Raw genomic sequence first — 57,671 nt, forward strand, 5'->3', positions numbered from 1 at the left:
TGTACTGGCCGTCGGCGCTGGCGTACAGCACGCGGCTGCCCTTGAGCTTGACTTCATACATGCCCGGCAACGGGCTGGCGCTGATGCTTTCTACCGGAACCTCGAGTTCGAGTTTTTCCAGGCTTTGACGAATGGCTTTGTCGGCCGCGTCATCGGCGACGGCAAAGGTGCTGACCAACGCAATAGCGGCGGCGGCGAAAATCTGGGTCAGACGCATGAGAACTCCTGAAGGCGGACAAATGAAACGGTCAGAACGCCCGAGCCGGAACACCGGGTCATAACCGTCCATCGTGCAAACCGGCAAAGCCTACCACATAAGGCTCGCATGGCCGAATGCGCCTGTCGCCAGAGATTGTGGGCGACGCAAACCCTGTGGGAGCGGGCTTGCTCGCGAAGGCGTCTTGGCAGGCGACAAATATCTCTTCTGTGACGGCCTCTTCGCGAGCAAGCCCGCTCCCACAGGTTTTTCATTAGCCTCTAGGGTGATGTTTGGCGTGCAGGTCCTGCAAGCGCGCACGCGCCACATGGGTGTAGATCTGCGTGGTCGACAAATCACTGTGCCCCAGCAGCATCTGCACCACCCGCAGATCGGCGCCGTGGTTGAGCAGGTGCGTGGCGAATGCATGACGCAAGGTGTGCGGCGACAGCGATTTGCCGATCCCGGCGACCTTGGCCCAATGCTTGATGCGGTGCCAGAAGGTCTGGCGGGTCATCTGCTCGCCGCGCTGACTGGGGAACAGCACATCGCTGGGGCGCCCGCCGAGCAGCTCGCTGCGGCCATCGCGCATATAGCGCTCGATCCAGACAATCGCCTCTTCGCCCATCGGCACCAGCCGCTCCTTGCTGCCCTTGCCCATCACCCGCAACACGCCCTGACGCAGATTGACTTGCTCCAGCGTCAGGCTCACCAGTTCGGTCACGCGCAGCCCGCAGGCGTACAACACTTCAAGCATGGCGCGGTCACGCTGGCCGATGGCTTCGCTCAGATCAGGCGCTTTGAGCAACGCTTCGACGTCAGCTTCCGACAACGATTTGGGCAGCGGCCTGCCCAGTTGCGGCATGTCGACGCGCAAGGTCGGATCGACCGTAATCAGTTTTTCCCGCAGCAGATAGCGATAAAAGCCACGCACACCGGAAAGAAATCTGGCGGTGGAACGGGGTTTGTAACTCTGCTCCAGGCGCCAGGACAGGTGATCGAGGATCAACTCGCGACCGGCATTGATCAGCTCGAGGTTTTTCTCCTGCAGCCAGCCGTTGAACAGCGCCAGATCGCTGCGGTAGGCGCCGCGGGTGTTGTCGGACAGACCTTTTTCCAGCCACAGGGCGTCGAGGAATTGGTCAATCAGTGGATGGTCGATGGCAGGCATGGGCGCTCAAGACACGCAACCTCCAGGGCTGCGCGCAAATGTAGAGTGAACTGTAGGAATGGCCGCTAGTCTTTCATAGCCCGCAATTTCAAGGAACAGGGAGCTTCAATGAACGAGCAGCAAATTCTCTTGGCATTTGGCGGGATCGGCGCCGCTGCGCTGGGTTGCCAGTGGCTGGCGTGGCGCCTGAAGCTGCCGGCGATTCTGTTTCTGTTGCTGACCGGGATTCTGGCTGGCCCGGTACTGGGCTGGCTCGATCCGCAGGAAATGTTCGGCCCGCTGCTGATGCCGCTGGTGTCGCTGGCGGTGGCGTTGATCCTGTTTGAGGGCAGCCTGACCCTGCATCTGTCGGAATGGCGCGAAATCGGCAGCGTCGTGCATCGACTGGTGACCCTCGGCGCACTCACGACCTGGGTGGTGATTGCCGTCGCGACCCATTTCCTGCTCGGCTTCGACTGGTTGCTGGCGATTCTGTTCGGCAGCCTGACGCTGGTGACCGGGCCGACGGTGATCGTGCCGATGCTGCGCGTGGTGCGGCCGAAAGCCTCGATCGCCAACATCCTGCGCTGGGAAGGCATCGTCATCGACCCGATCGGTGCCCTGCTCGCGGTGGTGGTCTACAGCTTCATCATCGCCCGGTCCGAGGGCAACGGCCTCGAACAGAGCCTGCTGACTTTCGGCGGCGTGATTGTCTGCGGCAGCGTATTCGGGGTGGTCGGCGGCTGGGTGCTGGGCACCATCATCCGGCGCCAGTGGTTGCCCGAGTACCTGCATAACCTCGCCTCGCTGGCGGCGGTGTTGGGGATCTTCATTGCATCCAATCAGGTGATGCACGAGTCCGGCCTGCTGGCGGTGACGCTGATGGGCATGTGGCTGGCGAACATGAAGGGTGTGGATGTGCGGCACATCCTGCACTTCAAGGAAAACCTCAGCGTACTGCTGATTTCCGGGTTGTTCATTCTGCTGGCGGCGCGGCTGGATCTGCATGCCCTGATCGGCCTCGGGCCGTTGGTGCTGATTCTGCTGCTGGTGATTCAGTTGATCGCGCGCCCGTTGAACGTGCTGCTGAGCACTGCCGGCTCCAGCCTGAGCTGGCGTGAACGCGCCCTGCTGTGCTGGATCGCCCCGCGCGGGATCGTGGCGGCGGCGGTCTCGGCGATTTTCGCGATTCGTCTGGATCAAGCCGGGCACGAAGGTGCGCTGCTACTGGTGCCGCTGACTTTCGCGGTGATCATCGGCACCGTGGTGCTGCAAAGCGCAACAGCACGCCCCTTGGCGCGCTTGCTGAACGTGGCGGAACCCGCGCCGAGCGGCTTCCTGATCGTTGGAGCAAACGGCCCGGCGCGTCTGTTGGGCAAGTCGTTGCAGCAATTGGGCAGCCGGGTGCTGTTGACCGATTCGAGCTGGGAGAACATTCGTGCGGCGCGCATGGAGGGGTTGCCGACCTATTTTGGTAACCCGGCTTCGCAGCATGCCGATGCGCATCTGGATCTGGTGGGGTTGGGGCACTTGTTGGCGCTGTCGCCTTCAGGCGAGCTGAATACCTTGGCGGCGATGCGCTTTCGCCATGACTTCGGTCATCAACGGCTGTTTGGCCTGGCCAGCGGTCAGGAAAGTCGTCACAGTGACAAGCACCGGGCGAGTCTCGAGCATCGCGGCAATCAGCTGGGGAGCGAGGCGCTGACCTATGCCAAGCTGGCCAGCCTGATCAGCAATGGCGCCGAGTTGTACAGCACAACGCTGACGGACGGTTTTGGCTGGGAGGACTACCAGGCATTGCATGGCAGTCGGGCGACCCTGCTGTTCATGCGCGATGACAGCGGCTGGGTGCATGTGGTGACGCCGGAGACTGCTTTGAAACCGGGATCAGGGTGGACGTTGCTGGCGTTGATTCAGCCGGAGGCCAGCGGCGCCTGATAAATCGAATCGCGAGCAGGCTCACTCCTACAGTGTCCGCGTCGTACATAAAGGTGCGAACGACACAGACACTGTAGGAGTGAGCCTGCTCGCGATAGCCGCAACTCGGTTTCAGATCAGGCAGGAAATCCGGGCAGCACCGGCACCGGCCGCTTGTCATCGTCGATGGCCACAAAGCTGAATTGCCCATGGATCGCCTTCTCGCGCCCGTCACAGCTCATGCTCTCGACGAACACTTCCACCTCGACCTTGAGGCTGGTGTTACCGACCTTGATCACCCGCCCGACCAGTTCGACGATGGAGCCGGCCGGTATCGCGTGATTGAAGTCGATACGGTCGGTGGACACGGTCACCAGCGGCAAACGACAGAAGCGCGTGGCGGTGATGAACGACACTTCGTCCATCCACGCGAGCGCGGTGCCGCCGAAGAGGGTGTTGTGGTGGTTGGTGGTCGGCGGGAAGACGGCTTTGGTCACGCGGGTCACCGAGAGTTCGGTGCGGCGTTCGATTTCCTGGTCACGGGTAGTCATGGTTCTGGCCTGAAACAAAAATGCTGTGGATAAATTGCAGGCAACAAAAAAGCAGCCCGTAGGCTGCTTTTTTCTGCATCGGAAGCTGGACTTAAGCCAGTTTTTCCTTGATGCGAGCTGCTTTACCCGACAGGTCGCGCAGGTAGTACAGCTTGGCTTTACGTACGTCACCGCGACGTTTAACAGCCATGCTGTCGATCTGCGGGGAGTAGGTCTGGAAAGTACGTTCTACGCCAACACCGTTGGAGATTTTACGAACGGTGAACGCACTGTTCACGCCGCGGTTACGCTTGGCGATTACAACGCCTTCGAACGCTTGCAGACGGGAACGATCGCCTTCCTTCACTTTCACCTGAACGACAATAGTGTCGCCTGGGGCAAAGGTAGGGATTTCTTTGGTCATCTGCTCTGCTTCGAGTGCAAGGATGATTTTGTTGGTCATGCTGTGCTCCTAAGGTAAATCAACTGATCTACCATCGATACGTTGTTAACTATCGTCCCGCTCGCGGATGTATTCCTCGAGCAGCTTCTTCTCTTCTCCAGAAAGCGAGCGGCTTTCCAGAAGATCGGCGCGTCGTTCATAGGTCCTACCAAGGGACTGCTGTAAACGCCAACGCCGGATATGCGCGTGATTGCCACTTAGCAACACGTCGGGAACACGCTGATCCGCATACACCTCAGGTCGGGTGTAGTGCGGGCAATCCAGCAGACCATCCGTAAAGGAATCTTCCTCAGCGGAATCCGCATGCCCTAAAGCTCCGGGCAGCAGTCGTGTAACCGCATCGATCATGACCATGGCCGGCAGCTCGCCGCCAGACAGTACATAGTCACCAATCGACCACTCTTCATCGACATGAGCCTCAATAAAGCGCTCGTCAATGCCTTCATAGCGGCCGGCAATCAGGATCAATGCATCCGATTTTGCCAACTCGCGTACCGCCGACTGAGTCAGTTGACGGCCTTGGGGGGACAGGTAAATCACCTTCGCCGCCTCCCCGGCTGCTGCCTTGGCCTGAACCAGAGCATCTTCCAGGGGCTTGATCTTCATCACCATGCCCGGACCACCGCCAAACGGGCGATCGTCCACAGTGTGATGCCGATCCGTCGTGTAATCCCGCGGATTCCAACAGGTCAGCTGCAACAGCCCCTGTTTGACCGCACGACTGGTAATGCCGTACTCACTGATGGCCGAGAACATCTCGGGGAACAGCGTAATGACGTCTACGCGCAGGCTGGCCATTGCTTAGAAGTCCGCGTCCCATTCCACCCGCATCACGCCTGCATCCAGGTCGATGGCCAGCACGCATTGCTCTGTATAGGGCAACAACCGCTCGCGATCATCCAGGCTGCCCGCGCAGGGCTTGACCACCAATACATCGTTCGCGCCGGTCTCCAACAGGTGATCAACCTTGCCGAACAATTGCTCGTCCTGGTTGATGACACTCAGACCCTGCAACTGGTACCAGTAGTACTCGTCGCCTGTCAGGTTGGGCAAAAGGCTTCGCGAGATGCAGATCTCATAACCGCTCAGAAGACGGGCTTCATCGCGATCGTCGAGGCCTTTGAGCTTGGCAACCAGATCCTTTTGAGTGGATCGGCCGCTGACCAGCTCGACCTGTTTCACCACGCCTTCGCGCCGAAGCGTCCAGTTGCGGTAGTCCAACAGGTTTTCAATCGGATCGGTAAAGGAAAAGACCTTCACCTCGCCGCGAACGCCGTGAACCGAAAAAATCTTGCCGACAACGATCAGGTCATCAGCTTTTTCTGGCGTCGCGCTCATACTGCTCAGGCTGCAGCCTTGGCAGATTCCTTCAGCAACTGAGCAACACGCTCAGAAGGCTGTGCACCAACGCTCAGCCAGTAGGCTACGCGCTCTTGGTTCACGGACAGACGGATTTCCTGACCACGGGCAACAGGGTTGAAGAAGCCAACCTGTTCTTTGTGGGAGCCGTCACGCGGGTTACGCGAGTCGGTTACGGTCAGGTGGTAAAACGGGCGCTTTTTGGAGCCGCCAAGGGCAAGACGGATTGTTAGCATGTGAACATCGTTCCTGTAGTCGGTGCTGCAAATCTAAATGCACAGCGGGCATGGGTGCCCGAAAGGCCGCATATTCTAAGGAATATCCGGACTTTTGCAAATGACTTTTTCCGGCGCCTATGGCATGCCGTGCGGATTTGCATATAGAGCCGTCGATGAAAACGGCCAGTCAGCTCCCGCCGAGTGCGGGTTTGCTGTTGATCCTGCGTCCTTGCAGGGTCTGCGCCGGTGCGACGACCGGCGAAGTCTTAGTGTCCTGAATCACATTTTCGGCATGCCGCCGCCGGGCAACATACCGCCCATGCCGCGCATCATTTTCGCCATTCCGCCTTTGGCGGTGAATTTCTTCATCATCTTCTGCATCTGCTTGTGCTGCTTGATCAAGCGGCCGATGTCCTGCACCTGAGTGCCGGAACCCATGGCGATCCGGCGCTTGCGCGAACCGCTGATCAGCTCAGGGTCGCGGCGCTCGGCCGGGGTCATGGAGTTGATGATGGCTTCCATCTGCTTGAACTGCTTCTCTGCCGCGTTCTGGGCATTGCCCATCTGCGACAGGTTGACGCCGCCGATGCTCGGCAGTTTGTCCATGAGCCCGCCGAGGCCGCCCATGTTCTTCATCTGTTGCAGCTGATCGCGGAAGTCTTCGAGGTCGAAGCCCTTGCCCTTCTTCAGCTTCTTGGCCAGTTTGTCAGCCTTGTCCTTGTCGAGGGTCGCTTCAGCCTGTTCGATCAGGCTGAGCACGTCGCCCATGCCGAGGATCCGCGAAGCGATACGCTCAGGGTGGAACGGATCGAGCGCTTCGCTCTTCTCGCCCATACCGATGAACTTGATCGGCTTGCCGGTGATCGCGCGTACCGACAGTGCGGCACCGCCACGGGCATCGCCGTCGACCTTGGTCAGGATCACGCCGGTCAGCGGCAGCGCATCACCGAAGGCCTTGGCCGTGTTGGCCGCGTCCTGACCGGTCATGGCGTCGACCACGAACAGGGTTTCAACCGGGTTGATCGCGGCGTGCAGCGCCTTGATCTCGCCCATCATCTCTTCGTCGATGTGCAGACGACCGGCGGTATCGACGATGACCACGTCGATGAATTTCAGTTTTGCTTCTTTAATAGCAGCGGTCGCGATGTCGACCGGCTTCTGGCTCAGGTCGGACGGGAAGAACGTCACGCCGATGTCGTTGGCCAGGGTTTCCAGCTGTTTGATAGCCGCAGGACGGTAGATGTCCGCCGACACGACCATCACCGACTTCTTCTTGCGCTCCTTGAGGAAGCGCGCGAGTTTGCCGGCGGTGGTGGTTTTACCGGCACCCTGCAGACCGGCCATCAGAATGACGGCGGGCGGCACGGCGCTCAGGTTCAAATCTTCGTTGGCCGCGCCCATCAGGCTTTCGAGTTCGGCCTGGACGATCTTCACGAACGCCTGGCCCGGCGTCAGGCTGCGCGACACCTCGGTGCCGACAGCGCGCTCCTTGACCGAATTGACGAAGTCCTTGACCACCGGCAGGGCGACGTCGGCTTCGAGCAACGCCATGCGCACTTCGCGCAGGGTGTCTTTGATATTGTCTTCAGTCAGCTTCGCCTTGCCGGTGACATGGCGCAGCGTCTGCGAGAGACGGTCGGTTAAGTTTTCAAACATTGCGCGATCCTTTCAGGCCCTGTGTAGACCGGGATAATGGCGGCCCAGACCGGATTCAACATGTGCTCGGCGAGCCTGCGGCGTGGGCAGGTCGCGGATTATAGCGAAGACTGCGTCGGGCGGACACCTCGCACTTTCGTGGTGTGGCGGTTCTATGCCAAACTCAGCGCCTTTCGGGCCTGCCTAACAGGATTTATGCTCCCCTTGTCACCCAGTTTGCTGACCACGCTCGCCGCCGCTCTCCTTTATGCCGCTGCGACCCTTTATCAAGGCACCCGCCTGGCCTCCGGCGCCAAGGCGAACAAGCGCCTGCTGGTTACGCTCGGCATCTTCGCCGTGCTCGCCCACAGCGCCAGCCTGCTCACTCACCTGCTGACGCCGATCGGCCTGGGCCTGGACTTCTTCAGCGCCGCCAGCCTGATTGCCGCGGCCGTCATCGCTCTGACGCTGCTGGCCTGCTCGCGGATCCCGGTGGAAAACCTTTTGGTGCTGCTGTTTCCGCTCGGCGCGGCCACGGTGCTGCTGGCCCAGTTCGCGCCGGCCGGCACGGTGCAGATCATCGACGAAGAACCCGGCATCCTCGCCCACATCCTGCTGTCGATCCTCGCCTACGGCATGTTCACCATCGCGGTGTTCCAGGCCTTGTTGCTGCTGGTGCAGGATCACCAGCTCAAGCACAAGCACCCGTCGGGCCTGATCAAGAACTTCCCGCCCCTGCAAACCATGGAAAGCCTGTTGTTCGGCTTCCTCTGGGCTGGCTGGACGCTGCTGTCGCTGTCGCTGATCTCCGGCTGGCTGTTCGTCGAGAACCTGTTCGCCCAGCATCTGGTGCACAAGACCTTGCTGGCGTGCCTGGCCTGGATCGTGTTCAGCGTGCTGCTGTGGGGCCGCAATCGCCTCGGCTGGCGTGGCCACAAGGCGATTCGCTGGACTCTCGCCGGTTTCTGCCTGCTGATGTTGGCGTATTTCGGCAGCAAACTGGTTCGTGAATACATCCTGCACATCTGACGGGCGGCATAAATGGACGGTTTGCCCATAGGGCCGATGCTCGCGGTATTTGTCCTGCTGATTTTATGGTCGGGGCTGTTTACTGCCGTCGAAGTCGCTCAGCAGCACCTGCTGGCGCAACGCACGGCCTCGCGTGCCAGCGACAAGCCGCTGGCGAAGCTGAGCTTTCCGCTCGACAGCCTGATCCTGTGCAACACCCTTTGCCGAGCGCTCGCGGTGATCATCGCCACACTGTTGGCGATCTTTCTTTGCGAAGAGAACGGCCCTTGGGCTGCCTGCCTGGGCGCCGGCGCCGTGTTGCTGGTGTTTGCCGATTACTTTCCGCGCAGCGTAGCCCAGCGTTATCCCGATGCGGTGCTGTCGTTCGGCAATACCCTGCTGACCGTTCCACTGAAAATCCTTTACCCGCTGGCCTGGCTGCTGAGCAGCCTCAGCGGTTGGCTGCTGCGCCCCTTCGCGCGCAAGCCCCAAGTGGTCCAGCAGAGCGAAGACGAAGATCCCGCTGAGCACAACGACGACCCGGAACACCCGTCTCGCACACACCCGGTTTCGGGAATCCACGCGCTGGACAACATCACAGTCAACGACATTCTGGTGCCGCGCAGCGATGTCGACGGTATCAACCTTGACGACTCGATCGAAGAGATCATCGAACTACTGCGCCAGAACAAGCGCACACGCCTGCCGGTGTTCCACAGCGACATCAACCAGGTCGAAGCGGTGCTCAACACCCGGCAGATCCGCCATCTGCTCAACGATGGCAACCTGACCCGCGAAGCGCTGCTGGCCGCCAGCTACGAACCGTATTTCGTCCCGGAAAGCACCCCGCTGCAACTGCAACTGCTGAACTTCCACAAGCAGCAGCGCCGGCTGGGCATGGTGGTGGACGAGTACGGCGAAGTGCTGGGCATCGTGACTCTGGAAGACATTCTCGAAGAGATCGTCGGCGAATTCGAAAGCGAGCACAGCCTCGACAACCCGCACATCCATCCGCAGCCCGACGGGCGCATGGTGATCGACGGCACCGCGTCGATCCGCGAGTTGAACAAATGCCTGGGCTGGCATTTGCCGAGCGACGGGCCGAAGACCCTTAACGGCCTGGTGACCGAAGCACTGGAGACCATTCCCGACAGCGCGGTGTGCCTCAAGATCGGCCGCTATCGGCTGGAAATTCTCGAGACCGAAGACAACCGGGTGAGCAAGGTGTTGATCTGGCATACGACCTCGGTGCCCGCCAAGATCTGAGCGCTGTTGTGGCGAGGGAGCTTGCTCCCGCTGGGTTGCGTAGCGCCCCACCCTCTTGGCGGCCGCTGCGCGCCCGAGCGGGAGCAAGCTCCCTCGCCACAGAAAGCCCACCGGCTGCGACCCTTTGCTCTTGTTTGATTGTTAGCCCCCTTCCTATAATCGAGCCGCTTACCCAAGCGCCGCCGAGCCCTGTGCTTACCCCGCACGCCAACGGTTACGGTAATTTTCCGCACCACCCCGACGACTGTTCCTACTCGAAACAGCGCTCGCGCCTGATCCCACATCCCTGGGTGTTCGACCATAATAATTCGCTCCAACGGAGCTCATGACTGTCAGGGATCACCGCATGACGACCAGTACCGCTTACCGCGACACCGCGCCTGCCCAACCGACCAACTCCGCCACCCGCGTGGCGACGGCGAGCTTCATCGGCACCGCCATCGAGTTCTACGACTTCTACGTCTACGCCACTGCCGCCGCACTGGTGATCGGGCCGGTGTTCTTTCCGCAGACGTCCGGCACCGCGCAGATGCTTTCGGCGTTTCTCACCTTCGGCATCGCCTTCCTCGCCCGCCCGCTGGGTTCGGCGCTGTTCGGCCATTTCGGTGACCGCATCGGGCGCAAATCGACACTGGTCGCCTCGCTACTTCTGATGGGCGTGTGCACCACGCTGATCGGCGTGCTGCCGGGTTACGACAGCATTGGCGCCTGGGCACCGATTCTGCTGTGCGTGCTGCGTTTCGGTCAGGGGCTGGGATTGGGTGGTGAATGGGGTGGCGCGGCGTTGCTGGCCACGGAGAATGCGCCCAAGGGCAAACGGGCGTGGTTCGGCATGTTTCCGCAGCTTGGCCCGTCGATCGGTTTTCTCGCGGCGAACGGGCTGTTCCTGACCCTGGCCATGACCCTCAACGACGAGCAGTTCCGCAGCTGGGGCTGGCGGATTCCGTTTCTGCTCAGTGCGGTACTGGTGATGGTCGGCCTGTACGTGCGCCTGAAACTCCACGAAACCCCGGTATTCGCCAACGCCATTGCCCGTCAGGAACGAGTGAAAGTGCCGCTGGTCGAGCTGTTCAGCCAGTACTGGGCGCCAACCCTGCTCGGCGCGGCGGCGATGGTGGTGTGTTATGCGCTGTTTTACATCTCGACGGTATTTTCCCTGAGCTACGGCGTATCCACACTGGGATACAGCCGGGAGACGTTCCTTGGACTGCTGTGTTTTGCCGTGCTGTTCATGGCCGCGGCAACGCCATTGTCCGCCTGGGCCAGCGACCGTTACGGGCGCAAACCGGTGCTGATCGTCGGTGGTGTGCTGGCGATCCTGTCCGGATTCCTGATGGAGCCGCTACTGACGCAAGGTTCGACCTGGGGCGTGGCGCTGTTCCTGTGCATCGAGCTGTTCTTGATGGGAGTGACGTTTGCCCCGATGGGCGCGCTGCTGCCGGAACTGTTTCCGACGCACGTGCGCTATACCGGCGCATCGGCGGCCTACAACCTGGGCGGCATCGTCGGCGCCTCGGCCGCCCCGTTCTTCGCGCAGAAACTGGTGGCGATGGGGGGTTTGAATTATGTCGGCGGGTATGTGTCGGCGGCAGCGGTGCTCAGCCTGATTGCTGTGCTGTGCCTGAAGGAAACACGCAATAACGATCTGAATCAGGTTGCCTGACGGAAGATCAAAAGCTTCGCGAGCAAGCTCGCTCCCACAATTGGTTTTGTGTACGCCACAGATCCAATGTGGGAGCGGGCTTGCTCGCGAATGCCGCGCCTCGGTTTACAGCTCTACAACAACAGCCTGAGCAGCACGGGTCGCCTTGGCACGCGCAGCTTCGATCGACTCATCCCGCGCCAACGCCACGCCCATCCGGCGCTGACCATTGACTTCAGGCTTGCCGAACAGACGCAATGCCGTATCCGGCTCGCTCAACGCAGCGCCCAGGTTGGCGAACGCGGTCTGGGTCGACTGACCTTCCACCAGAATCACTGCCGAAGCCGAAGGGCCGAACTGACGGATCAGTGGCACCGGCAGACCGAGAATGGCGCGCGCGTGCAGGGCGAACTGCGACAGATCCTGAGAAATCAGGGTCACCAGACCGGTGTCATGCGGACGCGGCGAGACTTCGCTGAACCACACCTGATCGCCCTTGATGAACAGTTCGACGCCGAACAGACCGCGACCGCCCAAAGCCTCGGTCACAGCTTTGGCCACGCGCTCGGACTCAGCCAGGGCAATCGGGCTCATGGCCTGCGGCTGCCAGGACTCCTGATAGTCGCCCTTCTCCTGACGGTGACCGACTGGTGCGCAGAACGTAGTGCCGCCGATGTGGCGCACGGTCAGCAGAGTGATTTCGTAGTCGAAATCGATGAAGCCTTCGATGATCACCCGACCTTTGCCGGCGCGACCGCCCTCCTGCGCGTAATCCCAGGCTTTCTGCACGTCATCAGCGCTGCGCAGCAGGCTCTGACCTTTGCCCGACGAGCTCATGACCGGTTTCACCACGCACGGGAAACCCAGGTCCTGAACGGCTTTGCTGTAGTCCTCGAAGGTATCGGCAAAGTGGTACGGCGAGGTCGGCAGGTCCAGCTCTTCAGCGGCCAGACGACGGATGCCTTCGCGGTTCATGGTCAGTTGCGCGGCGCGCGCGGTAGGAATCACGGTGAAACCTTCGGCTTCCAGTTCGACCAGCGTGGCGGTGGCGATGGCTTCGATTTCCGGCACGATGAAGTGCGGCTTCTCGGCTTCGATGACGGCACGCAAGGCCGCGCCGTCGAGCATGTTGATCACGTGGCTGCGGTGCGCAACCTGCATCGCCGGCGCGTTGGCGTAACGGTCGACGGCAATCACTTCAACGCCCAGGCGTTGCAGCTCGATCACCACTTCCTTGCCCAACTCACCACAGCCACACAGCAATACGCGGGTCGCGGTTGGCGACAATGGAGTTCCGATACGGGTCATCTCAGGTCCTCAAAGAAGCGGATCATCGAGGAAAGCAACGCCAGACGCGCTTTCCATGGGGAGAAAGCGCGGCATTTTACATGAACCGGAGGGTTTGGCTTAGCTGGCGACAGCCTGTTTGCGCTCGCGCCAGGCCATGATCAGCCAAACGGCAGTGACGCCAGCGAACTTCGAGACCAATGCGGTGATGATCACCGGTGGCGTCATCAGGTCGATCATGCCGAAAAAGATGAAGGTATCGAGGGGAATGCTCAGTGCCGAACTGATCCACAAGCGGTCACGCAACGGGCGTTTGGTGACGCTGAACACCAGCCAGTCGATGCACTCGGAGATCGCGAACGCGGTGGCGCTGGCCAGGGCGATCGACGGATCAGAGGTGACGTAGGACAGCACCAGCGCCGCCAGCATCGCCACGATGGCGCCGTGGCCGAAACGGGTTTGCACCATGTCGCGCAACACGAACACCAACCCGCCCCAGGCCGACCAGATGATGTCCAGGTGCGGCGCGGTGGAGAAAGCGAAGTTGATCAGCACGACGCTGCTGATGTAGGCGATGAGGAAAATCATGGGGGCGACCTGTCAAATTGGCGCACAGGTTACTTGAGGCAGAGAGTTCGGCCAAGTCGATCGAAAATTGTATACACCCGTAATGGCAAGCGGCTTACCTGTGGCGAGGGAGCTTGCTCCCGCTGGGCTGCGCAGCAGTCCCTGCTTTCAAGAGCAAAAGAAGGGCCGCTTCGCGACCCAGCGGGAGCAAGCTCCCTCGCCACAAAAGCACTTCAACCAATATCTCAGCGCTTGGCCGGGATCATCCACACCAACCCGCTCGCCTTCGCCCGCTCATGGCACAACCCGAGCACCGTCCGCCGCTCATCGTTGGTCATCCGCCCCCAGCGTGTGATCTCCGCGACCGTACGCTGGCAGCCGGTGCAAATATCGTCCTCATCCAGTGCGCAGATATTCACGCACGGCGAGGCAACGGGTCTTTCAGGCGTGTTCATTCTTCCTGCTCTACCAGGTCACGCGCATAGCGCTGCGAGTTGTGCACATAGTGCGCGGCGCTGGCTTCGAGCATTTTCTTCTGCGGCTCGGTGAGTTCACGCACGACCTTGCCCGGCGAGCCCATCACCAGCGAGCCATCGGGAATTTCCTTGCCTTCGCCGATCAGCGAATTGGCGCCGATGATGCAGTTCTTGCCGATTTTCGCGCCGTTGAGGATCACCGCGTTGATGCCGATCAGGCTGTAGTCGCCGACGGTGCAGCCATGCAGCATGGCGTTATGACCGATGGTCACGCCGGTGCCGATGGTCAGCGGATAGCCCATATCGGTGTGCATCACGGTGCCATCCTGAACGTTGCTGTTCTTGCCGATCAGGATCAGTTCGTTGTCACCGCGCAGTACGGCGTTGAACCAGACGTTGGCGCCCTCTTCAAGTTTGACCTTGCCCACCAGCACGGCATTGGGCGCTACCCAGCTCTGTGGATGGGTGTCGACGCGGGCGTCGCCCAGGCGGTATTTCATCTTGTTTTCCTCAGGGCTCACGAACGGGCCATTCGAGCGATGGCTTCAGGTATTGATAAAACTTTTGGGCGGGTGATGCAGGCTGATCTGTTCGTCATAGAGCAGATTGATCAGCTCGACGATCATGATAGCCGTCAACCCCCAGATCTTGAACTCGCCGTACCGATAACTCGGCACGTACCAGCTGCGACCCTGGTAATCGATACGATGCGTGTGTTCGCGCGGGTCTTTGCGGAAGAACTCCAGCGGCACGTTGAATACTGCGGCAATCTCGGCATCGTTGGCCTGGTATTCGACAAAGTCCGGGATCACCCCGACATACGGCGTGACCTTGATGCCATGCAGGGAGATCAGCGGGCTGAGCGGGCCGATGACCTCGACCAGCCCCGGTGGCAGGCCGATTTCTTCCTCGGCTTCGCGCAGGGCGGTAAAAATCAGGTCAGGGTCTTCCGGGTCACGGCGCCCGCCGGGGAAGGCGACTTCGCCGCCATGGGTCGAAAGGCCGCTGGCGCGCAGGGTCAGTACCAGCTCGGGCTCGTCACTGCGGGTGATCGGCACCAGAACAGCGGCCTCGGGGAAACGTTTATCGGTCTCCAGCGTGCGCGGTGTGTGGTTGCTTACCCTATGCAGTAGCTCGTCCAGCATGAGTGTTCTCGATCTGTGCCTTACCCTGCATCATGCACCAATCATGGCAGCCGCCCAAGCCCCTCGCCGGGCCATGTCGCGAAACGACAACTTGCCGACCGGCACCGCTGCACGCCAAGATAGGCGCAGCATTCAGGAACCCCAGCATGAAATTTTGCAGCCAGTGCGGCAACCCGGTGACCCAGCGCATTCCCGAAGGCGATTCGCGGCTGCGATTTGTCTGTGACAGTTGTCAGACCATTCACTATCAAAACCCCAATATCGTCGCCGGTTGCGTTGCGACCTGGGGCCGCCAAGTGTTGCTCTGCCGCCGCGCCATCGAGCCCCGTCTCGGCTACTGGACGCTACCCGCCGGTTTCATGGAAAACGGCGAGACCATCGAGCAGGCCGCGATCCGCGAAACCGCCGAGGAAGCCTGCGCCCGGGTGCGCAACCTGAGCATCTATACGCTGATCGATGTGCCACACATCAGCCAGGTGCACGTGTTCTTCCGTGCCGAACTGGCCGATCTGGACTTTGCCGCCGGCCCCGAGAGCCTCGAAGTGCAACTATTCGACGAAGCCGACATCCCGTGGGACGAGCTGGCTTTTCGCACGGTGGGGCGTACCTTAGAATGCTTCTTCGCTGATCGCCGCCGCGAGACCTATCCGGTTCGCTCCGAATCGATTCCGCCGCTGGCCCAGCCCGCCATCACCTGAAAACATCTACAAATAAAATATCTGCATCACTCCTGGGGAATCGTTTCAATGCGCTGGTTGCTTGCCCTGCTCTGCCTGTCGTTCGTCACCGTGTCCCAAGCGTCATTCGTGACCACCGTGACGCCATCGAATAGCCCCCGGATCGACAAAATACTGGTGTTCAAATCGGCGCATCAACTGCAATTGATCTCCGACGGCAAGCCACTCAAGACCTATCGCATCTCCCTGGGCAAGGGCGCGAAGAAAGGTCCGAAACTGATTGAGGGCGACAAACGCACCCCGGAAGGTCTGTACTGGATCGACTGGCGCAAGGTCAGCGAAAAATTCAACCTGGCGATGCACATTTCCTACCCGAACATCAGCGATTCGGCCCGCGCCCGCCGCGAAGGCGTCGAGCCTGGCGGGATGATCATGATCCACGGCACGCCCGACACCGAGGACACGCCCGAAGACCTGTTCCACACCCTGGACTGGACCGACGGTTGCATCGCCATGCGCAACATGGACATGCGTGAAGTCTGGGGCCTGGTGCCGGACGGCACGATGATCGAAATCCGCCCTTAGGCTGACCGAAAACCTGTGATGAGGGAGCTTGCTCCCTCGCCACAAAGTGCTGATCCAGCCGTTACCGTCGGTCGGCGTTAAAAAATAAATCAAAAGATCGCAGCCTGCGGCAGCGCCTACAGGGTTGATACCACTTCCCACTGTAGGAGCTGCCGCAGGCTGCGATCTTTTGCTTTCTGCATTCCACCTCTAATACCACTTCAATACATCACACCCGAAACCCGCCATTTCATTGGCCTACAGGCCAATTCCCTGCGTTGACATGGTATTCAAGTGGTATTAATTTCCGCCCCACAAGCGAGCAACAACAATCCTACACTCGCGTCGGAAATGACCTACATGAACGACCTCCAGGCCCTACGCCCAGATGACTCCCAGCCGACACCGCTGTACCTGCAGCTGGCGCGTAATCTGGAATCGGCGATCCATTCCGGGCAGTGGAAGGCCGAGCAGGCGATGCCGTCCGAGCGCAACCTCAGCGAGCAACTGGGTATCTCCCGGGTCACCGCCCGCAAGGCGCTGGAAGTGCTGCTTGATCAAGGTCTGATCCGCCGCCTGCAAGGTTCCGGCACCTTCATCACGCCCCGTCTGGAACAACCACTGTCGCGCCTCTCGGGCTTCAGCGAAATGCTCCGCCTCAAGGGTTTCGTGCCCAGCTCGCAGTGGCTGGAGCGCGAAATCACCCTGCCGACTCACGAAGAACTGATCCGCCTGAGCCTGTCGCCGAACGACAAGGTGGCGCGCATGAAACGCCTGCGCAAGGCCGACGACACCGTAATGGCCATCGAGATGAGCACCCTGCCCGCCTCGATCATGCCCAAACCGCAATTGGTCGGCGATTCGCTCTACGAATACCTCGACGGCATCGGCAAACCGATCGTCCGCGCCCTGCAGCACATCCAGGCGATCAACGCCTCGGACGAGTTCGCCGCGCTGGTCGGCATCGCCCCCGGTACCGCCATGCTGCTGATGACCCGGGTCGGCTATCTGGAAGACAACACGCCGATCGAAGTCACCGACACCTATTGCCGCAACGACTACTACGACTTTGTTGCAGAGCTGCGCCGCTAACCGGGCGAAGCCGTCAAACAGCGAGAACCGAAATGTCCGAAGACAACATCCTCACCGCTCACGGCTGGGTTCGCGGCCGGCTGATCCACGAACACGGCAAAGTCGTGTCGATCGAAGGCGTGCCCTGCGATCCGGCCGACAATGACCTGCCGTATCTGCTGCCGGGTTTCATCGACCTGCACGTCCACGGCGGTGGCGGCAAAGACATCATGGAAGGCGCCAGTGCCTTTGAGACCATCACCAAAACCCACGTGCGCTTCGGCACCACTTCGCTGCTGGCCACCACCATGACCGCGCCGAGCGCCGAGATCTCCAGCGTGCTGAAAGAGGTCGGCGAGTTCTGCGAACAGCGTCCGCAAGGCGCCGCCCGGGTACTCGGTGTGCATCTCGAAGGCCCGTACATCAACCCCGGCAAACTCGGCGCGCAACCGAACTTCGCCCACACCGCGTTGATGGCCGAAGTCGAGGAATACCTGGCGCTGGCGCCGATCCGGGTGATCACCATCGCCCCGGAAATCGCCGGCCACGACGGGTTGATCCGCGAACTCAGCAACCGCGGCATTCGCATGCAGATCGGCCACACCCTCGGCAGTTACGAGGAAGGCGTCGCCGCTCTGGAGGCTGGCGCGACCAGTTTCACTCACTTGTACAACGCCATGAGCCCGCTGCATCACCGCGAGCCGGGCATCGTCGGCGCCGCGTTGGCTCACGCCAAATTCGCCGAGCTGATCCCGGATCTGCTGCACGTGCACCCCGGCGCGATCCGCGTGGCCCTGCGATCGATCCCATGCCTGTATTGCGTCACCGATTCGACCGCGGCCGCCGGCATGCCCGACGGTGAATACAAGCTCGGCAGCCACACCGTGACCAAATGCCTGGGCGGCGTGCGCCTGCCAGATGGCACGTTGGCCGGCAGCACCCTGACCATGGATCAGGCCCTGCGCAACCTGGTGAAGATCGGTTTGCCGATCAGCGAGGCCTCGCAGCGTCTGTCGCAATTTCCCGCCGACTACCTCGGCATCACTGAACGCGGGCGCCTGCAACCGGGTGCCTGGGCCGACTGCGTGCGGCTGGATCGCTCACTCACACTGACCGCCGTCATGGTCGAAGGAGAAGACATTGACTTCAAAAATGCTTGAAGAGGCGCTGTCCTCGTTCGAGGCCGTGCAAGCCCAACTGCAACAGCTCGACCCGCAAATGATCGAGATCGCCGGGCGCCTGCGCCGTCAGCCGCCACAAGTGGCGATGACCGTCGCGCGCGGCAGCTCCGACCACGCGGCGAGCTACTTCGCTTACCTGACCATGCAGCAACTGGGTGTGCCGGTGGCGTCGTTGCCGATGTCGGTGGTGACCATGCAGCAGGCGCCGCTGAAGGTCAGCGGTCAGGTGGCGTTCGCGTTCTCGCAATCGGGGCAGAGCCCGGACCTGGTTAACAGCCTGCGTCTGTTGCGCAAGCGTGGCGCCCTTAGTGTGTCGATGGTCAACGCTGCCGATTCGCCGTTGGAAGCCGCATGTGAATTTAGCCTGCCGCTGCTCGCCGGCACCGAAAGCAGCGTCGCCGCAACCAAGAGTTTTATCGCCACCCTGAGCGCCAGCGCCCGCCTGATCGCGCACTGGAAAGAAGACAGCGAACTGCTGGAAGCGCACAACGCCCTGCCCGAAGGCCTGCGCGAAGCGACGCAGCAGGACTGGAGCGTAGCCATCGACGCGCTGCGCGATTGTGAGCGCCTGATGGTCATCGGCCGTGGTGCCGGTTTTGCCATCGCCCAAGAGGCCGCGCTGAAGTTCAAGGAAACCTCGGCGATCCAGGCTGAAGCCTTCAGCAGCGCCGAAGTCCGTCACGGCCCGATGGCACTGATCGACGAGCATTACCCGCTGCTGGTGTTCGCCCCGCGCGGTGCCGAACAGGCCGGTCTGATCAGCCTTGCGGCAGAGATGCGTCAACGCGGCGCCCGTGTGCTGCTGGCGGCGCCGGACGACATCCTCGAACGCGACCTGACCCTGAGCCGCGCCGAACACCCGGCCCTTGATCCGATTCTGGCGATCCAGAGCTTCTACGTGATGGCCGCCAACCTGGCCGTGGCCCGAGGCATGGACCCGGATCAGCCGCGCCACCTGAGCAAAGTGACGCGTACGCACTAAGTCCGAATGACTGCACACCTGATGAGACCGAGCCATGCACAACAACAATAAAGAGCTGACCCTCAGCGCCCCGCTCAGCGGCCCGGTGCTCACGCTCGCCAAAGTCCCGGACGCGGTGTTCGCCAGCGGCGCGATGGGCGACGGCATCGCCATCGATCCGCTGAACGACACCCTGTACTCGCCCTGCGCCGGGGTGATCATCCACGTCGCCCGCACCGGCCACGCACTGACCGTGCGTGCCGACAACGGCGCGGAAATCCTCCTGCACCTGGGCCTCGACACCGTTGAACTGAACGGCGAAGGCTTCTCGATGCTGGTCAAGGAAGGTACGCGGGTCAGCAAGGGCCAACCATTGTTGCGCTACGACCTGGACAAGGTCGGCCAGCAGTGCAAAAGCCTGGTCAGCCTGTTGATCCTGACCAACAGCCAGGACTTCCAGGTGCGCCCGATCACGCTCAAACCGGTAAAGGTCGGCGATCCGTTGCTGCACATCGTTGCGCGCAACAGTTCGGTGGCAAATGCTGAAACGCTGGACGGACCCGAGGTTCACGGTCATGTGCTGGTGGCGCATCGCGGCGGCCTGCATGCACGCCCGGCCGCACTGATTCGGCAGACCGCACAAGGCTTCAAGAGCCAGTCGCAGCTGCACTTCGCTGGTAAGTCGGCGCCGTGCAACAGCCTGATCGGGCTGATGGGACTGGCGGTTGGCGAGCAGGATGAAGTGCAAGTCAGCTGTCAGGGGCCGGACTCCGAAGCCGCGCTGCAAGCCTTGCTCAGCGCATTGGCGACTGCCCTGCCCGAAGACCACCACGCCGCAGCACCGGTCAGCGCCGCACCGCGCAAACGTCCGGCCGAAGCCGGTGTGCTGCACGCTGTGTGCGCGGCGCCGGGACTGGTCGGCGGGCCGCTGTTTCGCCTGAACGCGATCAGCCTGCCGGCAGATGCGGGCAATCATGCTCCGCTTGAGCAACTGCAGAAACTTGAAGCCGCGCTGAATCAGGTTCGCGGCGAAATCAACGCTACCCTCGCCCAAGCGAAAAAGCACAAGAGCACCGACGAAGAAGCGATCTTCGCCGCGCACCTGGCACTGCTCGAAGACCCGGCCCTGCTCGACGCTGCGCTGCATGCTATCGACCAAGGCACGGCGGCGACTCACGCGTGGAGCCAGTCGATCGACGTGCAGTGCGAAGTCCTGCAACACACCGGCAGCGCGCTGCTGGCCGAACGCGCCAACGACCTGCGCGACCTCAAGCAACGCGTCCTGCGCGCCCTGCTCGGTGAAGCCTGGCATTACGACGTGCCGACCGGCGCCATCGTCGCTGCGCATGAACTGACGCCGTCGGATCTGTTGCAACTCAGCGCGCAGGGTGTCGCCGGGTTGTGCATGGCCGAGGGTGGCGCGACGTCGCATGTCGCGATTCTGGCGCGCGGCAAAGGCCTGCCATGCCTGGTGGCGTTGGGCTCGGCTTTGCTCGATCAGCCGCAAGGGCAGTCAGTGGTGCTGGATGCCGATGGCGGCCGCCTCGAACTGACGCCGAACGCCGAACGCCTGACCGAAGTTCAGCAAGCGCAAATCGAGCGCCAGCAACGCCGCGATGCGCAACAAGCCAAAGCCCATCTGCCCGCCGAAACCCGCAATGGCGTGGCGATCGAAGTGGTCGCCAACGTTGCCTCCAGCCATGAAGCGGCGGACGCCTTTGCCAACGGCGCCGATGGCGTCGGCCTGCTGCGCACCGAGTTTCTGTTCGTCGACCGGCAGACCGCGCCGGACATCGAAGAGCAGCGCGCCGCCTATCAAGCTGTGCTTGATGCCATGGGTGAGCACTCGGTGATCATCCGTACCATCGACGTCGGCGGCGACAAGCAACTCGACTACCTGCCGCTGCCCGCCGAAGCCAACCCGGTGCTCGGCTTGCGCGGCATTCGTCTGGCCCAGGCCCGCCCGGAAATCCTCGATCAGCAACTGCGCGCACTGCTACAAGTCAGCCCGCTGCGCCGTTGCCGGATCCTGTTGCCGATGGTCACCGAAGTCGACGAACTGCTGCACATCCGCCAGCGGGTCGATGCGCTGTGCCTGGAACTGGGTATCAGCCAGCGCCCGGAAATCGGCGTGATGATCGAAGTCCCGGCCGCCGCGTTGCAAGCCGAACAACTGGCCGAGCACGCCGACTTCCTGTCGATCGGCACCAACGATCTGTCGCAATACACCCTGGCGATGGACCGCGACCACGCAGGTTTGGCCGCTCGGGTCGATGCCCTGCACCCGGCGCTGCTGCGACTGATCGCCATGACCTGTGCAGGTGCGGCAGTGCACAAGCGCTGGGTCGGCGTCTGCGGTGCCCTCGCCTCCGACCCACTGGCGACGCCGGTGTTGATCGGCCTCGGCGTGACCGAGTTGTCGGTGAGCCCGGTGCAGATCGGTGAAATCAAGGATCGCGTGCGCCAGTTGCACGAGGCCGAATGCCAACGCCTCAGCCTCGACCTGTTGAAACTGAACAGCGCTGCTGCGGTTCGTCACGCCTGCCACCAGCATTGGCCTCTGCACTAACAACAAGCTCTCTATAAAGAGCAGGGAGAACCACCATGTACCAACTCTTCATCGAAGGCCTGCAACGCCTCGGCCGCGCGCTGATGCTGCCGATCGCGATCCTGCCGATTGCCGGCCTGCTGCTGCGTCTGGGTGACACCGACCTGCTGAACATCGCGATCATTCACGATGCCGGGCAAGTGATCTTCGCCAACCTGGCAATGATCTTCGCCATCGGCATCGCGGTCGGGTTCGCCAAGGACAACAACGGCACCGCCGGCCTCGCCGGGGTGATCGGTTACCTGGTGATGATCTCCACCCTCAAAGTGCTCGACCCGAGCATCAACATGGGCATGCTCGCCGGGATCGTCAGCGGCCTGATGGCCGGCGCGCTGTACAACCGATTCAAAGACATCAAGCTGCCGGAGTACCTGGCGTTCTTCGGTGGCCGACGCTTCGTGCCGATCGTCACCGGTTTCGCCGCCGTCGCGCTGGGCGTGGTGTTCGGCTACATCTGGCCGCCGATCCAGCACGGCATCAACAGCTTCGGCACCTTGATGATGGAAAGCGGCAGCTTCGGCGCCTTCGTCTTCGGCGTGTTCAACCGCCTGCTGATCGTCACCGGCCTGCACCACATCCTCAACAACATGGCGTGGTTCGTGTTCGGCAACTTCACCGACCCGACTACCGGCGCACTGGTCACCGGCGACCTGTCACGCTACTTCGCGGGCGATCCAAAGGGCGGCCAGTTCATGACCGGCATGTTCCCGATGATGATCTTCGGCCTGCCCGCCGCGTGCCTGGCGATGTACCGCAATGCGCTGCCGGAGCGGCGCAAGGTGATGGGCGGGATTTTCCTGTCGATGGCCCTGACCTCGTTTTTGACCGGCGTGACCGAGCCAATCGAATTCGCCTTCATGTTTTTGGCACCGCTGCTGTATCTGCTGCATGCGCTGCTGACCGGGTTGTCGATGGCGATCACCAATGCGCTGAACATCCACCTCGGCTTCACCTTCTCCGGCGGCTTCATCGACATGGTGCTCGGTTGGGGGCGCTCGACCAATGGCTGGCTGGTGATTCCGGTCGGGCTGGCGTATGCAGTGGTGTATTACGCGGTGTTTGATTTCTGTATCCGCCGCTTCAATTTGAAGACGCCGGGGCGTGAGGATGTTGCGGCGGCTGACAAGGCTGTTCTCACCGAGAACGAGCGCGCGGCGGCTTACATCAAGGCACTCGGTGGTGCGGAGAATCTGGTGACTGTCGGTGCCTGCACTACCCGGTTGCGTCTGGAAATGGTTGATCGCAACAAGGCTTCCGACGCTGATTTGAAGGCACTGGGTGCGATGGCCGTGGTACGCCCGGGCAAGGGCGGCAGCTTGCAGGTGGTGGTTGGGCCATTGGCCGACAGCATCGCCGACGAAATCCGCCTCGCCATGCCGACGCTGGGGCGTGCGTTGGTGGCTGCGCCTGCGGTGGTGGTCGAGGAATCGAAAGCCGTATTGGTCACGGCACCGGAAGCCCAACAATGGCTGACTGCCTTGGGCGGTAGCGAGAATGTGCTGCAACTGGACTGCATCGCCCTGACCCGCATTCGCCTGCAACTGGCCGATGGTAAAGCGTTGTCCGAGGCGCAGTTGAAAGAGTTGGGTTGCCAGGGTGTCAGCCCGTTGGAAGGTGGAGTCTGGCATTTGTTGATTGGCGAGAAAGCGGCGAGTTTGAGTGGGGCGATTGAGGCGTTGGTTAATCGGAGTGAGGTCAGCGCCAAGGTTTAATCAACACAAAAAAACCGGCTCAGGCCGGTTTTTTTTATCGCTGACACGTTCAGCTCAGGGTAAATGCTGTTCTGCCTGGTAATGGCGAGTCTGGAATGGCATCAGCGTTTGAACCTTCAATCCAAGGCTTTCTGCTAACCCCCAAGAGACGGCTAATTGATCCTTGCGATTGCGTAACGAAACCATCTTTGGAGGTGCAACATCCTGCTTCGGCGTCGAGTGCGCGAAAAGCTGCAACGCATGCAGCGTTTCCAGCACGCGACTATCAGACACACAAGAGAAGCGCGTAAACCGCTCCAACAGGTAAGCCGCGCGACGGCGTTCTATATCGTCACTGTGATTTTTCAGAAACGCCTTAACCTCGCTTTCAACACTGGAATTCGAGTACCACACTTCTTTCGCAGCGTTCACCAGCGCGACGTCATCGGCCTGATTGAGAGGGCTCCTGACGAGAGTATCCAACGCGGATGAGAGGACGTGCGCGTCATTCACCTTCGTCATCTCCCTTCTCCAGATAGTCTTGCCAGTTAATTAGAAGAGCTTCGCGAGCAGGCTCGCTCCCACAGGTTGAGCAGTGTTCTCAAAATCCTGCACGACGTTGTGGGAGCCCGACTGCTGGCGATCAACGATGTCGCGTTATCAGGTTTGTGGATCGACCCGATCCAGCGCGCGGTTTACCGCGAGTTCGGCGAGCATGATGATTTGCTGGATCGCCAGAGCGGTGCTGCGTTGCAGGCCACTGAGTTCGTTGGCGAAGTTGCTGGCCATGGCACTGGCGGAGGCCAACGATTCGTAGGCGTGGGCTAGCAGGGTTTCGGTGTCGATGCTTGGGTTGACCAGGAACATTGTGCTGGACTGATGCGCCTGAGCGGGCTGCGGGGTGAAGTAGAAATCGACAGCGCGCTTGATGGCTTCACGGTCTTTCGTCAGGTCTTCAACCCGGATGGCGTCGACGGGTGGTGCTGTGGTTTCGTGGGGTGGATCGGGTATTAGCTTATCCATGTCTCAATTTCCTCTAATAAGTGCGAGAGCCACTTATTCCCGATCTCACTCGAAGAAAAGGTGGCAGCCATGTACGGGGTGAGATCACCGGTATGGATAAACCCGGCAGGACATTCGTCCACCCGCACACAGCCGCCATAGAGAATCGCGTCAGTTTAAGCTGGCAGCGATTATGGAGGGACATGCACAAGTATCCAAATGAATAGCCGGGGATCTCACACCCGGTCGCTGAATTGGCAGCGACAAGCAAAGCCTAGAGACCGGGCGTCCGAGGGACAACCTGAAAACCTTGTGGGAAGGTTCTGGTAATTCCACACACTCTTAAACACAAAACATCCCGTGTAGGAGCTGCGGAAGGCTCGGGCCGCGTTCGGACGATCTTTTGATCTGCCCTTTGACTGTAAAAAACCAAAGTCAAAAGATCGCAGCCTTCGGCAGCTCCTACAGGTGAGTACTGCACCAGATAGAAATTGGTCGGCTGTCAGGCCGCCATCGCTGGCAAGCCAGGCTCACACAGGGGTTGAGTACATCTGCGATGGATCCGTCAGCTGGCAGGACGCCTTCGCGAGCAAGCCCGCTCCCACAGTTTGAACCCGGTGTATTCAGGTAGAGATTGGTCGGCTGTCAGGCCACCATCGCCAGCAGGCTGGCTCCTACAATTTAGCAAGCGCACACCCCATGCGGCGAAGCCGCCCCACTCCAGGATGAGCGCAAGCTCGGCTGCAGCTCTTGATCTTGATCCACGGGCGACGTCGGAAGGCTGAGTGGAGGGATTGATCCGGGGGTGGGAGCGCAGCGACCGTTTGGCGCAGCCAAACACAGCGAGAGGAGGTGCAGCGAAGCAAACCGGAGGCGCTGCCCCCGGATCGATCCCGGAGCGAAGGGACCCCGAGCCCCAGCGAGCGGGCCGAACGTAGGAGCAAGACTTTTTGGTTACTTTTGAGGCGTTTGTCAAAAGTGACTCGCTGTAAGAGCGAAACCGCCAGCCGCCGCCCCCGAAGAAACGGATATTCACACAGTCAGCCAGAACATGGTCGCCTGTCAGGGCGCCATCGCGAGCAGGCTCACTCCTACAGAAAAGCAAATCGCAGCCAACAAAAAACCCGCAGACAATCACTCATCTGCGGGTTTCCCGTTCCAGCGGAAGGAAGATCAGAAATCCTCCAACCGCCACACCTCATAAGCCGGCGTCTCGTAAGGGTGACTCAACTTCAAAGCCGCCACCACATCACGAATCAACGCGTCACAAACGACAAGCTCAACCTTCCACTCCTCAACCCGCTCAACCTGCCCCGCCTCACCAATAAACGGCTGACTGCCGTCCAAAGGTCGAAACTGACCCAAGCCAAGCACCTGCCAAGCACAGTGGTCATAGTCCCCGATCCGCCCACCACCGGCAGCGAATACGGCGTCCTTGACCACCTCGACATGACTGTCAGGAACAAAAAACGCGAGCTTGTACACAGGCCTCAGTTCACCCAGACGCGAGCATTACGGAACATGCGCATCCAAGGAGCATCCTCGGTCCAGTCTTCCGAACGCCACGAGTTCTGCACCGCGCGGAACACACGCTCCGGGTGCGGCATCATGATCGTCACACGACCGTCGCGGCTGGTGAGACCGGTGATCCCGCGCGGCGAACCGTTCGGGTTGGCCGGGTAGGCTTCGGTGACCTTGCCGTGGTTGTCGACGAAACGCATCGCCACGCAACCGGACAGATCGGCCTCCAGCAACGCCTCTTCGCTTTCGAATTCGGCATGGCCTTCACCGTGAGCGATGGCAATCGGCATGCGCGAACCGGCCATGCCCTGCAGGAAGATCGAGTTCGACTCCTGGATCTGCACCATCGCCACACGCGCTTCGAACTGCTCGGAGCGGTTGCGCACGAAGTGCGGCCAGAACTCGCTGCCCGGGATCAACTCGTGCAGGTTGGACATCATCTGGCAACCGTTGCACACGCCAAGAGTGAAGCTGTCGTTACGCTCGAAGAACCCCTGGAACGCATCGCGGGCACGGCTGTTGAACAGGGCCGACTTGGCCCAGCCTTCACCGGCGCCGAGGACGTCGCCGTAGGAGAAACCACCGCAGGCCACCAGACCTTTGAACTCGTTCAGGTCGACACGGCCAGCGAGAATGTCGCTCATGTGCACGTCGATCGCGTTGAAACCGGCGCGGTCGAACGCTGCCGCCATTTCCACCTGACCGTTGACGCCCTGCTCACGCAGTACGGCAACCTGTGGGCGGATGCCTTTCTTGATGTAAGGCGCGGCGATGTCCTGGTTGACGTCGTAGCTCAGCTTGACGCTCAGGCCCGGGTTGTCTTCTTCCAGCAGCGCGTCGAACTCTTGCTCGGCGCAGTCGGCGTTGTCGCGCAGACGCTGGATCTGGTAGCTGGTCTCGGCCCACTGACGTTGCAGCAGACGACGCTGGCCTTCGAACACGGTGTCACCGTTGAAGGTGATGTTGATCTGGCCATTGTTCATCGGCTGACCGATCACCGACACGCAGTCACCCAGACCGGCCGCGCTGAACTGCGCGAGGATGTCCGGGGTGGCGTCCTGACGAACCTGGATCACTGCACCCAGTTCTTCGTTGAACAGGATCGCAGCGATTTCGGCCGAGTTTTCGGCAACGCTGTCCAGGTTCAGGCTCAGACCGCAGTGGCCGGCGAACGCCATTTCCACCACGGAGGTCAGCAGACCACCGTCGGAACGGTCGTGGTAAGCCAGCAGGTGACCGTCGGCGTTGAGGCCCTGGATCACCGCGAAGAAGGCTTTCAGGTCTTCGGCGTCATCGACGTCCGGAGCCTGCTTGCCGAGCTTGCCGTGAACCTGAGCAAGGATCGAAGCCCCCATACGGTTCTGACCACGACCGAGGTCGATCAGGATCAGGTCGGTGGTGCCCTTGTCCATGCGCAGTTCCGGGGTCAGGGTCTGACGGATGTCAGCCACTGGGGCGAAACCGGTCACGATCAGCGACATCGGCGAGGTCACGGTTTTTTCTTCACCGTTGTCATTCCAGCGGGTGGCCATGGACATCGAGTCCTTGCCGACCGGAATGGTGATGCCCAGCTCAGGGCACAGTTCCATGCCGACCGCTTTCACGGTGTCGTACAGACGCGCGTCTTCGCCTGGGTGGCCGGCGGCGGACATCCAGTTCGCCGACAGTTTGATGTCGGAGATCTTGTTGATGCGCGAGGCGGCAATGTTGGTCAGGGTTTCGCCGATGGCCATGCGGCCCGACGCCGGAGCGTCCAGCAACGCCAGCGGAGTCCGCTCGCCCATCGCCATCGCTTCACCGGTGTAGACGTCGAAACTGGTGGCGGTAACTGCGACATCGGCCACCGGAACCTGCCATGGGCCAACCATCTGGTCACGGGCCACGAGGCCGGTGATGGTGCGGTCGCCGATGGTGATCAGGAAGCTTTTGCTCGCCACGGCCGGGTGATGCAGGACGCGCTCGATGGACTCGCTGATGTCGAGGTTCGACGGATCGAAATCATCGCCCAGCTCGGCTTCGCGAACCACCGAACGGTGCATGCGCGGGGCCTTGCCCAGCAACACTTCCAGTGGCATGTCCACCGGGTTGTTGCCGAAGTGGCTGTCGGTCACGGTCAGTTGTGGCTCGGCAGTGGCTTCGCCGACCACGGCGAACGGGCAACGCTCGCGTTCGCAGATCGCCTTGAAGCGCTCGAAATCGGCCGGACCGACCGCCAGAACGTAACGTTCCTGCGATTCGTTGGACCAGATTTCGTGCGGGGCCATGCCCGGCTCGTCGTTGGGAATGTTGCGCAGTTCGAAACGGCCACCGCGGTCGCCGTCGTTGACCAGTTCCGGGAAGGCGTTGGACAGACCGCCCGCGCCCACGTCGTGGATGAAGCTGATCGGGTTCTTGTCGCCCAGTTGCCAGCAACGGTCGATGACTTCCTGGCAGCGACGCTCCATCTCAGGGTTTTCACGCTGTACGGAAGCGAAGTCGAGATCCGCCGAGCTGGTGCCGGTGGCCATCGAGGAAGCGGCACCGCCGCCCAGACCTATGAGCATGGCCGGGCCGCCAAGCACGATCAGCTTGGAGCCGACCAGAATCTCGCCTTTCTTGACGTGTTCTTCGCGGATGTTGCCCATGCCGCCGGCGAGCATGATCGGCTTGTGGTAGCCACGAACTTCGTCACCGTGCGGGGTGCTGATCGACTGTTCGAAGGTACGGAAGTAGCCAGTCAGGGCCGGACGCCCGAATTCGTTGTTGAACGCGGCGCCGCCCAGCGGGCCTTCGATCATGATGTCCAGCGCGGTAACGATGCGCTCAGGCTTGCCATACGGCACTTCCCACGGCTGTTCGAAGCCCGGGATCTGCAGGTTGGATACGGTGAAACCGGTCAGACCGGCCTTTGGCTTGGCGCCACGGCCGGTTGCACCTTCGTCGCGGATCTCGCCACCGGAACCAGTGGACGCGCCCGGGAACGGGGCGATCGCGGTCGGGTGGTTGTGGGTTTCGACCTTCATCAGAATGTGCACCGGCTCCTGCACCGCGCCGTACTGGCGGGTTTCCGGATCCGGGAAGAAGCGGCCGGCGACGTTGCCGACGATCACCGAAGCGTTGTCCTTATAAGCGGACAGCACGCCTTCGCTGTGCATCTGATAGGTGTTCTTGATCATGCCGAACAGGCTTTTTTCCTGGCTCTCGCCGTCAATATCCCAACTGGCGTTGAAGATCTTGTGGCGGCAGTGCTCGGAGTTGGCCTGGGCGAACATCATCAGTTCGATGTCGTGCGGGTTGCGCTTGAGACCGTTGAAGGCGTTGACCAGGTAATCGATCTCGTCTTCGGCCAAGGCCAGACCGAGTTCGGTGTTGGCTTTTTCCAGCGCGGCGCGACCGCCGCCGAGGATGTCGATCGCGGTCAGCGGCTTCGGCTCGGCGTGGCTGAACAGACCGGCGGCCTGTTCCAGATTGTTCAGAACGATCTGGGTCATGCGGTCATGCAGCACGTCGGCGATTTGCTGGGCTTCGGTGTCGCTGAACTGGCCGGCCACGTAGAACGCGATGCCGCGCTCCAGGCGCTGGATCTTGCTCAGGCCGCAGTTGCGGGCGATGTCGCTGGCCTTGCTCGACCATGGCGAGATGGTGCCGAAACGCGGCAACACCAGAAACAGACGACCGGTCGGCTCTTGTACCGGAACGCTTGGGCCGTACTTCAGAAGGCGCGCAAGCACCTGCTGTTCGTCGCCGGTCAGGACGCCGGTGACTTCGGCGAAGTGAGCGAATTCAGCATACAGGCCACTGACAGCTGGAACCTTCTGGCTCAGTTGCTCAAGGAGTTTGCTGTGGCGAAAGGCAGAAAGGGCAGGAGCGCCGCGCAGGATCAACATCTTCGGGACAGCCTCGGGAAGGGGTGTGCTTTGAGGCCGTGCATTCTAGCCTAAACCGCCCTCAACATCACCCGAAACGCTACGCACGGTTGCACTCGGATATCAATCTGTGTTTCTGCCTTTGAAGTCAAATTTCGAGGGTGTGCGGGCAGCGCTTATTTTTTCTGTCACAAAATGCCGTTCAGCCCCATTCCTGCGGGGTTTCGTGCGGTTTTGTGATCTCTAGCAGACAAGCCCTTCACTGTCGAGATATGGCGCCCGCAGCCGTTTGCGTATACTGCGCAGATGTTTTTCCCAACGGCTTTGCGTCCGCGGTACGCCAAATGGCTGATCGCAACCGGACTCTTCCTGATGCTCGGTGGTTGTGTTGATAAACCCAACACACTCGAGCGCGTAAAGGAGGATGGTGTGCTGCGGGTGATTACCCGTAACAGCCCCGCCACCTACTTCCAGGATCGCAGCGGTGAAACCGGCTTCGAATACGAGCTGGTGAAGCGCTTCGCCGACGATTTGGGGGTCGAGCTGAAGATCGAGACCGCCGACAACCTCGATGACCTGTTCAACCAGATCGGCAAGCCGAACGGCCCGGTGCTGGCCGCGGCCGGCCTGGTCAGCAGCGAGGAGCGCAAGAAACAGGTGCGCTTCTCCCACTCCTACCTCGAAGTGACCCCGCAGATCATCTATCGCAACGGCCAGTCGCGACCGACCGACCCGGCTGATCTGGTCGGCAAGAAGATCATGGTGCTCAAGGGCAGCACCCACGCCGAACAGCTGGCCGAGTTGAAAAAGAAATTTCCCGGCATCGAATACGAAGAGTCCGACGCCGTTGAAGTGGTCGACCTGTTGCGCATGGTCGATGAAGGCCAGATCGACCTGACGCTGGTCGACTCCAACGAAGTGGCGATGAACCAGGTGTACTTCACCAACATCCGCGTGGCCTTCGACCTCGGCGATGCCCGCAGCCAGAGCTGGGCGGTGGCCGCCGGCGAAGACAACAGCCTGCTCAACGAGATCAACGCCTACCTCGACAAGGTGCAGAAGAACGGCACCCTGCAGCGCCTGAAAGACCGCTATTACGGCCACGTCGATGTCCTCGGCTACATGGGCGCCACTACCTTCGCCCAGCACTTGCAGCAGCGCCTGCCCAAATACGAACAGCACTTCAAGACCTACGCCAAGAAAGAGAAAGTCGACTGGCGCCTGCTGGCGGCCATCGGTTATCAGGAATCGCTGTGGCAACCGGCGGTCACGTCGAAAACCGGTGTGCGCGGCCTGATGATGCTGACCCAGAACACCGCTCAGGCCATGGGCGTGTCGAACCGCCTCGATCCCAAGCAGAGCATCATGGGCGGCGCCAAGTACCTGGCCTACATGAAGGATCAGCTCGACGAGTCGATTCAGGAGCCGGACCGCACCTGGTTCGCGCTGGCGGCGTACAACGTCGGCAGCGGTCACCTCGATGACGCACGCAAACTGGCGTCCCGCGAGGGCTTGAACCCGGACAAGTGGCTGGACGTGAAGAAGATGCTGCCGCGCCTGTCGCAGAAGCAGTGGTACAGCAAGACCCGCTACGGCTACGCCCGGGGCGGCGAACCGGTGCATTTCGTGGCGAACATTCGTCGCTACTACGACATCCTGACCTGGGTGACCCAGCCGCAGCTTGAAGGCGATCAGGTGGCCGAGGGCAATCTGCATGTGCCCGGCATCGACAAGACCAAGCCGGCGCAAGAGCCTGCGCCGCTTTAATCAGCCCCCTGAATCCCCTGTGGGAGCGGGCTTGCTCGCGAATGCGGTGTATCAGTCAAAGAATATGTCGACTGACACACCGCATTCGCGAGCAAGCCCGCTCCCACATTGGGTTCTGGGTTGTTGATTAGTGCTTGGCGGCAGCCAGGATCAGCGCCTTCATCTCGGACACTGCGGACTTGAACCCGACGAACAACGCATGCGCCACCAGCGCATGGCCGATGTTCAGTTCGTTGATGCCCTTGATCGCCGCCACGGCTTCGACGTTGTGGTAATGCAGGCCATGCCCGGCATTGACGATCAGGCCTTGCGCCAGACCAAACGCCACGCCGTCCGCCACGCGTTTCAACTCTTCAGCCACTTCGGTCGGGGTTTCGGCGTCGGCGTAGCGCCCGGTGTGCAGCTCGATGGCCGGCGCACCGATGCGCTTCGACGCAGCGATCTGGCGTTCGTCGGCATCGATGAACAGCGACACTTCGCTGCCGATCTTCGACAGGCGCTCGACCGCTGCCCTGATGCGTTCCTCCTGCCCCGCTACGTCCAGGCCGCCTTCAGTGGTCAGCTCCTGACGGGTTTCCGGCACCAGGCAGATGTGCGCCGGACGGATGTGCTCGGCGAACGCCATCATTTCTTCGGTGACGCCCATTTCAAAGTTCATGCGAGTCTGCAGCACATCCTTGAGCAGCAACACGTCGCGCTCCTGAATGTGCCGGCGGTCTTCGCGCAGGTGCACGGTGATGCCGTCGGCGCCCGCCTCTTCCGCGTCCAGCGCAGCCTTGACCGGATCCGGGTAGCGCGTGCCACGGGCCTGACGCAGGGTGGCGACGTGGTCGATGTTCACGCCAAGAAGAATGCGATTGCTGGTGGTCACGGATGCGCTCCTGAAGGGAAAGATTCGGCGCACAGCATATCAGGGCTTGCGAAAGAGCTCGCGGCTGACGAGGGGGCGACCGCCCAGATGAACGGCCAATGCCTGACGCATCAGACGCTTGGCCGCCGACAGTGCGCCGGGGGCGGACCAATCGGCTTCAGCCATGGCCAGTAATTCAACGCCGTTGAACAAGCCCGGTTGCAGCAGGTAGACACGCTCAAGCCCGGCATCCACTTGCAGGCGATAGAGACCGTCCGGCGCGACGGGTTCGCTGTGGATATCGGTGTTCAGGGAAAAGCCGTAACCGAGATCGTCCAGCAGGCGCCATTCAAAGGAGCGCAACAACGGCTCCAGCGGGCGACCTTCGGCCAGCGCCAACAGCGTGGCAGCATAGTGATCGAACACCGCCGGGTGCGGGTCTTCGGCGGGCAGCAGGCGGATCAGCAGTTCATTGAGATAGAGGCCGCTGAACAGCGCCTCGCCGACCATCCAGGTCGCATTACCGGCACTTTCCATGCGCCCGACATTCTTCAGCTCACCCTTGCCACGAAACTCGACTTCCAGCGGCACGAACGGTCGCGCCAGTGTCCCGGCCTTGCCCCGCGCACTGCGCAGCACCGCCCGCAGCCGACCTTGCGGCGTGAGGAAGTCGACCAGCGCGCTGGTTTCGCGGTAGGCGCGCGAATGCAGGACGTAGGCGAGTTGGGCGGGAGGCGGGGTTTGCGACATGAAGTTCTCGATGAAGAAACGCGGTTTTGCACACAACCCAAAACTACTGTGGGAGCGGGCTTGCTCGCGAATGCGGTGAATCAGTCAAAGTATCTGTCGACTGACACTGCGCATTCGCGAGCAAGCCCGCTCCCACAGGGGGTTCTCTGATGGATCAGAAAACCGCTATTACAGGTCGCCGTAACCCAGCGAACGCAGTGCACGCTCGTCGTCGGACCAGCCGCCCTTCACCTTGACCCACAGGTTGAGCATGATCTTGGAGTCGAACAGCAGCTCCATGTCCTTGCGCGCTTCGGTGCCGATGCGTTTGATGCGCTCGCCCTTGTCGCCAATGATGATCTTCTTCTGGCCGTCACGTTCGACGAGGATCAGCGCATGGATGTGCAGGGTCTTGCCCTGCTGCTTGAACTCTTCGATCTCGACGGTGATCTGGTACGGCAGCTCGGCACCCATCTGGCGCATGATTTTCTCGCGCACCAGTTCGGCGGCGAGGAAACGGCTGCTGCGGTCGGTGATCTGGTCTTCCGGGAAGAAGTGATCGTTCTCCGGCAGATGATCGGCGATGACCTTTTCCAACGCGTCGAGGTTGTGCCCGTGCTGCGCGGAAATCGGGATGATCTGCGCGTTCGGCAGCTGTTCCTGCAACCACGACAGGTGCGGCATCAGCTCGGCCTTGTCTTCGATGCGGTCGGTCTTGTTCAGCGCGACGATCAGCGGGCCGGTCACGTACTGCACGCGCTCCAGCACCATCTGGTCTTCTTCGGTCCACTTGGTGCGGTCGACCACGAAGATCACCACGTCGACGTCTTTCAACGCCGCCGAAGCGGTCTTGTTCATGTAGCGGTTCAGGGCCTTTTCGCCACCCTTGTGCATGCCGGGGGTGTCGACGTAGATCGCCTGCACGTCACCCTCGGTCTTGATCCCGAGCATGTTGTGGCGGGTGGTCTGCGGCTTGCGCGAGGTGATCGCGAGCTTCTGGCCGAGGATGTGGTTCAGCAGCGTCGACTTACCGACGTTGGGACGGCCGACGATGGCAACGTAGCCACAGCGAGTTGCGTTTGTATCAGTCATTGCCATTCTCCACGCCCAGGGCAATCAGTGCTGCGGCGGCCGCTACCTGTTCGGCAATACGACGGCTCACACCCTGACCCCGGCTTTTTTCATTCAATAAGACAACTTCGCACTCGACGAAGAAGGTACGGCAGTGCGGCTCACCCTGGATGTCCACCACTTCGTAGCGTGGCAGTTCGCACCCGCGCGATTGCAGGTGTTCCTGCAGACGGGTCTTGGGATCCTTGTTGGTGTCGACCAGCGTCAGGCCTTCGAACTCGCCGGCCAGCCAGGCCAGTACCCGCTCGCGGGCGACATCCATGCCGGCATCGAGGTAGATCGCACCGATCAGCGCTTCGAGGGCATCGGCCAGAATCGATTCGCGACGGAAGCCACCGCTTTTCAGTTCGCCCGAACCCAGACGCAGGTAATCGCCCAGGTCGAAACCACGGGCCAGCACGGCCAGTGTCTCACCCTTCACCAGGCGTGCGCGCAAACGCGACAACTGGCCTTCGCGGGCCAGCGGGAAGCGATCGAACAGCGCTTCGCCGGCGACGAAATTGAGGATGGCATCGCCGAGGAATTCCAGGCGTTCGTTGTTACGCCCGGCAAAGCTGCGGTGCGTGAGGGCCAGCAGCATCAGCTCCTGATCCTTGAAGGTGTAACCGAGCTGGCGCTCGAGACGGCTTAGAGAAACGCTCACGGTTTACCCACGCTGAGTTCGTGGCTGGATTCCACCGCCATCGCCGGGGTACGGCGCAGGCCTGGGACAATTAACGCTGTGTTCAAAAATTACATCCTGAATATCGTGGCTTCATGCCCCGGAGCCGATTTGTGTCGACTCCAGAAATGCATTCGGCGCTGTGGTCAACAGCGCCGTGTTTGATTACTTGATCAGGCCAACCCGCGAGAAATTCGGCAGGTGGCTGAGTTTCGGTTCCGGCCAGCTCATCCAGACAGCGAAGGCTTTGCCGACGATATTCTGGTCGGGAACCATGCCCAGCAGATCCTTGGGAATGTTCGGGTCATCCCAGTAGCGACTGTCGTTGGAGTTGTCGCGGTTGTCGCCCATCATGAAGTAGTGCCCGGCCGGCACGGTCCAGGTATGGTCCGGCGTAGCGCGGTAGCGGCTCATTTCCTTGCGGATCAGGTGCTCGGCGGCGCCGAGTTTTTCCTTGTAGAGTTCCGCGCTGCCCAGCGTGCCCGGCTCGGAGCCGACCAGTTGCTCGGCAATCGACTCGCCATTGACGAACAGACGCTTGTCGGCGGTGTACCGCACCGTGTCGCCCGGCAGGCCGACTACACGCTTGATGTAGTTGACGTTCGGGTCGCTCGGGTAGCGGAACACCATCACATCGCCACGCTGTGGATCACCGACTTCGATGACTTTCTTGTCGATCACCGGCAGGCGGATCCCGTAAGAAAACTTGTTCACCAGAATGAAGTCGCCGACGTCCAGGGTCGGTTTCATCGAGCCGGACGGGATCTGGAACGGTTCCACCAGGAACGAACGCAGCACCAGCACGATGAACAGCACCGGAAAGAACGACTTGCCGTATTCAACCAGCAACGGCTCTTTGTTCAGTTTCTCGACCACCACGGGCTCGGGCTGGCTGACACTGCCTTGATAAGAGGCAATGGCAGCACGCCGACGCGGCGCCAGGAACAGCAGATCGAGCAACGCCAACAGGCCGCAGACGAACACGGCGATGACCAGCAACAGCGGGAAATTTAGTGACATAGGACCTGACTATTCCAACCTGAGCACGGCAAGGAAGGCTTCTTGTGGAATTTCCACGTTGCCGACCTGCTTCATGCGTTTCTTACCGGCCTTTTGCTTTTCAAGCAGCTTTTTCTTACGGCTTACGTCACCGCCGTAGCATTTGGCCAATACGTTCTTTCTGAGTGCCTTGACGGTGGTCCGGGCGACGATCTGACCGCCAATGGCAGCCTGGATGGCCACGTCGAACATCTGACGAGGAATCAGTTCTTTCATCTTCTCGGTCAACTGGCGACCTTTGAAGTGCGAATTGTCACGGTGCACGATCAACGCCAGGGCGTCGACCTTGTCACCGTTGATCAGCACGTCCAGTTTCACCAGATTAGCCGATTGGTAACGATCGAAATGGTAATCCAGCGAAGCATAGCCGCGACTGGTGGATTTGAGGCGGTCGAAGAAGTCCAGGACCACTTCGTTCATCGGCAAGTCATAAGTGACCTGCACCTGATTGCCGAGGAACAGCATGTCGACCTGTACGCCGCGTTTCTCGATGCACAGGGTGATGACGTTACCCAGGTGCTCCTGCGGAACCAGGATGTTGGCCCGCACGATTGGCTCGCGCATGTCTTCGATCGCCGACACATCCGGAAGCTTGGATGGGTTGTCGACGTAAATCGTTTCACCGGTTTTCAGCACCAGTTCGAAAATTACCGTTGGCGCGGTGGTGATCAGGTCCAGGTCGTATTCGCGCTCCAGGCGCTCCTGGATGATCTCCATGTGCAGCATGCCGAGGAAGCCGCAACGGAAGCCGAAGCCCAGTGCATCGGAACTTTCCGGGGTGTACTGCAGCGACGAGTCGTTCAGGGTCAGTTTCTGCAGCGCTTCGCGGAAGTCCTCGAAGTCGTCGGAGCTGACCGGGAACAGACCGGCGTAAACCTGTGGCTGAATGCGTTTGAAGCCGGGCAGCACCGGGACATCCGGAGTCGAGCTCAGGGTCAGGGTGTCACCGACCGGCGCACCGTGAATGTCCTTGATGCTGGCAATGATGAAGCCCACTTCACCGGCCTTGAGGTCAGCGGTGGCGGTGTGTTTCGGGTTGAACACACCGACGCTGTCGACCAGGTGGATCTTGCCGGTGGATTTCACCAGAATCTTGTCGCCCTTCTTCACGCGGCCATGACGCACGCGCACCAAGGAGACAACGCCCAGGTAGTTGTCGAACCAGGAGTCGATGATCAACGCTTGCAGCGGATCTTCGATGTTGCCGGTCGGCGCAGGAATGGTCGCGACCAGACGCTCGAGCACTTCGTCGACCCCCAGACCGGTCTTGGCGCTGCAGGTGACGGCGTCGGTGGCGTCGATGCCGATGATCTTTTCGATCTCGTCCTTGACGCGGTCCGGCTCGGCCTGTGGCAGGTCGATCTTGTTCAGCACCGGCATGACCTCAAGGCCCTGCTCGATCGCGGTGTAGCAGTTGGCCACGGACTGAGCTTCAACACCCTGACCGGCATCGACCACCAGCAACGCACCTTCACACGCCGCCAGGGAACGGCTGACTTCGTAGGTGAAGTCGACGTGGCCCGGGGTGTCAATGAAGTTCAGCTGGTAGGTGACGCCATCTTTGGCTTTGTAATAGAGAGTAACGCTGTGGGCCTTGATGGTGATCCCGCGTTCGCGCTCCAGATCCATGGAATCCAATACCTGGGCTTCCATTTCACGCTCGGCCAGGCCACCGCACATCTGGATGAAACGGTCAGCCAGCGTCGACTTGCCATGGTCAATGTGGGCGATGATGGAGAAATTGCGGATATGACTCAAATCACTCACGGATCAACACTCAAAAAGGCTGCAGGCTTGGCCCGCCGAAAAATAGCCGGGAATTGTACCTGATACACGGCGCAAGCGTCACGTTCGCCTGTCACCCGGATTGCATACGAAAACGCCCCGATCTGTCGACCGAGGCGTTTTCGCGATTAAAGCATTGGCAACAACGCGGCCATCAACCGGCCCTTCGCAGCAACCAGACGCCTGCCAGCGCACAGACCGTGGCCGGCACCAGCACCGCGAACAGCGGCGAGAAACCGAACACCAGGCTCGATGGACCGAGCAAATCCTGGACGATGCGGAAGGTGAAGCCCACCAGCACACCGGTGAACACCCGCTGACCGAGGGTGACCGAGCGCAACGGACCGAAAATGAAGGAAATCGCCATCAGCACCAGTGCAGCGGTGACCAGCGGCTGCAACACCTTGACCCAAAATGCCAGCCAGTAACGACCGTTGCTCAGGCCCTGATCCGCCAGATAGTGGATATAGCCCCACAGACCGGAAATGGACAGTGCTTCAGGCGCCATCACCACCGTGTTGAGCAATTGCGGACTCAGCGACACGTCCCACTCCTCGCTCGGCGCATTCACCACTTCGGTACTGCGCTCGTGGAAAACCGTGGTAGCTACGTCGGTGAGCAGCCAGCGCTTGCCGTCGAAATCCGCACGTTTGGCGAAACTGGAGCTCAGCAGGTGGCGCTCTTTGTCGAAGTGATAGCGGGTCACGCCATACAACAGGCCGTTGGGTTGCACGGCGTTGATATGGATGAACTCCTCACCCTGACGGTGCCACATGCCGTGCTTGGCGCTCTGCGCGTCGCCGCTGCCTTGCGCCAGCGAGCGATTGGCCTGGGCCATGCTTTCGGTGGCCGGGGCCACGTACTCGCCAATCAGCACGCCGGCCAGCATCAGCACCAGCATTGGCTTCATGACCGCCCAGACGATGCGCCCGATGGACACACCCGCCGCACGCATGACCGTCAGCTCACTGCTGCTGGCCAGACTGCCGAGGCCGATCAGACAGCCGATCAGCGCGGCCATCGGCAGCATTTCATACAAGCGACGTGGCGCGGTGAGGATGACGAAGCTCAGCACATCGGTCAGCGTATAGGTATCGCTGACGTCGCCCATCTCGTCGATGAAAGCGAACAGTGTCGCCAGACCCAGAATGATCGCCAGCACGGCGATGATCGCCATGAACACACTGCTGCCGATGTAGCGGTCGAGTTTAACCACGGGCCACCTCCAGCGCAGCGCTGCGACGGCTGGCCAGTTTCAGGCGCATGGGCTCCCAGTACAACAGGCCGAGACCGATGACCAGGAAGATCCCGTGCACCCACCACAAACCGAGGCCCGACGGGATCTTGCCTTTTTCGAGGGCGCCGCGGGCGGCAATCAGGATGGTCAGGTAAGCCATATAAAGAAGAATCGCCGGCAGCAGCTTCAGGAAACGGCCCTGACGCGGATTGACCCGCGACAGCGGCACCGCCATCAGAGTCACGATGAATACCAGCAACGGCAGCGAAAGGCGCCATTGCAGTTCGGCCTTGGAGCGCACGTCGTCATTGCTCAGCAGGGTCGAAGTGGGGATCGCATCACGGTCGGTGACTTCGTCACTGGCATCAGGTTTGGGCAGCAATACGCCGTAGGTGTCGTATTGGATCGCACGATAATCGGCCTGGCCCGGACTGCCGTCATAGCGATAGCCATTGTGCAGGATCAGGTAGCGGTTGCCGTCCGGACGGATTTCCTGACGGCCCTTCTCGGCCACCAGCACGGAAATCCCTCGGTCTTTCTGATCGGAACCGAGGTTCTTCTGCGAGATGAACACACCGCTGAGGTTGACGCGATCATCAGTCAGCGTTTCGGTGTAGGTCACCCGGGTGCCGTCACGCAACTCCTGAAAACGGCCAGGCTCTAGGGTATCGAACTCGGTCAGGGCGTCCTGCTTGTTCAGCAACAGCTGAAACTGGGTGGCGCCCTGCGGGGCCAGGCTCAGGCTCAGCCACGCGACCACCAGTGCCACCAGCGTTGCCGGGAACAGGGTCATGCGCAGCAGACGCTGCTGACTCATGCCGGTGGCCGAGAGCACGGTCATTTCGCTTTCGAGGTACAACCGGCCGTAAGCCAGCAGGATCCCGAGAAACAGCCCCAATGGCAGGATCAGTTGCATGAAACCCGGCAGGCGGTAACCCATGATCAGGAACAGCGATCCCGGATCGAGTTGGCCCGCAGCGGCCTGGGCAAGGTATTTGATGAAGCGACCGCTCATGATGATGACCAGCAGCACGGCGCTGACGGCGCTCAGGGTCAACATCACTTCACGGGACAGATAACGGAAGACGATCAAACCAGACACTCCAGGGTTGTCAGGCTAAGGCGGCCAAACAAGCAAACGTTTCGAGCGGCCCGCAAGGCAGAGCCGTCGAAAAAAGATGCGGCATTATCCTGTGATTGAGGGCGCCTGTCACTGCGCACACTCACCCAAGCGTGTAATCGGTTGAAGATCGTGCCGCCGAGGGTTGTCAGGCGCAGGGAGCGAGGTTCAAACTGCCGCCTTTGTCGCAGGCACTGGCCTGCGTCTCTTCTATCTATAAGCAGGCGACTGCGGACACCGTCGAACGCCTGTGTGTTGACCATTCATTCAGGGATCCGGACATGGAACTGGTTGTAAAAAGCGTTAGCCCAGAAACGTTGAAAACCGCCACCCTGGTGGTTGCCGTCGGCGAAGGCCGCAAACTCGGCGTGGCCGCCAAACAGGTCGACGAGCTGAGCGGCGGCGCGATCAGCGCCGTACTCAAGCGTGGCGATCTGGCCGGCAAGGTCGGTCAAAGCCTGCTGCTGCACAGCCTGCCGAACCTCAAGGCCGAGCGCGTGCTGCTGGTCGGCGTGGGCAAGGATGAAGAACTGGGCGACCGTCCGTTCCGTAAAATCGTTGCCGGCATCCTCAATACCCTGAAAGGTCTGGGCGGCAGCGACGCCGTACTGGCCCTGGATGAAATCATCGTCAAAAACCGCGACAGCTACGGCAAGACCCGTCTGCTGGCGGAAACCCTGGTGGACGGCGAATACACTTTCGACCAGTTCAAGAGCCAGAAAGCCGAACCGCGCACCCTGAAGAAAATCACCCTGCTGACCATCAAGGCAGCCCAGGCTGAAGTGCAGCGCGCCGTGACCCACGCCACCGCGATCGCCAACGGCATGGCCTTCACCCGCACGCTGGGCAACCTGCCGCCGAACATCTGCCACCCGACGTTCCTTGGCGAGCAAGCCAAGAACCTCGGCAAAGAGTTCAAGGACCTGAAAGTCGAAGTCCTCGACGAGAAGAAGATCAAAGCGCTGGGCATGGGTTCGTTCTACGCCGTCGGCCAGGGCAGCGCCCAGCCGCCGCGCCTGATCGTCATGCAATACAACGGTGGCAAGAAATCCGAGAAGCCTTACGCGCTGGTCGGTAAAGGCATCACCTTCGACACCGGCGGCATCAGCCTCAAGCCGGGCGCCGGCATGGACGAGATGAAATACGACATGGGCGGCGCCGCCAGCGTGTTCGGCACCCTGCGTGCGGTGCTCGAGCTGAAGCTGCCGATCAACCTGGTGTGCATCCTCGCCTGCGCCGAAAACATGCCGAGCGGCACTGCTTCGCGTCCGGGCGACATCGTCACCACCATGAGCGGCCAGACCGTGGAAATCCTCAACACCGACGCCGAAGGCCGTCTGGTGCTGTGCGACGCCCTGACCTACTCCGAGCGCTTCAAGCCGCAAGCCGTGATCGACATCGCCACCCTGACCGGTGCCTGCGTGGTTGCACTGGGCGCCCACACTTCGGGCCTGCTGGGCAACAACGACGAGCTGATCGGGCAACTGCTCAGCGCCGGTAAAGCCGCTGACGACCGCGCCTGGCAACTGCCGCTGTTCGACGAATACCAGGAGCAACTGGACAGCCCGTTCGCCGACATCGCCAACATTGGCGGGCCGAAGGCCGGCACCATCACCGCTGCGTGCTTCCTGTCGCGCTTCACCAAGAACCTCAACTGGGCGCACCTGGACATCGCGGGCACCGCGTGGACCAGCGGCGGCAAGGACAAGGGCGCCACCGGTCGTCCGGTGCCGCTGCTGACTCAATACCTGCTGGACCGCGCCAAAGCCTGAAACCGATGAACCTGGGCGGCGTCACTTTACGGTGACGCCGCTCAAGGCTCAGGAACCGCAATGACCAAAGTCGACTTCTATATCCTGCCCAGCGCCGATCCTTCGGCTCGCCTGGATTTTGCCTGCAAGCTCACCGAGAAAGCCTGGCGCATGGGTCATCGCATCTACCTGCATTGCTGCGATGCTGCCCAGCGTGACGATCTCGATGCGCGCCTGTGGGCGTTCAAGGGCGAAACGTTCGTGCCCCACGGCCCTGCCGAGAGCGAACCGGACGGTTTGATCGTGCTGGGACTGGGCGCTGACTGCGGCGCGCATCAGGACCTGCTGGTCAACCTCGACCTGAAAGTCCCGGCCTTCGCCAGCCAATTCGCCCGCGTGGCGGAAGTGGTGGTGGAAGATCCGGTGATTCGCGCGGCGGCACGGGAGAGTTTCCGTTTCTACCGCGAACAGGGCTATCCTCTGCAAGATCACCGTTTACAGCGACTCTGAGTACGCCGATGGACACTCCAAAACCGCTGCAAAAGCCTGCGCACCTGCTGGACGATCTCGAATCGATCCGCCAGTTGCTCGGCGATGACAACCTGCAACCGCCACTGCTGACCGACACGGTCGATGACGGTGAACAGGAACAGATTCCGATGTTGTTCGAGGCCGTCGACACCGCGCCGCCCGCCATCGAACCGCCCCAAGCTCCGGCCCCGGCGCCTGCTGCCAAACCGGCAGCACCTGTGGATAAAGGCCCGGACGCCCTGCTGCACCTGGACAGCGAACTGCGCGCCGCCGCGCAATTGATCATGCAGGACGTGATCGACGACTTCGCGCCGCACATCGAAACCGAAATCAAACGCCGCCTCGAGGCGCGGATGGAGCGGTTGCTCAGCCAATACGAATAACCCCGGCCTTCGGTATTTTTTGTGGCGAGGGAGCTTGCTCCCGCTGGGGTGCGAAGCGCCCCAAAAACCATTCAACAGTGTTTCGTCCGCGAAGCCTGCGTGGCAGTTTTTACGACTGCTGCGCAGCCGAGCGGGAGCAAGCTCCCTCGCCACAGAGTTCGCGATCACATTTAGATCTCCACCCGGCCCGCCCCGCTCGCCCTCGGCCCCATGCCCCGCTATACTTCCCGGCTTTTCCTGAATAAATGCCAATAGGGTCCCGCCGCGCATGGATAAGACCTACCAGCCGCACGCCATTGAAACTTCCTGGTACAACACCTGGGAGTCCGAGAACTATTTCGCACCGCAAGGCGCGGGCGATTCCTACACCATCATGATCCCGCCGCCGAACGTCACCGGCAGCCTGCATATGGGTCACGGTTTCAACAACGCGATCATGGACGCCCTGATCCGTTTCCGCCGCATGCAGGGTCGCAACACCCTGTGGCAGCCCGGCACCGACCACGCAGGTATCGCCACGCAGATGCTGGTGGAGCGTCAACTGGAAGCCACCGGCCAGAACCGTCACTACCTGGGCCGCGAGAAATTCCTCGAGAAAGTCTGGGAGTGGAAGGATCAGTCCGGCGGCAACATCAGCCGGCAGATCCGCCGCCTCGGCTCGTCCGTGGACTGGAGCCGCGAGCGCTTCACCATGGACGACGGTCTCTCGGAAGCGGTTAAAGAAGCCTTCGTGCGCCTGCACGAAGACGGTTTGATCTATCGCGGCAAGCGTCTGGTCAACTGGGATACCAAGCTGCACACGGCGATTTCCGACCTCGAAGTGGAAAACCACGACGAGAAAGGTTTCCTGTGGAACCTCAAGTACCCGCTGGCCGACGGCGCGAAAACCGCTGAAGGCAACGATTTCCTGATCGTCGCGACCACCCGTCCGGAAACCATGCTCGGCGACTCCGCCGTCGCGGTTAACCCGAACGACGAACGCTACAAAGCCCTGATCGGCAAATTCGTCGAGCTGCCACTGGTTGGCCGCCGCATCCCGATCATCGCCGACGATTACTGCGATCCAGAATTCGGCACCGGCTGCGTGAAAATCACCCCGGCGCACGATTTCAACGACTACGAAGTCGGCAAGCGCCACAACCTGCCGCTGCTGAACATCTTCGACAAGAACGCCAACGTGCTGCCCGCCGCCCAGGTGTTCAACCTCGACGGCACGCTGAACGACAGCATCGACGGCAAGATCCCGGCCGAGTACGCCGGTCTCGAGCGTTTCGAAGCGCGCAAGCAGATCGTCGCTGCGTTCGACGCCGCCGGCCTGCTGGTCAGCGTCGACGATCACAACCTGAAAGTGCCGAAAGGCGACCGCTCCGGCACCGTCATCGAGCCGTGGCTGACCGACCAGTGGTACGTTTCCACCAAGCCGCTGGCTGAGCCGGCGATTGCTGCCGTTGAAGACGGCCGTATCCAGTTCGTGCCGAAGCAGTACGAAAACATGTACTTCTCGTGGATGCGCGACATCCAGGACTGGTGCATCAGCCGTCAGCTGTGGTGGGGCCATCGGATTCCGGCCTGGTACGACGAGTCGGGCAAGGTCTACGTCGGTCGCGACGAAGCCGAAGTGCGTGCCAAGCACAACCTCGGCCCGGACGTTGCGCTGCAACAGGACAACGACGTGCTCGACACCTGGTTCAGCTCGGGCCTGTGGACCTTCTCCACCCTCGGCTGGCCGGAAAAGACCGAATTCCTGAAGAAATTCCACTCCACCGACGTGCTGGTCACCGGTTTCGACATCATTTTCTTCTGGGTTGCCCGGATGATCATGCTGACGATGCACCTGATCAAGAACGAGGACGGCACCCCGCAGGTGCCGTTCAAGACCGTTTACGTACACGGTCTGGTGCGTGATGGCCAGGGCCAGAAGATGTCCAAGTCCAAGGGCAACGTCCTGGACCCGCTGGACATCATCGACGGTATCGAGCTGGAAGCCCTGGTGCAGAAGCGCACCTCCGGCATGATGCAGCCGAAACTGGCGAAGAAGATCGAGAAGCAGACCCGCGACGAGTTCGCCGACGGCATCGCCAGCTACGGCACCGACGCCCTGCGCTTCACCTTCTGCTCGCTGGCGTCCACCGGTCGCGACATCAAGTTCGACATGGGCCGCGTCGAAGGCTATCGCAACTTCTGCAACAAGATCTGGAACGCCGCGCGTTATGTTCTGGACAAGGGCGAAGACTGCGGCCAGAACGGTGAAGCCTACGAGCTGTCGCTGGCGGATCGCTGGATCATCTCGCAGCTGCAACGCACTGAAGCCGAAGTGACCCGTCAACTGGATCAATTCCGTTTCGACCTCGCCGCGCAAGCGCTGTACGAGTTCATCTGGAACCAGTACTGCGACTGGTACCTGGAACTGTCCAAGCCAGTGCTGTGGGACGAAAACGCCCCGGTCGAGCGTCAGCGCGGCACCCGTCGCACGCTGGTGCGCGTACTGGAAGTGGCGCTGCGTCTGGCGCACCCGTTCATGCCGTTCATCACTGAAGAAATCTGGCAGCGCATCGCGCCGCTGGCCGGCATTCAGGGCAAGACGATCATGCTGCAACCTTGGCCGGTGGCCAACGAGGAGCGCATCGATCCGGCCGCCGAAGACGACATCGAATGGCTCAAGGGTCTGATGCTCGGCACACGCAACATCCGTGGCGAGATGAACATTGGCCCGGGCAAACCGCTGCCGATCTACCTGAAGAACGTCAGCGCTGAAGATCAGCGTCGTCTGACCGAGAACGAAGCACTGTTGAAGAAGCTGGCGCGTCTGGAGTCGATCACCGTTCTGGCCGCTGGCGAAGAAGCGCCGCTGTCCGCCACCGCGCTGGTCGGCGAGATGGAAGTGCTGGTGCCGATGGCCGGTCTGATCGACAAGGGCGCCGAACTGGCGCGTCTGGACAAGGAAATCCTGCGTCTGCAGGGCGAAGTTCAGCGCGTTGGTGGCAAGCTGTCGAACGCCGGTTTCGTTGACAAGGCCCCGGCCGAAGTCATCGAGAAGGAACGCGCCAAGCTGGCCGAGGCTGAACAAGCCCTGGGCAAACTGGCCGAGCAGCACGCGCGGATTTCCAGCCTGTAACGGCAAGCCGCAATGAACAAGGGAGGCCCGCAACGGCCTCCCTTTTTTATTCAAGAATCGCCAAAAATCCCCTGTGGGAGCGGGCTTGCTCGCGAATGCGGTGTGTCATTCAACCTATGTGTTGGCGGACACGCCGCTTTCGCGAGCAAGCCCGCTCCCACAGTTTGAACGGTGTTGCCTTTAGATGTGGGACAATACCCGCCACTTTCAGCCATACCCGAATCGATCACACCCATGAACGCCCCCCGCACACCCAAACCTGCGCGCAAGAAGCCTGATGCCGCGACCCCGACCAAAGCCGTTGAGTCGCGTGAAAAGGCCAGCCTGCACCCGCGCAATCGCCATCAGGGTCGCTATGACTTCCCGGCGCTGATCAAGACCACGCCGGAACTGGCGAAGTTCGTGATCACCAACCCGTACGGCAAGGAAAGCATCGACTTCGCCAGCCCCGATGCGGTGCGTGTGTTCAACCGGGCGCTGCTCAAGTCCTTCTACGGCATCGAGCATTGGGACATTCCCGCGGATTACCTGTGCCCACCGGTCCCGGGCCGTGCCGATTACGTGCACTTCCTCGCCGACCTGCTGGCGAGCATGAACGACGGCAAGGTCCCGCGCGGCGCGATCGTCAATGTGCTGGACATCGGCATGGGTGCCAACTGCGTGTATCCGCTGATCGGCAACAGCGAATACCGCTGGCACTTCCTCGGTTCGGAAATCGACCCGACGGCCGTGGCCGCCGCCCGAGCCATCGTCCAGTCCAACGACCTGAACAAGGTCATCAAGCTGCGCCAGCAGGAAAACCGCAAGCACATCCTGATTGGTCTGCTGGAGCCGGGCGAGCGCTTTGACCTGACCATGTGCAACCCGCCGTTCCATGCTTCGATGGAAGAGGCGACCAAGGGCAGCGAGCGCAAATGGCGCGCACTGGGCAAGGCCGATCCGAAACGCAAGCTGCCAGTGCTGAACTTCGGTGGTCAGTCCGCCGAGCTGTGGTGTGAGGGCGGTGAAGCGCGTTTCGTGACGCAACTGATCGCCGAGAGTGCGAACTTCCAGCACAAGGTGCTGTGGTTCAGCACGCTGGTGTCGAAAGCCTCGAACCTGCCCGCCATCGAAACCGCGCTGAAGAAGGCCGGCGTGCTGGAAAGCCAGGTGGTGGAGATGTCGCAAGGGCAGAAGCAGAGCCGTTTTGTGGCGTGGACCTTCCAGACCAAGTCGGAGCAGCAGATCTGGCGTCGCGAGCGCTGGACGCGCTAAACATTGCATAGACCGGCGCAGGTCAATTGTGGGAGCGAGCCTGCTCGCGAAGGCGGCGTGTCAGTTAACTTCATTATTGACTGACGCAGCGCTTTCGCGAGCAGGCTCACTCCTACAAAGGTTCAAGGTGCATCGCCAAATCGCAGACACAAAAAAACCGTGCCCGGATCGCTCCGGTGCACGGTTTTTTTATCGCTGCGTCTTACTTGTTCACAGCGTCGGTCAGGCCTTTGGCCACAACCAGCTTGATCACTTTCTTGGCAGGGATTTCGATGGCAGCGCCAGTCGAAGGGTTACGGCCAGTGCGGGCAGGACGCTCAGTCACTTTCAGCTTGCCGATACCTGGCAAGGTGATTTCGCCGCCGTTTTCCAGCTGATCGGCAACGATTTGGCCCAGTTGGTCCAGAGCGTTACGCGCGGTGGTTTTCGGCGCGTCGATAGCTTCAGCGATGTCGGCGATCAGTTGGTCTTTAGTAAGAGCCATGTAGTGTTCCTTCCCTATCAAATTCATATGGATTGCAGAGTGCAGTGTCAGCCATCGAGCCCGATCTTCTGGATCTGGCACCCTCGGCGATAACCACGACGAGTCGGGTTATAGATGCCGAAATCAGGGTTTGGTTCGACCTGACAAATGCTGATTGCACGCTTAACGCAGTGACTTCGCGTAAGACCGGGCAAAACTAGCACAGAGACGGGGAAATATCCGCCTCTAGCTACCCATTTGGTCAGGTTTATTGCTCTAAATCGGTAAAAAACTGCATAAGGACTGCCACCCGCCCCGGATTTGCCCTTCACCCCGCGCCAAAACCAGTGGTTGCGGTACACTGGGCGCTTTTTCGGGGGAGCCTGCCCTCCTCCCTTCCACCAGCCGAGAAGCCCATGCCGATCCGTCATTGCATCGTCCACCTGATCGACAAAAAACCCGACGGCACGCCCGCAGTTCTGCACGCCCGTGACTCTGAACTGGCTGAGTCCGCGGCCATCGAGAACATGCTCGCCGACCTCAACGAGAGCTACAACGCCAAACAGGGCAAAGCCTGGGGCCTGTTCCATCCGGAATCCGGCGCGTTCCCGTTCAGCGGCTGGCTGAAGGAATACATGGACGGTGGCAAGGACTTCGCCGCGTTCAGCAAAGTCGCGGTCGAGCATCTGCAGAAGTTGATGGAAGAGTCGAACCTGTCGGTCGGCGGCCACGTGCTGTTCGCCCACTATCAGCAAGGCATGACTGACTACCTGGCGATCGCCCTGCTGCACCACAGTGAAGGCGTGGCGGTGACCGATGAGCTGGACGTGACCCCGTCGCGTCACCTCGACCTCGGCCAATTGCACCTGGCGGCGCGGATCAACGTGTCCGAGTGGCAGAACAACAAGCAGTCCAAGCAGTACATCTCGTTCATCAAGGGCAAGAACGGTAAGAAGGTTTCGGAATACTTCCGCGACTTCATCGGCTGCCAGGAAGGCGTCGACGGCCCGGGTGAGACGCGCACCCTGCTCAAAGCCTTCAGCGACTTCGTCGAGAGCGAAGACCTGCCGGAAGACTCCGCCCGCGAAAAAACCAAGACCCTGGTCGATTACGCCAGCAGCCAGGCCAAGCTCGGCGAGCCGATGGGCCTGGAAGAGCTGTCGGAGCTGATCGACGAAGAACGCCCGAAAGCCTTTTACGACCACATCCGCAACAAGGACTACGGTCTGTCGCCGGAGATTCCGGCGGACAAACGCACGCTCAACCAGTTCCGCCGCTTCACCGGCCGCGCCGAAGGTCTGTCGATCAGCTTTGAAGCGCACCTGCTGGGTTCGAAGATCGAATACGACGAAGAGGCCGGCACCCTGATCATCAAGGGCCTGCCAACCTCGCTCACTGATCAGCTCAAGCGTCGCAACTGATGCTCGGTAATGTGCTGAAGAAGGTCGCACTGGTTCTGCTGGTGGTCGTGGTCTATCAGAACTGGGGCAAGATCGAGCGGGTGTTCAACCCGTCGCAAATGGTCTCGGAGCAGGTTCGTGCCAACGCCAGCGTCGTGCTGTATTCCACCGACTGGTGCGGCTACTGCAAGCAGACCAAGCGTTTTCTCGACAGCAAAGGGATTGCGTTCCAGGAGTTCGACATCGAGAAGGATGCCGAGGCGCGCAAGGCGTATGAAGCGCTGGGTGGACGCGGGATTCCGCTGATTGATGTGAATGGCACGTTGATTCGCGGGTTCGCCCCGGACGAGATCCTCGCGGCCCTGAAATAACACAGCTCCTCTGTGGTGAGGGGATTTATCCCCGATCGGCGGCGAAGCCGTCGCAAAATCTGCATGGTAAAGCGTGCAGTTTTTTGGGGGCGCTTCGCGCCCCATCGGGGATAAATCCCCTCACCACAATTGCGCCCCTCCCCTCAAGCAGAGGCTACTTGCTGATCAGCGGGCTTCGATGCGGAAACCAAAGCGCGGGAAGTGCACATGCACCACGCCGCCACGCGGGTCTTCGCGGCGCAGGATCAGCTCTTCGCGGCCAGCAAACAGCAACTCGCCCACCACCGGATCAACCCCGTAATCGGTCGCGGCAATCGCCACCTGCTGCCCGGCCTTGAAGCCGTTCGGATCTTCAAACCGCTCATCCGGCAACGCCGCCGGCGTCGAACTGCGCGCCACTTCCAGCGCTTCCTCGGCCGTCATCTCACTCGCCGCACCATGACCAAAGCCCAACACGCGCCCCAGCCACGCAGCGACGGCCGGATACTCGTCCACCAACGGCGCAGTAACGTGCGTCGCCTTGAGGAACCACAGCGGATGCGCCAGGGCGAAGTCGGCAATCGACGGCTCGCCGAACAGGAAGTCGCCCTGCTCACGCTGCAATTGCTGCTCCAGCCGCGCCATGAGCGTTGGCCACTGATGCTTGGCCTGCTCGGCCGACAGCCGCGTGGCGCTGCCGCCACTGAACAGCCCGGCACGGTCAGCGATAAAGGCCTTGATCGCTTCCGGCGGCAACTTGCCGAAACGCACGGCGACCGATTCCGGCTGGAACACCAGACTGACCGCGTGCTGGAACACCACCGAATCGGCCCACGCCGCGAAGCTGGCACTGGTCATTTCCTGACCTTCAGGGAAGAACGCCGGCAGAGCTTTTTCCTGCTCCAGACGACGGGCGATCAACGACGTGTCGCAATAGATATCGGCACCGATCTGCAACACCGGGGTCTTGCGGTAGCCGCCAGTCAGCGCGGTCAGATCCGGCTTGGGCATCACCGGCGAGATGTGCACCGAGCGCCAGGACAAGCCTTTGAAGCCCAACAGCAGACGAGCCTTCTCGGCAAATGGAGAGGTCGGGTAATGATGCAGAATCAACTCGGACATGCTCGGCTCCGCCGCACAAAAAGTGAGTCAGCAGCTTAGCGTGCATTTGGATAGCAGCCTACAGATCTGGCTGATGGGAACCGATCAGTCAGATTGATAAGACGCGACCAGGCATTCCTTGGCGCTCTTGCGCAGCTTCTTGATCAAGCGTTCCTGACGCAACGCATCGCTCTTGTCGCGGCAACGTTCGGTGTAGACCAGCGCCATCGCCGGGCTGGACAGGAAGAAGCGCGCGCCCTTGCCGCTCTGATGCTTGGCGAAGCGGCGCACCGGGTCGTCGCTGATCCCGCAATACAGCGAACCGTTGGCCGCGCGCACGAGGTAGACGAACCAGGACTTGCTCACTGGCTCGACGACATCAAGTAGTTTTTCGCTGAGGCTGGTCACTTCGGGATCTGGACGTGTAGGAAACAGGCCGCGATCTTATCAGCGACCGGCCTGAAATGCCTTCAGCCCCTTCAGCGCCTGCGCACGGACGGCGTTGCGCACCAGTGGCGTCCAGCCCAGCAGCAAGCCTTTGAAACCCAGGGCCTGACGCGACCAGCGCCACAGGTCGAAGTGGTCGTGGTGCTCGCAGATCTTGCCGTCACGAAAGACGAAGCGCGCCTGTATATCGTTGATCACCACGTTGCCGGTCTGGCTGAACAGGTAAGTCGCCACCCAGTGCGCGCCGCCGCTGCGTTCGTCGGCGCGGACATTGTCGAAAGTCAGGGAGAAGTCCTTGGCCCGGGTGGTGAGCATGCGCCACATGTCGCCGGCATCGCGCCCGCGCAGTTCACCGAAGGCCGGATCGCTGAACACCACATCGTCGGTGTAGCAGGCGGCCATGGCCTCGGCGTCGAGGCGCTGGAAGGCCTGGTAGAAGCGGGTGATCAGGGCGGCGTGGGCTTCGCTCATGGGCAAACTCCAGGAAATGGACAGATTGCCAGCACGATAAGCTGCAAATCGCAGAAACACTATCGGCATTCGCGCAGCGAATATCAGCAACACACAGAACCACTGTAGGAGTGAGCCTGCTCGCGATAGCGGTGTGTCAGTCAGCGCAATGTTGACCGACACACCGCTATCGCGAGCAGGCTCACTCCTACAAGTTGAAACGTGTCAGATTTTTTCGCTTTGCACTTGCACGTACAGCGAGCGGCCGGCACCCAGCCCGGCAATGATCGCCCCGGTGCCGATGATGCCGAAAATCCAGCCCACCGCATTCCAGCCGCCGGTCCAGTCATGCACCACGCCGACCGCGAACGGTCCCATCGAAGCCAGCGTATAACCGAAGCCCTGGGACATGCTCGACAGGTTCGCCGCGACGTGCGAATCCCGTGAGCGCAGCACGATCAAGGTCAGCGCCAGGCTGAACGTACCGCCCTGCCCCAGGCCCAGCAGAATCGCCCAGCCCCACAGGCCTTCAATCGGCGCATACAGGCAACCGAACAGACCACCGAGGGTCAGCGCCATCACCACCACGATCGCCAGCCGCTGATCCTTGCCGCGGGTCGCCAGCCACGGCGCCGCCAGCGAACTGGCGAGCTGGATGATCACCGAACCGGACAGCACCAGCCCGGCCTGAGTCGGGGTCAGCCCGCGGCCGATCAGGATCGAAGGCAACCAGCCGAACACGATGTACGCCAGCGACGATTGCAGGCCCATGTACAAGGTCACTTGCCAGGCCAGCGGATCGCGCAACAGCCCACGCACCCGATAGGCGACGTGGTGCGCGCCGTGTTTCTGCCCGACCTGCGGCAGCCAGAACAGCGCCGCCACCAGCGCCGGGATCACCCAGAAACCCAGGCCCAGCGCCCAGCTGTGGTCGAAGTGCTCGCTCAACGGCACGGTCGAACCCGCCGCCATTGCCGCACCGAGGCACAGGGCCATGGTGTAGACGCCGGTCATGGTTCCGGCGTGTTTGGCGAAGTCGCGTTTGACGATGCCCGGCAGCAGCACGCCGATAATGCCGATGCTCGCGCCACCGAGAACACTGCCGGCGAACAGGCCGATCTCACCGAAGTTACTGCGCACAATGATGCCGGCGGCCAGGGTCAGCAGAATCCCCAGCACCACCCGTTCAGCGCCGAAACGCCGCGCCAGTATCGGCGCCAGCGGTGCGAACAGGCCCAGGCACAGCACCGGCAACGTGGTCAGCAAACCGGCCTGCGCAGCAGACAAGCCAAGGCTTTTCGACACTTCGCTGAGCAGCGGCGCCATGCTCGACAGTGCCGGGCGCAGGTTCAGCGCCACCAGAATCAGCCCCAGCAGCAACAGCCACGGGCGGCGTACCAGCGGATGGCTTTGCTGCACTTGTTCGTCGTCGGCCTCGGCGTCGATCAGCAGCTCTTCGAGTTCTGCCGTGCGCTTGGGGGTTGAGAGGTTGTTCTCGGTTTCAAGGTTCATTGATCAACTGCCTCGATATGGCTTTGGCCCGTTCCGGGTCGCGTTGTTCGACGGCATCGAGCAACTCGATGTGCAGGTCGAACACTTCCTGACGGCGCGGGACGATGTTCAGCGTCTGGCGCAATTGCGCGCCGACGATGCTGGAGAAATAGCGATACAACTCGCTGAGGGTGGGGTTGTGCGCGGCGTCCACCAGACGGCGGTGGAACACCAGATCGCAGGAAATGTAAGTGTCGAGATCGCCGTGGTAGTGGCTGCCGCTGGTGCCGAGCGCTTCGCGCAGCGCGAGCAGGTCTTCATCGGTGCGGCGCAACGCGGCCAGGCCAATCGCCTCGACTTCAAGGATGTGCCGGGTTTCCCGCGCCTGCTCCAGCGAGCAACGGGACAACGCCTTGAGCGTGTCCATCGGATCGACCACTGCGCGCAGATAACTGCCGTCGCCCTGACGGATTTCGATCAACCCGGAAAACGCCAGCACGCGCATGGCTTCGCGCACGGTGTTGCGGCTGATGCCCAACTCGCTGCACAGCTCCGGCTCGGTCGGCAGCCGTGCGCCGACCTGCCACACGCCATCGGTGATGCGCTGGCGCAATTGATCCAAGGCCTGATCGACCAGGGATCGCTTGATCAAAGGTGAGATGTCTGTCATGAAATTCGCCCTTTCATCCAATCATAGGATGAATTTCCTGACATGGTAGTCAGGCAACCGAATCGGCACAAGGGGCAAATCGCGGGCAAAAATAAACCCGGAACAGGTCCGGGTTTATTTCACTGGCTGGTTTCGATCAATGCAGGATCTGGCTCAGGAACAGTTTGGTGCGGTCATTCTGCGGGTTGTCGAAGAAGTCGTTAGGCGCTGCTTGCTCGACGATTTCGCCCTTGTCCATGAAGATCACGCGGTTGGCCACGGTGCGGGCGAAGCCCATTTCGTGGGTTACGCAGAGCATGGTCATGCCGTCTTCGGCGAGGCCGATCATGGTGTCCAGCACCTCTTTGACCATCTCCGGGTCGAGGGCCGAGGTCGGTTCGTCGAACAGCATGATTTTCGGTTTCATGCACAGTGCGCGAGCAATCGCCACGCGCTGTTGCTGACCGCCGGACAGTTGCCCCGGGAATTTATGCGCCTGCTCCGGAATGCGTACGCGCTCCAGATAATGCATGGCGATTTCCTCGGCCTTGCGCTTGGGCATCTTGCGCACCCACATCGGCGCCAGCGTGCAGTTCTGCAGGATGGTCAGGTGCGGAAACAGGTTGAAGTGCTGGAACACCATGCCGACTTCGCGGCGGATCGCTTCGATCTGCTTGAGGTCGTTGGTCAGTTCCACGCCGTCGACGACGATGCGCCCCTGCTGGTGCTCTTCCAGACGGTTGAGGCAGCGGATGGTGGTCGACTTGCCGGAACCCGACGGGCCGCACAGGACGATACGCTCACCCTGTTTGACGTTGAGGTTGATGTCTTTCAGCACGTGGAACTGGCCGTACCACTTGTTCACGCCCTGCATCTGAATAATGCCTTCAGGGCCCACAGGCTTTTTGATTGCTTCGCTCATTTACCGAGAACTCCTAACGCTTGTGGCCAGTGTCGAGCTTGCGTTCCAGATGCATGGAATAGCGCGACATACCAAAACAGAAAATCCAGAACACCAGGGCGGCGAACACGTAGCCTTCGGTGGCCATGCCCAGCCATTTCGGATCGGCAGCGGCTTGTTTGACGCTGTTGAGCAGGTCGAACAGGCCGATGATGATCACCAGGCTGGTGTCCTTGAACAGCGCAATAAACGTGTTGACGATGCCCGGAATCACCAGCTTCAGGGCTTGCGGCAGAATCACCAGGCCCATCGCGCGCCAGTAACCGAGGCCCATCGCCGCAGCCGCTTCGTACTGACCTTTGGGGATCGCTTGCAGACCGCCACGCACCACTTCGGCAACGTAGGCCGACTGGAACAGGATTACGCCGATCAGCGCCCGCAGCAGCTTGTCGAAGTTCATGCCTTCGGGCAGGAACAGCGGCAGCATCACCGAGGACATGAACAGCACCGTGATCAACGGCACGCCGCGCCAGAACTCGATGAAGGTCACGCAGACCACGCGAATCGCCGGCATGTTCGAACGCCGGCCCAGCGCCAGAATGATCCCCAGCGGCAAGGCGCCGGCGATACCGACCGTGGCAATGACCAGCGTCAGCATCAGGCCGCCCCACTGGCTGGTCGCCACGGTGTCGAGGCCGAACACGCCGCCATGCAGCAGGCACCACGCGACGATCGGGTAGATCACCAGGAAGCTCAGGCCGTACACGGCTTTGTGCGCCACGCGTTTGATAAACAGTGGTGCCACGCCGATCACCGCCAGCCACACGGTCAGGTCGACGCGCCAGCGCAGTTCCGCCGGGTAGTAGCCGTACATGAACTGGCCGAAACGCTGCTGAATGAACACCCAGCAGGCGCCGTCCTTCGTGCAGTCGGCGCGGGTGGTGCCGACCCAATTGGCATCGAGGATCGCCCAACTGAGGATCGGTGGGACCACCAGGTAGATCAGGTAGAACGCGAACAGGGTCAGCAGGGTGTTGAGCCAGCTGGAGAACATGTTGGCGCGTATCCATGCCATCGGGCCGAAGACCTTGGCCGGCGGTGGCATGTCGGGTTTGAAAGTATGGGTTGTCATGCGCGTTTCCTCACCGCTCGATCAGCGCAATGCGCTTGTTGTACCAGTTCATCAGCAGGGAAATGCTGATACTGATCGCCAGGTACACGCTCATGGTGATGGCAATGACTTCGATCGCCTGACCGGTCTGGTTGAGCACGGTGCCGGCGAACAGCGAAACCATTTCCGGATAACCGATACCGGCGGCCAGCGACGAGTTCTTCGCCAGGTTCAGGTATTGGCTGGTCAGCGGCGGAATGATCACTCGCAGGGCTTGCGGAATGATCACCTTGCGCAGAGTCGGGCCGTTGCGCAGGCCGAGCGAACGCGCCGCTTCGGTCTGGCCATGGCTGACCGACTTGATCCCCGAACGGACGATTTCCGCGATGAACGCGGCGGTGTACACGGTCAGCGCCAGGGTCAACGCGAGCAGTTCCGGGATCAGCACCCAGCCACCGACGAAGTTGAAGCCCTTGAGTTGCGGCATTTCCCAATGCAGCGGCGCGCCGAAGATCAGTGCGCACAGGGTCGGGAGCACCAGCAGGATCGCCACGCCGGTCCAGAACTTGTGGAACGGTACGCCGGTGTCTTCGAAACGCTTGTTGGCCCAGCGGCACATCAGCACGATGGCGACGATGGCCAGCACCACACTGATGACGAACGCCCAGAAGCCGTCAGCCATTTGCGCGGCCGGCATGTTCAGGCCCCGGCTGCTGACGAAGAAGGTATCGCCGAAGTTATGGCTGTTACGCGGTCCCGGCATGGTCAGGAACACCGCGAAGTACCAGAACAGGATCTGCAGCAGCGGCGGAATGTTGCGGAACACTTCCACATACACGGTCGCCAGTTTGCTGATGATCCAGTTCGGCGACAGCCGCGCCACACCGATGATGAAGCCCAGCAGGGTCGCCAGGATCACGCCGATGACGGTCACCAGCAGGGTGTTGAGCAAACCGATCACGAACACCCGGGCGTAGCTGTCCGCTTCGGTGTAGGAAATCAGGTGTTGAGCGATGCCGAACCCGGCACTGCGCTCCAGAAAGCCGAAACCGGAAGTGATGCCCCGGTGCTGCAGGTTGGTCTGGGTGTTGTCGAACAGATACCAGCCCATGGCGACCACCGCCACGACGGTGATGATCTGAAACAGCCACGCACGCACTCGCGGATCGCTGAGGCTGAACCTCTGCTTTGGTGCGCCGATTGAATTTTGCATGAAGTGCCCCGGAAGAAATGGAACAGAACATCACCCGGCGGTTGGCCCGCCGGGTGATAGAACCATTAGCGCACTGGTGGTGCGTACTGAATGCCGCCGTTGGTCCACAGCGCGTTCAGGCCACGGTCGATTTCCAGCGGAGTGCTCTTGCCGAGGTTTTTCTCGAAGATTTCACCGTAGTTACCGACCTGCGAAACGATTTTCACAACCCAGTCCTTCGGCAGTTTCAGGTCCTTGCCGTATTCACCGTCAGCACCCAGCAGACGAGCGACGTCCGGGTTCTTGGTGGATTTGGCTTCTTCCAATACGTTTTTCGACGTCACGCCGGCTTCTTCAGCGTTCAGCAGCGCGTAGCCAACCCAGCGAACGATCGCCAGCCACTCGTCGTCGCCGTTACGCACGACCGGGCCCAGCGGTTCTTTGGAGATGGTTTCCGGCAGTACCACGTAGTCTTTTGGCGAAGCCAGTTTGCTGCGCTGTGCGTACAGCTGCGACTTGTCGGAGGTCAGCACGTCGCAACGACCGGATTCCAGCGACTTGGCGCTTTCATCGGAGGTGTCGAATGTGATCGGGGTGTACTTCAGGCCGTTGGCACGGAAGTAGTCGGACACGTTCAGTTCGGTGGTGGTACCGGCCTGGATGCAGATGGTTGCACCGTCCAGTTCCTTGGCACTCTTCACGCCCAGCTTGTTGTTGGCCAGGAAGCCCACGCCGTCGTAGTAAGTGATGAAGCCCGGGAATT

Annotated in this window: 54 protein-coding genes (2 of these 54 only partly in view); 19 read left to right on the forward strand and 35 right to left on the reverse strand. The window is 61.1% G+C overall.

Going from position 1 to position 57,671, the window contains the following annotated elements; all coding sequences use genetic code 11:
* Positions 1-217 carry the start of a bifunctional protein-disulfide isomerase/oxidoreductase DsbC gene (dsbC, locus tag JFU48_RS01970; RefSeq protein ID WP_003221989.1) on the reverse strand. It extends 515 nt beyond the left edge of the window, so only the first 217 of its 732 coding nucleotides appear in the window; the start codon lies at positions 215-217; its stop codon lies off the left edge, out of view.
* Positions 218-470: 253 nt separating this feature from the next.
* A complete protein-coding gene (gene xerD / locus JFU48_RS01975) occupies positions 471-1,367 on the reverse strand; it encodes a site-specific tyrosine recombinase XerD (RefSeq protein WP_201135722.1) in 897 nt (298 codons plus the stop codon).
* A gap of 108 nt (positions 1,368-1,475) precedes the next feature.
* Between xerD and JFU48_RS01980 the strand changes: the two genes are divergently transcribed.
* Positions 1,476-3,284: a cation:proton antiporter gene (locus JFU48_RS01980; RefSeq protein WP_201135723.1), complete on the forward strand. Its 1,809-nt coding sequence runs from the start codon at positions 1,476-1,478 to the stop codon at positions 3,282-3,284.
* Positions 3,285-3,400: 116 nt separating this feature from the next.
* Here JFU48_RS01980 and JFU48_RS01985 read toward each other — a convergent pair whose 3' ends face one another.
* The 6 genes from JFU48_RS01985 to ffh all read right to left on the reverse strand — a co-directional run bounded on the left by JFU48_RS01985 (position 3,401) and on the right by ffh (position 7,489).
* The gene (locus tag JFU48_RS01985; RefSeq protein ID WP_098967381.1) at positions 3,401-3,814 is read right to left on the reverse strand and encodes an acyl-CoA thioesterase; all 414 of its coding nucleotides are present in this window, start codon (positions 3,812-3,814) and stop codon (positions 3,401-3,403) included.
* A gap of 91 nt (positions 3,815-3,905) precedes the next feature.
* Complete coding sequence (gene rplS / locus JFU48_RS01990; RefSeq protein WP_003175895.1) at positions 3,906-4,256, reverse strand: 50S ribosomal protein L19; 351 nt, start codon at positions 4,254-4,256, stop codon at positions 3,906-3,908.
* A 45-nt stretch (positions 4,257-4,301) separates the two neighbouring features.
* Entirely contained in the window at positions 4,302-5,054 is a 753-nt protein-coding gene (trmD, locus tag JFU48_RS01995; RefSeq protein WP_003221981.1) for a tRNA (guanosine(37)-N1)-methyltransferase TrmD, read from the reverse strand.
* A 3-nt stretch (positions 5,055-5,057) separates the two neighbouring features.
* Positions 5,058-5,594, reverse strand: a complete 537-nt coding sequence (gene rimM, locus JFU48_RS02000) for a ribosome maturation factor RimM (protein WP_003221979.1) — start codon at positions 5,592-5,594, stop codon at positions 5,058-5,060.
* 5 nt (positions 5,595-5,599) lie between these two features.
* Entirely contained in the window at positions 5,600-5,851 is a 252-nt protein-coding gene (rpsP, locus tag JFU48_RS02005; protein WP_003185073.1) for a 30S ribosomal protein S16, read from the reverse strand.
* A 261-nt stretch (positions 5,852-6,112) separates the two neighbouring features.
* Entirely contained in the window at positions 6,113-7,489 is a 1,377-nt protein-coding gene (gene ffh / locus JFU48_RS02010) for a signal recognition particle protein (RefSeq protein ID WP_003221977.1), read from the reverse strand.
* A 195-nt stretch (positions 7,490-7,684) separates the two neighbouring features.
* Here ffh and JFU48_RS02015 point away from each other — a divergent pair, with 195 nt between their 5' ends.
* From JFU48_RS02015 to JFU48_RS02025, 3 genes are all read left to right on the forward strand, one after another.
* Positions 7,685-8,497 carry a cytochrome C assembly family protein gene (locus JFU48_RS02015; RefSeq protein WP_045122309.1) on the forward strand — a complete coding sequence of 271 codons (813 nt, stop codon included), beginning with the start codon at positions 7,685-7,687 and terminating at the stop codon, positions 8,495-8,497.
* A 12-nt stretch (positions 8,498-8,509) separates the two neighbouring features.
* Positions 8,510-9,742, forward strand: coding sequence for a transporter associated domain-containing protein (locus tag JFU48_RS02020; protein ID WP_003221972.1), 1,233 nt, complete (start codon positions 8,510-8,512; stop codon positions 9,740-9,742).
* A 346-nt stretch (positions 9,743-10,088) separates the two neighbouring features.
* Positions 10,089-11,405, forward strand: a complete 1,317-nt coding sequence (locus JFU48_RS02025; RefSeq protein WP_201135724.1) for an MFS transporter — start codon at positions 10,089-10,091, stop codon at positions 11,403-11,405.
* Positions 11,406-11,510: 105 nt separating this feature from the next.
* Here the strand turns inward: JFU48_RS02025 and purT are convergent, their stop codons facing one another.
* The 5 genes from purT to JFU48_RS02050 all read right to left on the reverse strand — a co-directional run bounded on the left by purT (position 11,511) and on the right by JFU48_RS02050 (position 14,859).
* Complete coding sequence (gene purT / locus JFU48_RS02030; protein WP_003221968.1) at positions 11,511-12,692, reverse strand: formate-dependent phosphoribosylglycinamide formyltransferase; 1,182 nt, start codon at positions 12,690-12,692, stop codon at positions 11,511-11,513.
* Positions 12,693-12,791: 99 nt separating this feature from the next.
* Entirely contained in the window at positions 12,792-13,259 is a 468-nt protein-coding gene (locus tag JFU48_RS02035) for a hypothetical protein (RefSeq protein WP_003221966.1), read from the reverse strand.
* 224 nt (positions 13,260-13,483) lie between these two features.
* Positions 13,484-13,693, reverse strand: coding sequence for a DUF1289 domain-containing protein (locus JFU48_RS02040; protein WP_201135725.1), 210 nt, complete (start codon positions 13,691-13,693; stop codon positions 13,484-13,486).
* The gene (locus JFU48_RS02045; protein ID WP_003221962.1) at positions 13,690-14,214 is read right to left on the reverse strand and encodes a gamma carbonic anhydrase family protein; all 525 of its coding nucleotides are present in this window, start codon (positions 14,212-14,214) and stop codon (positions 13,690-13,692) included. The genes JFU48_RS02040 and JFU48_RS02045 overlap by 4 nt, the downstream gene beginning before the upstream one ends.
* Positions 14,215-14,259: 45 nt before the next feature.
* Entirely contained in the window at positions 14,260-14,859 is a 600-nt protein-coding gene (locus JFU48_RS02050) for a CoA pyrophosphatase (protein WP_003221960.1), read from the reverse strand.
* Between the two features lie 146 nt (positions 14,860-15,005).
* Here JFU48_RS02050 and JFU48_RS02055 point away from each other — a divergent pair, with 146 nt between their 5' ends.
* From JFU48_RS02055 to nagE, 7 genes are all read left to right on the forward strand, one after another.
* Entirely contained in the window at positions 15,006-15,557 is a 552-nt protein-coding gene (locus JFU48_RS02055; protein ID WP_201135726.1) for an NUDIX hydrolase, read from the forward strand.
* A 48-nt stretch (positions 15,558-15,605) separates the two neighbouring features.
* Positions 15,606-16,121: a L,D-transpeptidase family protein gene (locus tag JFU48_RS02060; protein ID WP_003221956.1), complete on the forward strand. Its 516-nt coding sequence runs from the start codon at positions 15,606-15,608 to the stop codon at positions 16,119-16,121.
* A 339-nt stretch (positions 16,122-16,460) separates the two neighbouring features.
* The gene (locus JFU48_RS02065; RefSeq protein ID WP_045122308.1) at positions 16,461-17,192 is read left to right on the forward strand and encodes a GntR family transcriptional regulator; all 732 of its coding nucleotides are present in this window, start codon (positions 16,461-16,463) and stop codon (positions 17,190-17,192) included.
* Between the two features lie 32 nt (positions 17,193-17,224).
* Entirely contained in the window at positions 17,225-18,331 is a 1,107-nt protein-coding gene (nagA, locus tag JFU48_RS02070) for an N-acetylglucosamine-6-phosphate deacetylase (RefSeq protein WP_201135727.1), read from the forward strand.
* The gene (locus tag JFU48_RS02075) at positions 18,324-19,334 is read left to right on the forward strand and encodes an SIS domain-containing protein (protein WP_201137046.1); all 1,011 of its coding nucleotides are present in this window, start codon (positions 18,324-18,326) and stop codon (positions 19,332-19,334) included. Before nagA ends, JFU48_RS02075 begins: the two co-directional genes overlap by 8 nt.
* A gap of 34 nt (positions 19,335-19,368) precedes the next feature.
* Positions 19,369-21,882, forward strand: a complete 2,514-nt coding sequence (ptsP, locus tag JFU48_RS02080) for a phosphoenolpyruvate--protein phosphotransferase (protein ID WP_201135728.1) — start codon at positions 19,369-19,371, stop codon at positions 21,880-21,882.
* A 35-nt stretch (positions 21,883-21,917) separates the two neighbouring features.
* Positions 21,918-23,633 (forward strand): N-acetylglucosamine-specific PTS transporter subunit IIBC, encoded by a 1,716-nt coding sequence (gene nagE, locus JFU48_RS02085; RefSeq protein ID WP_201135729.1) that lies wholly within the window; start codon positions 21,918-21,920, stop codon positions 23,631-23,633.
* 54 nt (positions 23,634-23,687) lie between these two features.
* Here the strand turns inward: nagE and JFU48_RS02090 are convergent, their stop codons facing one another.
* The 4 genes from JFU48_RS02090 to purL form a co-directional block, all read right to left on the reverse strand.
* Entirely contained in the window at positions 23,688-24,134 is a 447-nt protein-coding gene (locus tag JFU48_RS02090; RefSeq protein ID WP_007967820.1) for a hypothetical protein, read from the reverse strand.
* Between the two features lie 138 nt (positions 24,135-24,272).
* Positions 24,273-24,635, reverse strand: a complete 363-nt coding sequence (locus tag JFU48_RS02095; RefSeq protein WP_098967366.1) for a DUF6124 family protein — start codon at positions 24,633-24,635, stop codon at positions 24,273-24,275.
* A gap of 1,152 nt (positions 24,636-25,787) precedes the next feature.
* Positions 25,788-26,099 carry a Nif3-like dinuclear metal center hexameric protein gene (locus JFU48_RS02100; RefSeq protein WP_045122306.1) on the reverse strand — a complete coding sequence of 104 codons (312 nt, stop codon included), beginning with the start codon at positions 26,097-26,099 and terminating at the stop codon, positions 25,788-25,790.
* Between the two features lie 5 nt (positions 26,100-26,104).
* A complete protein-coding gene (purL, locus tag JFU48_RS02105; protein WP_201135730.1) occupies positions 26,105-30,001 on the reverse strand; it encodes a phosphoribosylformylglycinamidine synthase in 3,897 nt (1,298 codons plus the stop codon).
* A gap of 285 nt (positions 30,002-30,286) precedes the next feature.
* Here purL and mltF point away from each other — a divergent pair, with 285 nt between their 5' ends.
* Complete coding sequence (gene mltF / locus JFU48_RS02110) at positions 30,287-31,747, forward strand: membrane-bound lytic murein transglycosylase MltF (protein ID WP_080593223.1); 1,461 nt, start codon at positions 30,287-30,289, stop codon at positions 31,745-31,747.
* A 127-nt stretch (positions 31,748-31,874) separates the two neighbouring features.
* Here mltF and pdxJ read toward each other — a convergent pair whose 3' ends face one another.
* The 8 genes from pdxJ to lptF all read right to left on the reverse strand — a co-directional run bounded on the left by pdxJ (position 31,875) and on the right by lptF (position 40,292).
* Positions 31,875-32,618, reverse strand: a complete 744-nt coding sequence (gene pdxJ, locus JFU48_RS02115) for a pyridoxine 5'-phosphate synthase (protein ID WP_201135731.1) — start codon at positions 32,616-32,618, stop codon at positions 31,875-31,877.
* Positions 32,619-32,657: 39 nt separating this feature from the next.
* The gene (gene recO, locus JFU48_RS02120; RefSeq protein ID WP_103484915.1) at positions 32,658-33,347 is read right to left on the reverse strand and encodes a DNA repair protein RecO; all 690 of its coding nucleotides are present in this window, start codon (positions 33,345-33,347) and stop codon (positions 32,658-32,660) included.
* Between the two features lie 168 nt (positions 33,348-33,515).
* Positions 33,516-34,418 carry a GTPase Era gene (gene era / locus JFU48_RS02125; RefSeq protein WP_003221935.1) on the reverse strand — a complete coding sequence of 301 codons (903 nt, stop codon included), beginning with the start codon at positions 34,416-34,418 and terminating at the stop codon, positions 33,516-33,518.
* Positions 34,411-35,100, reverse strand: coding sequence for a ribonuclease III (gene rnc, locus JFU48_RS02130; RefSeq protein WP_024011703.1), 690 nt, complete (start codon positions 35,098-35,100; stop codon positions 34,411-34,413). Before rnc ends, era begins: the two co-directional genes overlap by 8 nt.
* 183 nt (positions 35,101-35,283) lie before the next feature.
* Positions 35,284-36,138 (reverse strand): signal peptidase I, encoded by an 855-nt coding sequence (gene lepB, locus JFU48_RS02135; RefSeq protein ID WP_003221931.1) that lies wholly within the window; start codon positions 36,136-36,138, stop codon positions 35,284-35,286.
* Between the two features lie 9 nt (positions 36,139-36,147).
* The gene (lepA, locus tag JFU48_RS02140; RefSeq protein ID WP_003221926.1) at positions 36,148-37,944 is read right to left on the reverse strand and encodes a translation elongation factor 4; all 1,797 of its coding nucleotides are present in this window, start codon (positions 37,942-37,944) and stop codon (positions 36,148-36,150) included.
* Between the two features lie 172 nt (positions 37,945-38,116).
* Entirely contained in the window at positions 38,117-39,178 is a 1,062-nt protein-coding gene (gene lptG, locus JFU48_RS02145; RefSeq protein ID WP_003221924.1) for an LPS export ABC transporter permease LptG, read from the reverse strand.
* The gene (gene lptF / locus JFU48_RS02150) at positions 39,171-40,292 is read right to left on the reverse strand and encodes an LPS export ABC transporter permease LptF (protein WP_201135732.1); all 1,122 of its coding nucleotides are present in this window, start codon (positions 40,290-40,292) and stop codon (positions 39,171-39,173) included. Before lptF ends, lptG begins: the two co-directional genes overlap by 8 nt.
* A gap of 308 nt (positions 40,293-40,600) precedes the next feature.
* Here lptF and JFU48_RS02155 point away from each other — a divergent pair, with 308 nt between their 5' ends.
* The 5 genes from JFU48_RS02155 to rlmF all read left to right on the forward strand — a co-directional run bounded on the left by JFU48_RS02155 (position 40,601) and on the right by rlmF (position 47,353).
* Complete coding sequence (locus JFU48_RS02155) at positions 40,601-42,091, forward strand: leucyl aminopeptidase (RefSeq protein ID WP_103484916.1); 1,491 nt, start codon at positions 40,601-40,603, stop codon at positions 42,089-42,091.
* A 60-nt stretch (positions 42,092-42,151) separates the two neighbouring features.
* A complete protein-coding gene (locus JFU48_RS02160; protein ID WP_201135733.1) occupies positions 42,152-42,580 on the forward strand; it encodes a DNA polymerase III subunit chi in 429 nt (142 codons plus the stop codon).
* Between the two features lie 8 nt (positions 42,581-42,588).
* Entirely contained in the window at positions 42,589-42,984 is a 396-nt protein-coding gene (locus JFU48_RS02165; protein ID WP_003221916.1) for a hypothetical protein, read from the forward strand.
* 268 nt (positions 42,985-43,252) lie between these two features.
* Positions 43,253-46,099 carry a valine--tRNA ligase gene (locus JFU48_RS02170; protein ID WP_201135734.1) on the forward strand — a complete coding sequence of 949 codons (2,847 nt, stop codon included), beginning with the start codon at positions 43,253-43,255 and terminating at the stop codon, positions 46,097-46,099.
* Positions 46,100-46,333: 234 nt separating this feature from the next.
* The gene (rlmF, locus tag JFU48_RS02175; RefSeq protein ID WP_201135735.1) at positions 46,334-47,353 is read left to right on the forward strand and encodes a 23S rRNA (adenine(1618)-N(6))-methyltransferase RlmF; all 1,020 of its coding nucleotides are present in this window, start codon (positions 46,334-46,336) and stop codon (positions 47,351-47,353) included.
* Between the two features lie 202 nt (positions 47,354-47,555).
* On the opposite strand, the gene JFU48_RS02180 is transcribed toward rlmF, so the two are convergent.
* Positions 47,556-47,837 (reverse strand): HU family DNA-binding protein, encoded by a 282-nt coding sequence (locus JFU48_RS02180; protein WP_003221909.1) that lies wholly within the window; start codon positions 47,835-47,837, stop codon positions 47,556-47,558.
* Positions 47,838-48,232: 395 nt separating this feature from the next.
* Here JFU48_RS02180 and yejK point away from each other — a divergent pair, with 395 nt between their 5' ends.
* Together yejK and JFU48_RS02190 are read left to right on the forward strand one after the other, a co-directional pair.
* Positions 48,233-49,237 carry a nucleoid-associated protein YejK gene (gene yejK / locus JFU48_RS02185; protein WP_003221908.1) on the forward strand — a complete coding sequence of 335 codons (1,005 nt, stop codon included), beginning with the start codon at positions 48,233-48,235 and terminating at the stop codon, positions 49,235-49,237.
* Complete coding sequence (locus JFU48_RS02190) at positions 49,237-49,587, forward strand: glutaredoxin family protein (protein WP_201135736.1); 351 nt, start codon at positions 49,237-49,239, stop codon at positions 49,585-49,587. Before yejK ends, JFU48_RS02190 begins: the two co-directional genes overlap by 1 nt.
* Positions 49,588-49,752: 165 nt before the next feature.
* Here the strand turns inward: JFU48_RS02190 and JFU48_RS02195 are convergent, their stop codons facing one another.
* The 9 genes from JFU48_RS02195 to JFU48_RS02235 form a co-directional block, all read right to left on the reverse strand.
* Positions 49,753-50,688 carry a glutathione S-transferase family protein gene (locus JFU48_RS02195; protein WP_201135737.1) on the reverse strand — a complete coding sequence of 312 codons (936 nt, stop codon included), beginning with the start codon at positions 50,686-50,688 and terminating at the stop codon, positions 49,753-49,755.
* An 84-nt stretch (positions 50,689-50,772) separates the two neighbouring features.
* On the reverse strand, positions 50,773-51,075 hold the full coding sequence (locus JFU48_RS02200; protein ID WP_201135738.1) for a GIY-YIG nuclease family protein: 303 nt from the start codon (positions 51,073-51,075) through the stop codon (positions 50,773-50,775).
* Positions 51,076-51,114: 39 nt separating this feature from the next.
* Complete coding sequence (locus JFU48_RS02205; RefSeq protein ID WP_003221901.1) at positions 51,115-51,585, reverse strand: nuclear transport factor 2 family protein; 471 nt, start codon at positions 51,583-51,585, stop codon at positions 51,115-51,117.
* Positions 51,586-51,789: 204 nt separating this feature from the next.
* Positions 51,790-53,076, reverse strand: a complete 1,287-nt coding sequence (locus tag JFU48_RS02210; RefSeq protein WP_003221898.1) for a CynX/NimT family MFS transporter — start codon at positions 53,074-53,076, stop codon at positions 51,790-51,792.
* Positions 53,066-53,725: a FadR/GntR family transcriptional regulator gene (locus JFU48_RS02215; RefSeq protein WP_201135739.1), complete on the reverse strand. Its 660-nt coding sequence runs from the start codon at positions 53,723-53,725 to the stop codon at positions 53,066-53,068. Before JFU48_RS02215 ends, JFU48_RS02210 begins: the two co-directional genes overlap by 11 nt.
* 136 nt (positions 53,726-53,861) lie before the next feature.
* Positions 53,862-54,626, reverse strand: a complete 765-nt coding sequence (locus JFU48_RS02220; protein ID WP_003221897.1) for an amino acid ABC transporter ATP-binding protein — start codon at positions 54,624-54,626, stop codon at positions 53,862-53,864.
* Between the two features lie 13 nt (positions 54,627-54,639).
* A complete protein-coding gene (locus JFU48_RS02225) occupies positions 54,640-55,737 on the reverse strand; it encodes an amino acid ABC transporter permease (RefSeq protein ID WP_003221895.1) in 1,098 nt (365 codons plus the stop codon).
* 10 nt (positions 55,738-55,747) lie between these two features.
* Positions 55,748-56,929 carry an amino acid ABC transporter permease gene (locus tag JFU48_RS02230; protein WP_103484922.1) on the reverse strand — a complete coding sequence of 394 codons (1,182 nt, stop codon included), beginning with the start codon at positions 56,927-56,929 and terminating at the stop codon, positions 55,748-55,750.
* 65 nt (positions 56,930-56,994) lie between these two features.
* Positions 56,995-57,671 carry the 3' portion of an amino acid ABC transporter substrate-binding protein gene (locus JFU48_RS02235; protein ID WP_047292688.1) on the reverse strand. The gene runs 355 nt beyond the window's last position, so the window shows 677 of its 1,032 coding nt (coding positions 356-1,032); its start codon lies off the right edge, out of view; its stop codon occupies positions 56,995-56,997.

This window comes from Pseudomonas sp. TH49 (genome assembly GCF_016650625.1).
Taxonomy (GTDB): domain Bacteria; phylum Pseudomonadota; class Gammaproteobacteria; order Pseudomonadales; family Pseudomonadaceae; genus Aquipseudomonas; species Aquipseudomonas fluorescens_H.

Coding starts and splice junctions, on each gene's coding strand:
- yejK (WP_003221908.1), top strand. CDS start 48,233: ATGCCGATCCGTCATTGCATCGTCCACCTGATCGACAAAAAACCCGAC.
- ffh (WP_003221977.1), bottom strand. CDS start 7,489: ATGTTTGAAAACTTAACCGACCGTCTCTCGCAGACGCTGCGCCATGTC.
- JFU48_RS02190 (WP_201135736.1), top strand. CDS start 49,237: ATGCTCGGTAATGTGCTGAAGAAGGTCGCACTGGTTCTGCTGGTGGTC.
- JFU48_RS02050 (WP_003221960.1), bottom strand. CDS start 14,859: ATGCTGGACGAGCTACTGCATAGGGTAAGCAACCACACACCGCGCACG.
- recO (WP_103484915.1), bottom strand. CDS start 33,347: ATGTCGCAAACCCCGCCTCCCGCCCAACTCGCCTACGTCCTGCATTCG.
- JFU48_RS02170 (WP_201135734.1), top strand. CDS start 43,253: ATGGATAAGACCTACCAGCCGCACGCCATTGAAACTTCCTGGTACAAC.
- JFU48_RS01980 (WP_201135723.1), top strand. CDS start 1,476: ATGAACGAGCAGCAAATTCTCTTGGCATTTGGCGGGATCGGCGCCGCT.
- rpsP (WP_003185073.1), bottom strand. CDS start 5,851: ATGCTAACAATCCGTCTTGCCCTTGGCGGCTCCAAAAAGCGCCCGTTT.
- JFU48_RS02165 (WP_003221916.1), top strand. CDS start 42,589: ATGGACACTCCAAAACCGCTGCAAAAGCCTGCGCACCTGCTGGACGAT.
- JFU48_RS02160 (WP_201135733.1), top strand. CDS start 42,152: ATGACCAAAGTCGACTTCTATATCCTGCCCAGCGCCGATCCTTCGGCT.
- purL (WP_201135730.1), bottom strand. CDS start 30,001: ATGTTGATCCTGCGCGGCGCTCCTGCCCTTTCTGCCTTTCGCCACAGC.
- trmD (WP_003221981.1), bottom strand. CDS start 5,054: ATGGCCAGCCTGCGCGTAGACGTCATTACGCTGTTCCCCGAGATGTTC.
- mltF (WP_080593223.1), top strand. CDS start 30,287: ATGTTTTTCCCAACGGCTTTGCGTCCGCGGTACGCCAAATGGCTGATC.
- lepB (WP_003221931.1), bottom strand. CDS start 36,138: ATGTCACTAAATTTCCCGCTGTTGCTGGTCATCGCCGTGTTCGTCTGC.
- JFU48_RS02065 (WP_045122308.1), top strand. CDS start 16,461: ATGAACGACCTCCAGGCCCTACGCCCAGATGACTCCCAGCCGACACCG.
- rplS (WP_003175895.1), bottom strand. CDS start 4,256: ATGACCAACAAAATCATCCTTGCACTCGAAGCAGAGCAGATGACCAAA.
- JFU48_RS02020 (WP_003221972.1), top strand. CDS start 8,510: ATGGACGGTTTGCCCATAGGGCCGATGCTCGCGGTATTTGTCCTGCTG.
- rimM (WP_003221979.1), bottom strand. CDS start 5,594: ATGAGCGCGACGCCAGAAAAAGCTGATGACCTGATCGTTGTCGGCAAG.
- JFU48_RS02055 (WP_201135726.1), top strand. CDS start 15,006: ATGAAATTTTGCAGCCAGTGCGGCAACCCGGTGACCCAGCGCATTCCC.
- ptsP (WP_201135728.1), top strand. CDS start 19,369: ATGCACAACAACAATAAAGAGCTGACCCTCAGCGCCCCGCTCAGCGGC.
- era (WP_003221935.1), bottom strand. CDS start 34,418: ATGACTGATACAAACGCAACTCGCTGTGGCTACGTTGCCATCGTCGGC.
- JFU48_RS01985 (WP_098967381.1), bottom strand. CDS start 3,814: ATGACTACCCGTGACCAGGAAATCGAACGCCGCACCGAACTCTCGGTG.
- JFU48_RS02040 (WP_201135725.1), bottom strand. CDS start 13,693: ATGAACACGCCTGAAAGACCCGTTGCCTCGCCGTGCGTGAATATCTGC.
- JFU48_RS02210 (WP_003221898.1), bottom strand. CDS start 53,076: ATGAACCTTGAAACCGAGAACAACCTCTCAACCCCCAAGCGCACGGCA.
- JFU48_RS02230 (WP_103484922.1), bottom strand. CDS start 56,929: ATGCAAAATTCAATCGGCGCACCAAAGCAGAGGTTCAGCCTCAGCGAT.
- nagE (WP_201135729.1), top strand. CDS start 21,918: ATGTACCAACTCTTCATCGAAGGCCTGCAACGCCTCGGCCGCGCGCTG.
- JFU48_RS02155 (WP_103484916.1), top strand. CDS start 40,601: ATGGAACTGGTTGTAAAAAGCGTTAGCCCAGAAACGTTGAAAACCGCC.
- JFU48_RS02215 (WP_201135739.1), bottom strand. CDS start 53,725: ATGACAGACATCTCACCTTTGATCAAGCGATCCCTGGTCGATCAGGCC.
- JFU48_RS02205 (WP_003221901.1), bottom strand. CDS start 51,585: ATGAGCGAAGCCCACGCCGCCCTGATCACCCGCTTCTACCAGGCCTTC.
- JFU48_RS02090 (WP_007967820.1), bottom strand. CDS start 24,134: ATGACGAAGGTGAATGACGCGCACGTCCTCTCATCCGCGTTGGATACT.
- rlmF (WP_201135735.1), top strand. CDS start 46,334: ATGAACGCCCCCCGCACACCCAAACCTGCGCGCAAGAAGCCTGATGCC.
- JFU48_RS02060 (WP_003221956.1), top strand. CDS start 15,606: ATGCGCTGGTTGCTTGCCCTGCTCTGCCTGTCGTTCGTCACCGTGTCC.
- JFU48_RS02015 (WP_045122309.1), top strand. CDS start 7,685: ATGCTCCCCTTGTCACCCAGTTTGCTGACCACGCTCGCCGCCGCTCTC.
- purT (WP_003221968.1), bottom strand. CDS start 12,692: ATGACCCGTATCGGAACTCCATTGTCGCCAACCGCGACCCGCGTATTG.
- nagA (WP_201135727.1), top strand. CDS start 17,225: ATGTCCGAAGACAACATCCTCACCGCTCACGGCTGGGTTCGCGGCCGG.
- JFU48_RS02075 (WP_201137046.1), top strand. CDS start 18,324: ATGCTTGAAGAGGCGCTGTCCTCGTTCGAGGCCGTGCAAGCCCAACTG.
- xerD (WP_201135722.1), bottom strand. CDS start 1,367: ATGCCTGCCATCGACCATCCACTGATTGACCAATTCCTCGACGCCCTG.
- JFU48_RS02195 (WP_201135737.1), bottom strand. CDS start 50,688: ATGTCCGAGTTGATTCTGCATCATTACCCGACCTCTCCATTTGCCGAG.
- JFU48_RS02025 (WP_201135724.1), top strand. CDS start 10,089: ATGACGACCAGTACCGCTTACCGCGACACCGCGCCTGCCCAACCGACC.
- JFU48_RS02045 (WP_003221962.1), bottom strand. CDS start 14,214: ATGAAATACCGCCTGGGCGACGCCCGCGTCGACACCCATCCACAGAGC.
- JFU48_RS02095 (WP_098967366.1), bottom strand. CDS start 24,635: ATGGATAAGCTAATACCCGATCCACCCCACGAAACCACAGCACCACCC.
- JFU48_RS02035 (WP_003221966.1), bottom strand. CDS start 13,259: ATGATTTTCCTCATCGCCTACATCAGCAGCGTCGTGCTGATCAACTTC.
- JFU48_RS02220 (WP_003221897.1), bottom strand. CDS start 54,626: ATGAGCGAAGCAATCAAAAAGCCTGTGGGCCCTGAAGGCATTATTCAG.
- JFU48_RS02180 (WP_003221909.1), bottom strand. CDS start 47,837: ATGGCTCTTACTAAAGACCAACTGATCGCCGACATCGCTGAAGCTATC.
- JFU48_RS02225 (WP_003221895.1), bottom strand. CDS start 55,737: ATGACAACCCATACTTTCAAACCCGACATGCCACCGCCGGCCAAGGTC.